We start from the raw sequence: 57,671 nt of genomic DNA, 5'->3' as shown, positions 1-57,671 counted from the left end.
GGCGTCCAAGCGCGTGCTTGAACGCTTAGCCGCAGGTGCGAGCGGGTTTGACCCGCAAGACCATCGCTTGCGACCGCGTGCCTCAGACAGCGCATGGAGCGCCCCCAGGTACCGTCGATGGCAGCTCCTGGCGCCGACTCCGCTCACTCCAAACGATGCGGTCGCAGTCAAGCCTCGAGTTCGGATAGTTTGGCAGCCGGTGCGCCAAGACCGGCCAAGACCCATGAGGGGTTGCCCAATTCGAGATCGCATCGGTTAGCGCCAGAGGAGGCTCAAGCGTGACGTCGTACGGGTCGCGAAGAACGGCGGGTCCACATTCTGCTGGGAGCACCGGTTGGGTCGACGCGTTGAGCAAGTACAACGCCAGGATGGACCGCGCACGGAAGAGCTCCACCACCGCGGCCACGGCACCTGACTCCGACGTTGAAGTCGCCGCTGATCTACAAGCGTTGATGCCGCACCTGACGGCAACCATGCTTCAGCGCTTGGCCGTGCGGATTTCCTCTGCGCGCTGACTAGACGCGGTTAGGCCTTGTCTGCGCCGACGGGCGAGTCGTCGTCACCTTCGGGCAACGGTTCAAGAAAGACCGGTCCGACGCTTGAAGGTGACCGCTCGCGTTCCACCGGTACGATGCCTGAATCGTCAGAGCCATCGAGGTATCGTTGACGTGTATCAAGTAGCCGAGCTATCAGGGCGGGCGGCTCGGCACTCGGTGCTCGAAGAAGCTGTTTCGCTTCAGCTAACGGCAGATCCTGTTCGATGAGGGCCGAGTACAGGTCCAATTGAGCCCTGACGTACTCACGCAGCCTAGGATCATTGTCAACCAGCACAGCTCCGGAGACCTCGAAAAAAGCCGCGATACCTTGGATCAGACCCAGCGGCGGGTTGGCACCGCCTTTGCGCAGTTTTGAGACATAGGCGTCGCTGACCCCCAGCGCTGCTGCGAGTTCTGTAGCTCTCCACTTACGGTGGCGGCCGTCACGCCCTAGTTCGACGGGATGCCTGACGTGCTCAAAGAGCATGTCGAGGCCCTCCATAAAGGGGTCAGACACGTCTAGGTCTGGCTGCACGTCGCACTCCACTACTAGCTGAGGCGGCCAACGAACTGCGATGAACACGTTAGCACCGCATAGTTAACTGTCATGCAACTTCACCCAACGACGCCCTCGGTGCCTCCACAGGTTGCCGAACATTCGCGAGATGTTGAGGAAGGCGAGGCGCAGCTCGCGCTTGCCGAAGACGCCTCCGTCCGTCGGCCCCGGTGAAGACGGTGAACCTCAGGCTTAATATTCGAGCTCTGCGCCTTCGACCTGCACTAGTGAGCGCGCCCTCAGCCAGACTGCGGCAGCGCATCGCTTGAGACCATGAAGTGACCAACGGCGGAGAACACCGTCGACTGAGCATCGCGTAGCCGCCGCCAGTCCTCGAACGTCTCACCGCCGGCGATGGTCCGGAGTGCTCAAGCCACCAGTTCGCGCCTTAACGCGAGCCAGGCTACCCATCGATGACGAGCGTCGACGGGTAGCTCCTTTATCCTCTCCCGCCTGATGGCGCGCCGAGCGGCGCAGTCTGAAGCTGACAGCGACCGCCACCATCGTTGTTGCTGCAGAACTGCATGCGCTTTCCTGCTGGTTGAGCTGGAGAGAAGGCGGAAGTGTCGCTGCCTGGTCTCAAGGTGAGCTCGCCACATCGACCGCTCAGCGGCGTGCTGCTTGCGTAAGCGGTCACGACTGGCGTCCCCCTGCACGCCGCGGTAGGGGGCGTACCGCCCAGTGGGGGAATCAGCCTGCGCGGCGATCCAATCAAGATCGACTTTCAACGCGGGAGTTGGGAGCCAGGCGTCGCAGTCCTCGGCCTGGCCGTCGTAGCGATGCGTTTGCTCAATGAGGCCAAGAGCCTGCGCTGCGTTACGCGCACGCCGAATTGTCTTCGGATCGAGCCCTGCTTGTTCGGACCACGCGCGAACAGATATAGATCCTTCGCGGGCCACAATCGCCCGCGCCAATACTCGAAGTGCGATGCATAGCGTCTTCACCCGAACACCACCGAGCAAGCGCCCCGTGAGCGACGCGGCAGCCAAGGCCACCTCGGCAAGCCGATCCGCCGTCGCCTCTACGCGCGACTCTCCAAAAAGAGCAAGCGCAAGCTGTCCGCCGCCCGGCCGGCTGCGAACCGGCCCCCGCTCAGTTCGTGTCCGCCGCGGCCTTGAGCATCGCGCTTCCTCCACTGCTGGCTGCCAACGTGAGCGAACCCAGCCGTCGTAACCCAGATGAGCGGCCTGTTCTGGCGACGCTGTTCGAAAGTTGTTCCAAGCAACTGAAACATCGACGTGTCGTTCAGCGTCCACGGTGGTTACCGCAGGTGCCCAAACCCAACGGCGCCAAGCAATCAGGCCGATCTCCACCGCTTTGGTGCCTGGCTGACGAGCAGCGTCCCAAGCTTGGCTGGATGTCCATCTTGCACGGATCCGCGCAAGCGTTTCCCCGAACTCCATTTCAGATCGGCTCTGAGCACGTTCAGGAGAAGCACGGCGTCTGATCATGGTTCGGGGTTTGCCTTCACGTACCTTTTCGACGATGACCGGCTCAGTTCCCAGCGCACGCTCGAGGTCGTCCAGGCCGATCGCAGTCAAGTTTCCCGACACAGCGGTCGCCTTGATACCAGATCGGTGAGGTGCGCTGAGCGGACGGAGTGTCGTTCTGACCGTGGCCGAAACCGAGTGATGGTGAGCGAGCGATCGAACAACGCCTCTGAAGTCGTTCCGGAGATTGTCTGGTACGTGAACTACGAGATGCTGGTGACCTGGGCGTCCCGATGCTCGCCTCATCCATGCGAGACCTAGCCGCTCGCACCACAACTCGATCAACCCAGCGATCGCTTCGCCAGATTCGGGTTCGGCCGCTGTGTCGGTCGGGTCGATATCAACTGCTAGCAGCGAGTTCCGGAGAGTACCCACGAACGTAGCCACCGTAACGTCGCGCGTCACAGACTCACGTGCGATCTCAAGCGATGGCGTCGAACGGACAGCCGTGTTGTCGTGCGCAATCAGGATGTACGGACCGGTGAAGGCAATCTCGTCAAACTTTTCGGGTTCACAGGTGTCCGAACCTGTCCCCCACACTCCACTACCCGTGAGTACAGAGACGTCTGCTATCAACCTGGACCCTTACGTAGTCGGCAAGATTCGAGGGGCGCGGACCTGCTCCACAGGTCAAGCCAGGTACAGAACCCTGGGTTTGACGTCTCCGTCCGACTGCCCGGAGACGCCTACCGCCAGTGGACCAGCCTGATTCCAGCAGCAGAACCGCCATGTCAAGGGACTGAACACCGCCACCCTGAGGTGTGACCCAGTACATCGCTCAACGCGACCCATGTCAACTCAAAGTTGCCTGACAGTTGACTAGTTCGCAAGTAGTACTACTCTGGCGAGCAGCAGAGTTAACTGTCAAGCAACTTCCACCAGCACTGGTGCAGCCGGGGATGCGCCAGGAGCGACAACTGCACGACAACGCGGCACAGCCAGCACCATCCACGTAGCTGACACTCCTCCAGCGCAGGAGTCACACCGAACTGCGGATGCTTGCTATCGCCATGGCCCACACCCAAAGGAGAGGCGCACCGCCACACGACTCGTAGGCGGTCGCCTCCGATCCTAGTACCCCTGAACTACGGAGCGGCGATGCCCGAGACAGACAAGCCGGATTCACTGTGGTCTCCTGAACACCTATCCGATTACCTCCGCATTCCTGTCAAGACATTGGCAAGATGGCGCAGACGCGGGACCGGACCTCCCTTTACAAGGATGGGACGACACGTCCGCTACCAGAGAGGCGAGGTCGACACCTGGCTCGACCTGAAGAAAAACAGCACAGCGACTGAGACGAAGGGGACATGAAGGGACACGTCCAAGACCGTTGGTATCGCGACCGCGAGGATTCCGACGGAAACCTGATTCTAGGAAAGAACAAGCGACCACTCCGAGAGAAGACAGACCTCTACGGGGTGGGGCTTCGCTACAAGGCCCGATACTACGATGCGACCGGGAGAGAACGATCAAAATCCTTCGCCGACAAGGAGAAGGAGAAGGCGGATAACTTCCTCATCGCCATGCAGCACGATGTCCTTGCAGGACGTTTCATCGACATCAAGGCCGGCGAGATGTCGCTCTTGGAGTATGGCGAGATCTGGAAAAAGGGCCAGTCGCAAGATGGCGCGACCCAACAAATGCTCACCCGACGCATGAAGAAGAGGATCTACCCAATTTTAGGAAGATACTCTCTGAAAGAAATATCCACAGATCGCATCCGCGATTGGCTTGATTGGCTAAAGAAAGAGGGCCTGAAGGGATCTTATAGGGCAGGATTGTTCGATATTGTATCCGCGATACTAGAATCCGCAAAGGCCGATAAGCGAATTTCGGACAATCCTTGCAAGGCAAAGAGCGTCAAGCGCCCCCAGAAAGATCGAGCAAAAATTCGACCATGGACCGAACGGAAGGTTCACGCCGTCGAAGAAGCGCTGCCCGAAAGTTACAAGATCATCGTCCCGCTGGGCGCAGGCGCAGCATTGCGACAGATGGAAATCTTTGGCCTCAGCCCCGATGACATCGACCGAGACGAGATGGAGCTGCACATTGAGCGACAGATCAAATGGATTGGAAGTACGCCAGTGTTCGCACTTCCGAAGGGGAAAAAGACTCGAACGATTCCCATCGGCGAAGGCGTCCTCGATGAACTCGATGCATACATGGAGCGGTTCGAACCACAAGCCGTAACACTGCCCTGGGAAGATCCAGACGGCGACCCCATCACGGTCAACCTCCTAATAGATCGTCGACAAGACGACATGAACACCCGGTCGTGGGGGAACTGCAACGTCTGGTGGGGAGGAAAGTTCACCCAGGTTGTCTGGAAGCCTGCGCTCGGCGCGGCAGGCTTCCAGATCAACAAGAACCGTGACGGGATGCACGCCCTCCGTCACTTCTGCGCCTCCACCTGGCTCGCAAACGGCGTCACAATCCGTGAGGTCGCGGAGTACCTGGGGCACAGCGACCCTGGTTACACACTGAGGATCTACACGCATTTGGTACCGTCCAGTCACCGGCGTGCACGCGCAGCCACGAACACGATTTTTGTTCCGAAGCTTGCGGCCGCAGCCTAAGACGGCCTGACGACGGCCTACAACCCTTCTCAACCCCGAATCCCCTGGTCACAGCCTCGCCAGCAAAGTGGTACGACTACTTCGTCTTCGGGATCGCGGCCGCCCTGGTGTTCGGGAAGACCTTCTTCCCCACCACCAACGCCGCGGCCGGCGTCCTCGCCTCGTTCGCCACCTTCGCGGTCGGGTTCCTCGCCCGGCCGCTCGGCGGGATCATCGCGGGCAGCCTCGGCGACAAACGCGGCCGGAAACCCGTGCTGGTGCTGGCGATCGCGGTGATGGGCGTGGCGACCACGCTGATCGGCGTGCTTCCCACCTACGACACGATCGGCATCGCCGCGCCGATCCTCCTGGTGCTGCTGCGGCTCGTGCAGGGTGTCGCGGTCGGCGCGCAGTGGGGTGGCGCGATGCTGCTCGCCACCGAGTACGCGCCGCCCGGCAAACGCGGGCTCTACGGCAGCCTCGTCCAGCTCGGCGTCCCGATCGGCGTGGTGCTGGCGAACACCGTGTTCCTGATCGCCGCGCAGGTCGCCCCGCCGTCGGACTTCCTCACCTGGGCGTGGCGGATCCCGTTCCTGGTCGGCATCCTCGTGCTCGGGCTGGCCTGGTACATGCACGTCAAGATCGACGAGACGCCGGAATACCGTCGTGCGGAAGCGAAACTCTCCGCCGAGGAACGCGGCCGCGCCAAGTCGCCGCTGCGGGACGTCCTGCGCCACCACAAGGGCACCGTCCTGCTGGCAGGCGGTTCGTTCATGGTCAACACCGCCACCTTCTACATCCTGCTCAACGGCGTCCTCGACTACGCCACCCGTCACCTGGGCATGTCGCGGACCACCGTGCTCGTCGCGACCCTGCTGATCAGCACGCTGCAGCTGGCGATCATCCCGCTGTCGGCGAAACTGTCCGACCGGATCGGCAGGCTCAAGATCTACACCTTCGGCGCCGCCGGTATCGCGCTCTGGGCGATCCCGATGTTCCTGCTGATCGACACGGCTTCGCTGCCGCTGTTCGTGGTCGCCTCGTTCGTCGGGTCGCTGTTCCTCGGCATCATGTACGGCCCGCAGGCGGCACTGTTCGCGGAGCTGTTCACCGCCGAGATGCGCTACACCGGCGCGTCTCTCGGCTACCAGATCAGCGCGGTCGTCGGCGGCGGGCTCGCGCCGTTCATCATGGTGCTGCTGCTGGAATCCACCGGGACCTCGATGTCGGTCTCGCTCTACATCATCGTGCTGGCACTGATCTCGCTCGGCTCGATCGGCCTGCTGGCCAAGCGCGCCGCACAGTCCACTTCGGACTCACTCGACCGCTCGCGCGAAGCGGTCGGCGACCAGCCTTAGCCGATCCTTGACCTCGTCCGGTGCCTCCTCCACCACGAAGTCGACGTCCCAATGGGCGAGGTAGTAGGGCATCACGGAAAGGTCGTTGGAGCCGACCCTGACCCGGCAGGTGCGCTCGTCGATGGCTTCGATCGTCCCGGCGGTCGGCGCCACGTGCTCGGCGAGCGCTTCCGCCGAGGCGTGCACCCGCAGCACCAGCTGGTACGGATACGGCGACGACGTGATCCCGCGGGAAACGTAGGCCGCGAGGTCTTCGGCGGGCGGTTCCCTCGGTGTGAAGCGGAAACTGGTGTCCGGGACGCCGTCGATCCGGTCGAGGCGGAAGGTCCGCCAAGCGTCGCGGTCGAGGTCGAACGCGATGAGGTACCAGCGACGTCCGGTGTGCACCAGGCGCAGCGGCTCGACGCGGCGCTCGCCGAGGTCGCCGTTGTAGCCGCTGTAGCCGAACCGGAGCCGCTGATGGTCGCGGCACGCGGACGCGATGACCGTCAGCGCCTCCGCGTCGACGATCGGGCCGGCGCCGCCGAGCGGGATCATCGCGGTGTTCAGCGCCGCGACCCGGTGCCGCAGCCGGGCGGGCAGCACCTGCTCCAGTTTCGTGAGCGCGCGGACCGAGGTCTCCTCGATCCCCGAGACCGTCCCGTTCGCGGCCGTGCGGAGCCCGACGGCGACCGCGACGGCCTCGTCGTCGTCCAGCAGCAGCGGCGGCAGCGCGGCCCCCGCACCGAGCCGGTAGCCGCCCGCGACGCCGGGGGTGGCGTGCACCGGGTAGCCCAGCTCCCGCAGCCGCTCGACGTCGCGCCGGACCGTGCGGACGTCCACCTGAAGCCGGTCCGCCAGGTCCGCGCCCGGCCAGTCACGCCGCGCCTGGAGCAGGGAGAGCAGCCTCAGCAGCCGTGCCGACGTGCCCGTGGTCATCGGTTCGCTCGCTTCATGGGGACGAGTGTGGCAGAGATCGAGGACAGATCCGGTCCGCATTGACCTCGTGAGTGGCTAGGACGGTTAGAACCGTCCTAGCCACTCACGAGGCCGTAAGGTGACTCGCGTGATCGATCCCGCGCATCTGCTGTCCGTCGCCCGCGAAGAGGCCGAACTCGGCAAGGCCGAGGGCGGGGTCCCGATCGGCGCCGCGCTCTTCGACACCGACGGCGTCCTGCTCGGCCGCGGCCACAACCGCCGCGTCCAGGACGGCGACCCGTCGATGCACGCCGAGACCTCGGCGTTCCGGAACGCGGGCAGGCGGCCGCACTACCGGGACACCATCATGGTCACCACGCTCTCCCCCTGCTGGTACTGCAGCGGGCTGGTACGTCAGTTCGGCATCAGCCGGGTGATCATCGGCGAGGCCGCCACGTTCGAGGGCGGGCACGGCTGGCTCGAGGAGCACGGCGTCGAGATCACCCTGCTCGACGACCCGGCGTGCACCGCGCTGATGACCGGGTTCGTCCGCGACCATCCGGAACTGTGGTTCGAGGACATCGGGGTCCCTGCCGAGGGCTAGGGCTCCTCGGTCTCGAAGACGACGGTCCGGTTGCGCCCGGCCGCCTTGGCCGCGCGCAGCGCCTGATCCGCCGCGCCGACGAGCCTGTCGAGCGTCTCGCCGCCGGCGGGATGCGACGAGACCCCGATCGAGACGGTCGCCCCGGCGAACGTCCCACCCAGTGAGACGAACGTCGACGCTATCCGCTGCCGGATCCGTTCGGCGATCGCGTGCGCGTCGAACCTGCTCGTGCCGGGCAGCAGGACGACGAATTCCTCGCCGCCGAACCGGCCGACCAGGTCCGCCGCCCGGACCTCCGCGCGCAAAGTGTCCGCCACGGCGCGAAGGACGTCGTCACCGACGTGCCTGCCGTGCCGGTCGTTGAGCCGGGCGAAATGGTCGAGGTCGAGCATCAGCAGCGAAAGATCGGCGCCACGGCCGCGCAGCAGATCGAATTGGGTGCGCGCACCGTCCATCCAGGACGACGCCGTCAGCAGGCCGGTCCCGGCGTCCGTATCCGCGTGACCGCGCAAAGCCCGCATCGTCCCGGCCCGGTGCAGCACCACGAGCGCCCCGGCGAGTACCACGGTGACGAGCGGCCAGTCCACCGCCGACCACGCGAGCAGCAATCCGAACGCGACCATCGCCGCGTCGAAAGCGAATCCCGACGGCTCGGCCCCGAATTCCGCCGCCGGCGCGGCCAACGCGGCGTCGACGGACAAGAAGACCAGCCCGGTCGCGAAAACCAGGGCGAAACTTTCGAAATCCCTTGTCGCGTCGGCGAACGGCGGCGCACCCAGCAGTACCGGGAGGATCGAGGCACCCAGCGCCGACAACATGGTCGCGGACGCCGCGAACACCTGGCGATGCGGGATTCCACGCCGGATCCGGAACCAGCGGTATCCCGCCGAAGCGACGACGAGGACCGCGGCCGGCGCGGGCGGCAACAGCAACGCGCCCGCGAAGATCCAGGCGGAGTCGAGTCCGGCACCGAGCCGGGTGTCGGCGCGGGACCGCTCGACGGTCCGCGAAAGCTCCGAACTGAGGATCATTCCGGCCAGCAGAGCGGAAAACGGGAGCAAGGACGACGGCGCGGGCGGCCGCAACACGAAGAGATAGGCAGTGGCGGCGAAGGCGGCGGCGTCGACGAGGAGCAGGTACCCGATGAGGCCCCGCCTGGGTAGTTCCCACAGGCTCCAGGACCCCAGCAGTCGACGTGGCGCGGCGAGCCGGTCTCTCCGGCCGCGGCTTCCGGTCGCCATCAGGGAGTCCCCCACCATTTCGGCAAAGTAGCCGGTTCCGGCGGTGGTGTCGATCCTCTTTCCGGGTCATGACCCCCCTACTAAGGTCGGTCGTTTCCGCCCGGAATCCTGGTGAATTCTTGACAGTCCTCAATGGTCTAGTCCACTGTGAGTGAGCACACAGTGACCTCCCGGTTGATACGCCGCGTCAAGACGGAGGTGCTCCACACCTGCGCGCCTCACCGCGCGCGTACCAGTTGGAGGACCTATGAAATCCCTACGACGCTGGGCAACACTGGCCACCACCGTCGGCGCCGCTCTCGCCACGGCCGTCGGCCTCGCCCCCGTCGCCTCGGCGGCCCCGGACGCGGTGCTCGCCTCGCCGTATCTGTACCAGTGGTCGGGACAGACGGACCCGATCGCCGCGATGAACGCCACCGGGGTCAAGGCCTTCACCCTCGCGTTCATCCTCTCCGACGGCGGCTGCAACCCGAAATGGGACGGCAGCCGTTCGCTCACCGGCTCCGACGCCACGATGATCAACAACATCCGGGCCAAGGGCGGCGACGTCATCCCGTCGTTCGGCGGCTGGTCCGGCACGAAGCTCGGCCCGAAGTGCTCCACCCCCGCGGCACTCGCCGGCGCGTACCAGAAGGTCATCGACGCCTACAAACTCAAGGCGATCGACCTCGACATCGAGAACACCGACGAATTCGAGAACTACACCGTCCAGGACCGGATCCTGAACGCCGTCAAGATCACGAAGCAGAAGAACCCCGGCCTGCGCGTGGTCATCACCATCCCGACCGAGGTCGGCGGCCCCAACGCCACCGGAAAGCGGCTGATCAACCAGTCGAAGGTGCTCGGCGCGGGCGTCGACGCGTGGTCGGTCATGCCGTTCGACTTCTCCAGCGGCGGTGACATGGCCGGCAAGACCCGCAGTGCGGTGGACGGGCTGAAGAACGTCGTGAAGTCCACCTTCGGCCTGAGCGACGACGCGGCGTACCGGCGCAGCGGGCTCTCGTCGATGAACGGGAAGACCGACGTGGCGGGCGAGACCGTCAGCGTCGCCGACTTCCGCGCGATCCGCGACTACGCGGCGAGCAAACATCTCGCCCGGCTGTCGTTCTGGGCGGTGAACCGCGACTGCAACAACTGCGCGGGGATCTCGCAGGGCAAGTACGACTACACCAAGATCGTGGCGGGTTACACCGGCTGACTTCCGTTCCCCACCGGTGTCAGCGCTTCGCGAATCCTCCTTTCGCGAAGTACGTGAAGGCCTCCTTCCCTACTCTCAAGGTAGGGAAGGAGGCCTTCACGGCTTACCGGCCCGAAGCCTCAGCGACCGCAGTCCGGTTTGGTGTCCAGCGGCCGTCCCCGCGACCACACGAGGTCGACCGGATGCACCGAACCGTCCGCGTCGATGGACAGGATCGGCAGCGCCTTGTCGAGCTGGTTCCCCGTCACCTGGTCGAACGCGACGAACCCGGTGGCACCGGGCACCGCGGAGTTGCAGTCGATGGTGCGCACCATGTCCGGCATCGAGACCGGATCCGCCGACACGTTCCGCGTCGCGGCCTCGACCGCCGCCGCGACGGCGTCGTGTTCGATCATCGCGGCGCCGTCCCACAGCTCCCCCTTGGGAAAACCGTGGGTGCCGGTGAATTCGGCGACGAAGTTGTCGTAGTTCTTCTTGTACGTCGGATAGGCCGGATCGGCGGTGAACATATCCCACTGGTCGGGATAGGCCAGCGCCGTGTAGCGAAGGCGGACACCGATGTCCTTGTTCAGTTCCAAGGGATTCCCGGCGAGCGTGCTCGCGTCGTCACCGGTCATCACGGTCAGGGAATCGAGCCCTTCGCAAGCGCCGTCGCCCGCCAACGCCGCCACGAGGGCGCCGAGATCGAGCCCGCGGCCCGCGAAGTAGATCAGGTCGGGTTTCGCTCCGCAGATGTCGTTGTGCCAGCTCCTGAACAGCCCCCGCAGATACGCCTCACGTGAGGTGTCGGCGAGCGGTTTGGGGGTGTAGGCCTTGGTGAAGAGCACCGGCACCTTCGACGAGCTCTTGAAGGCCTCGGCGAGCGTCGTCGCGTAGGTGTCCTCCTTGCTGTTGCCCTGGATCATCATCACCCGCTGGAAACCGTGCGTGGCGATGTACCCGGCCGCGGCGCGGGCCTCGTCGGTGTTGGTCGGGCCCACCCGGAAGAAGTTCTCGGTCCGCGCGCCCTTCAGATCGGTGTTCATGTTGTCCGCGGTGACCGTCGCGCCGATCGTGGCGATGCCGCGCGCGGACAGTTCGGCCACCAGGGCCCGGCTGTTCTCCGAACTGACGCCGACATCGGTGACCGCCACGACCCGCTGGGCGGCGGCCGCGGCGATGATCTCGTCGGCGACGACGCGCCAATGGTCGGCATTGCTCCCGTAGTTGGCCAGCAGCAGCTTGAACCCCGCGGGCCCGTTCTTCGGCCAAGCGGCGGTGATCGCACCCTGGACCTCGCGCCGCACGAACGGGAACGGCTGGCTGTCGACCTTCCGATCGGGCGTCAGGTTCTCCAGCACCACGATGGTCCTGAAGTTGTCGCCCGCCGCGTCGTTACGGCCCTTGACGAGCTTTTCGAGCGGGCCGAGCGGATCGTCTTCCCGCATCGGGCCGGAGTCGAGGTTCAGCCCGACGCACACGTACGACGAGCCGACCGAATCCTCGTCCGCGTCCACCGCGTGCAACCCCGCACCGCAGGACTCCCAGGGTCTGATGCCGGTCAGCGCGGCGGCCGCCAGCAGGACCACGACGACGATCAGCAACGCCCGATGGCGGCGCGCCCAGCCGCGGGGCCGCACCGGCGGGCCGGTCGCCGCGCGATCACGGGCCTCGGACATACGTGTTCTCAACGAATCGAGCCAGGACATGACGGGTTTCCGTTCAGGTTCAGGGGAATTCGCCGCGACGGGCGGCTTCTTTTGCCGAGACGAGAGCGCCGACGTCGGGCTGGTGCGACGTCGTGGCCAGCGCGGCGAAGGCGTTCGCGATCACCTGGTGCTGGGCCTGCCCGCGGACGGCGAAGGGACTGGCGGTCAGCCGGCCCGCCGCGATGAGCCGGGCGACGTTGTTCCGGATCTCGGAACGGCCGGTGGGACACCACGCGTTGTCCAGGTTCACCAGTTCGTCGTACAGCTCCGCGTGGTCCCGTTCGGGCGGCAGGTCGTCCGGCGCGTTCAGGACCAGCTCGAGTTTCGCGATCCATTCCGCGTGCGGGATCCGGTTGAACTCGCGCTCGAAGAAGGTGACCACCTCACCGATGTCACCCAGCGCGAGATTGCAGTAGGCCAGGCGCACCGGGTCCTGCGCGGTGTCCGGATCGTCGCGCAGGGCCGTGAACTGGTCGGTGTAGGTCGGCCCGTCACCGTGGCCCCGCCGGGCGAGCGCGGACACCAGATTCGCGGCGATCCACGGATGCAGGGCGGCCTGGTCCTCCGTGGTGCCCGCCGAGTTCTTCGCCGTCACCCACAACGAGGTGCGGAGCTCGGTCAGGATCCGCCCGACGTGCGGCTGGTCGATCCGGCTCTGCGCGGCGTCCGGGATCAGCCAGGGCGCGGTCGCGAACGGGGCCGCGGTCACGAAGTCGTCGAGCTGGACGTCGTCGAGGTGCTCGGTCAACCCGAGCCCGGCGAGCCTGCGGTAGCAGGGATCCTGCCCGCCACGAGGGTCGGTGGTGAGCAGGTCGCGGTCACCCTCGCGCACATCGCTCGCCCGCAGGCGTTCCGCGAGTTGCTCGACCGCCGACGGCAGTCCGCCGGTCGCCCGGTGCGCGAGCGTGACCTTCGGGGTCCGCGCGCCGGAATCGAGGACGCGCGCGATGCGCCCGATCGGCTGGGGCGAGATCCGGACGGGGTAGTAGGGCGAATCGAGCGCGCCGTTGCCCGGGTTCGCCCAGTCGTCGTACGAGGCCTCCTCGCAGTCCACCATCGACCGGACGGCGGGCGGGGCGCCGGACGTGGGTTTCCACGGCGCCAGCCAGGCGGTGCCCCACTCGTCGTGCCAACGACCGCTGGTCGCGATGACCAGCAGCGCGTCGTGGGCGTCGCGATCGTTCGGATGCTGGACGGCGTAGCGTTCCCGCGCGGCGACCAGGTCGGCGAGGAACTCGGTCCCGCCGGCGTGGTCGACGTCGTCGAGGACCACCACCCAGTTGTGCCAGTGCCTGCGCTGCTGCGAGACATCGCAGGCGCAGGGGCTTTTCTCCTCCGGTCTGGCCAGCCGTGGATGGCTCTCCCGGACGTCGCCGAGGAAGGCCGCCATCAGCCATTCGGTGACCGCCTTGCCGTCACGGGCGCTGCCGTGGGCGAGCCGGTTGAGTTCGAGCAGCGCGTCGAACGGGGACCGCCCCTCCGCGTTGGGGAAGTCGGCCAGCGACCGCAGCGCCTTTCCGAGCCTCGGCCGGATGTTCCGGACCAGATGCGGGAACGACTGACGGAACAGATCCGCGTACGGAGGTTCGACGAGTCCGGTCACCTTCGCCGTTTCGGTCAGCGTGTCGAGCGCTTTGTCCAGCGCCGGCGTCCAGATGATTCCGTGAAAGCTGTTGATCAGCGACCTCAGTTGCGCCAGATCCTCGTCACGATTTCGGCCGGGTAGCTCCGCCTGGACCGCGATCAACGCAATGGTGAAGCGAACGAACTGCGGTTTCGGCCGATTTCGCCATTTACTCGACAATCCGTAGGCCAGTTTTGCGAGCACGTCGATCGTGCCCGCTCTGCCGCCTTGCCCGAAATCGAATCCGGCGTGCACGACACCCCAGCCCAGGTCGCGACGGATCGCTTCCAGTGCCGTGGTCTTCCCCGAACCCACCGGCCCGAGCAGCAGCGTCACCGGCTGTCGGCGGGACGGATTCCCCGTCTCGCGGTTGATCAGCATTCTCCGGGCGAGCTGCACCGCGGGAGAATGTCGGTCCACACTCATTGTTCCTGTTCAGCCCCTAGCTGTGCTCCGGGAGGGAATGGAGAGTGCGAACCATCGTAGGTACCCGGCCGAGCCCGAGGGACAGGAATAATGACACCAGACACGAAAGGACGAAATCTGGTGTGAATCGTAATTTTCGTTCGACGGTGAGCGATACCGTCGATCACCCGATCGGCGCTACCCGCCCCATTGCGGGTGGCGGCCGCCCCCGGGATATCCGCCGTAATACCAGTCGTAGTACCAATCGTGGTCACGGTGACCGGCACGCGGATCGGGCCGTTCTCCAGGCGTCGGCGTGGGCGTGGGGGACGGCGTTTCCGAGCCGTGCAGCGACGCGGTCATCGGCGGCGGGGGTGCGACACTGCCGCCCGGCGGTCCCGACGGGACGGGCGGGGGCATCGCGTCGTCCGGGACCTCGATCGCCTGCGGGGCGATGGTCAGCGACGGCGGCGGGAGCGGCATCCCGGGGGTGACCTCGGCCGGGTCCGCCGGGGTGAGCAGTACGGCGAGCAGTCCACCGACGACGACGCCACCGGCCGAAAGCGCCGAAATCCGCCAGAGCTTCCCGCTACCGGGGACGACGGCGATCGGAGCCCGGTGCTTCGGCCCGCGCGGTCCCGGGCGACGCGGTACGGCTCCGGCCGCCCGCATCAACTCGCTCAGGGCGTCCCCACCGGCTTCACGGCGAGCCGTCCGTGCCATCGGCACCTCCAAACCCCGGTCCGCCGATCGACGCGGCGGCCTCAACCCGGGGTGGATCCTAGGAACGCGGGAGGCGCTTGTAAACGGCCGTCGTCCACTACGGACAGACGGTGCGGCGAAAGGTCGCGCGGCAGCGGTGACCGCGATCGCGTGTCGTCCGTTCCATCACGCGTGTCGTCCATCTGATCACACGTGCCGTCCATCCGATCACGGGTGATCGCCATGATGCGCACGTGCTCGGACGGCGCGGATACGTGACTGGAGGGACGACACACGTGATCAGGCGGACGACACGTGTGACTGGGCGGACGACTCGTGGGTGGGTCAGGCGGCGGCGGTGACCGCGATCGCGGCCTCGCCCGCCTCGGTCAGTTCGGCGGGCACCCGGCCGGTCACCGCGGAGAGCCCGGTGGACCCGGCGGGACGGATGTAGCCGCCGTGGGCCAGGGCGTGCGCGGTCATCTGGTCGCAACAGGCGAACCCGTCGATGAAGAGGTCGGGCTCGCAGCTGCACGACATCTCGGCACGGCGGGCCGCGACCGCTCGCAGCATCGCCATCGCTCGATGGGACAGTTCGACCTCTGAACCGGACACCGGACTGGACCTCTCTCGATCAGCTACCCGAATCAGCAGCACTTACACCGTGTTATCGGCCGCTGCTCCATCAGTGTTAACAAGATCTCAGACGTTCTCGGGATTATCCAGGTTCCGTTCGATCTTCTGGCTTTTTGCCACTGCCAGTGTGGGCTCCAGGACCCGCGCCCACTGGGCGACGATCTGCTTGCGGCGCTTCGTGTCGTCGGTCAGCAGATTCGCCAGGCCCAGGCCGCGGGCAAGATCGAGAGTGGCCTGGACCAGCTCGCGGACACCGGGGTGCGACTCGTCGACGCCGAGCAGTTCGACGGTTACTCGGTGTGCCTCCCGGCCGACCCGGGCTTCCAGCGGCACGAGGGTCGCGCGCAGGGCTTCATCGGTCGACGCCGCGACCCACAGATGGAGAGCGGCGCGGAACATCGGCCCGCTGTAGAGGTTGAGCACCATGTCGACGGCCCGTTCGATCCGGGACCGCCCGGACGGCAGCTCGGCCGCGCGGGCGCGCAGTTCCACGATCTGGATCTCGCCGACGTGCTCGACCGCGGCCGCGACCAGGTCCTCCCTGGTCGGGAAGTGGTGCTGGGCGGCGCCACGCGAGACCCCGGCGCGTTCGGCGATCACCGCGACCGTGGTCCCGTTCCAGCCCAGCTCCCCGATCGTCTCGACGGCGGCCTCGACCAGCCGCCGCCGAGTCGTCCGGCTTCGCTCCTGCTGTGGTTCGCGGATCATCGCCGCTCTTCGTCGAGCGTGCTCATGGACGCCTCCTCAGTAGGACCTGGGCAGGCCCAGGCTGTGCTGGCCGACGAAGTTGAGCACCATCTCGCGGCTCACCGGCGCGATCCGGCCCAGCCGGACGGCCGTGACCAGCGTGCCCAGCCCGTATTCGCTGGCGAGGCCGTTGCCGCCGTGGGTCTGCACGGCCTGGTCGACGGCGCGGATGGCGACCTCGGCGGCCGCGTACTTCGCCATGTTCGCCGACTCGCCCGCGCCGAAGTCGTCGCCGGAGTCGTAGAGCGACGCCGCCTTCTGCGTCATGAGTTTGGCCAGTTCCAGCTCGATCTTGATCTCGGCCAGCGGATGCGCGAGTCCCTGGTGGGTGCCGATCGGCGCGCCCCACACCTTGCGTTCGTTGGCGTAGGCGACGCCCTTGCCCAGCGCGTACCGCGCGATGCCGAGCGAGAACGACGCGCCCATGATGCGTTCGGGGTTGAGCCCGGCGAACAACTGCGCGATCGCCGCGTCCTCCTCGCCGACCAGCGCGTCGGCGGGCAGGTGGACGTCGTCGAGGAACAGGCCGAACTGCTTCTCCGGCGAGACGATGTCCATGTCGATCTGTTTGTACTCGAAGCCGGGCGCGTCGGTCGGGACGATGAACAGCGCGGGCTTGAGCTTGCCGGTCTTCGAATCCTCGGTGCGGCCGACGACCAGGACGGCGTCCGCTTCGTCGACCCCGGAGATGTAGACCTTCCGTCCACTGAGGACCCAATCACCGCCGTCGCGTTTCGCGGTGGTGGTGATCTTGTGCGAGTTCGACCCGGCGTCCGGCTCGGTGATCGCGAAGACCATCCGCCTGCTGCCGTCGGCGATGCCGGGCAGCCAGCGCTTCTTCTGCTCGTCGGTGCCGAACCGCGAGATGACCGTGCCGCAGATCGCCGGCGAGACGACCATGAGCAGCAGCGGACAGCCCGCCGCGGCGAGCTCTTCCAGCACCGCGGCGAGATCCGCGATGCCCGCTCCCCCGCCGCCGTACTCCTCGGGCAGGTTCACGCCGAGGTAGCCCAGCCGTCCGGCCTCGGCCCACAGTTCTTCGGTCTTGAGCCCGGCACGGGCCTGCTTGGCGTAGTACTCGTGCCCGTACTTCTTGCCCAGTTCGGCGACCGCGGCCCGCAGCGCGACGCGCTCCTGCGGCTCGGTGAAGTTCATCGCGTTCATTCGTCGTCTCCTACCACCGCGAGGATCATGCCCACTTCGACCTGTTGTCCGACCACCACCGGGAGTTCGGTCACGACGCCGTCGGCGGGCGCCGCGATCCGGTGTTCCATCTTCATCGCTTCCAGCCACAGCAGCGGATCGCCGGTCTTGACGGTGTCGCCCGCCTCGACCGCGAGCCGGACGACCGTGCCCGGCATCGGCGCCACGAGCGAACCGGCGGCGAGTGCCGCGTCGGGATCGGTGTACCTCGGCACCACATTCAGTTCGACGGTGCCGTCCGGCGAATCGACATACACCGCGTCGCCGTACCGGGCGACACCGAACTTCCGCCGCACCCCGGAGACTTCCAGGACCACACTGCCGGACTCGGCCGAAACCAGTTCGACGCCTTCGAATCCGTCCGCGCGCAGACCGTCGCGGGTGAGCGTGTAGACGACCTCGATCTCGTCTTCGCCTTGACGAAAACGTTTGCGCTGCCCTTGCGAGCGAACATTCCGCCAGCCACTCGGCAGCCGTCCCTGCACCTGGGCGCCCGCCCGGTTCACCGCGGCACCCGCCAACGCGGCGGCCAGCGCGGAAATCCGTACAGTGTCCACAGTGGCCAGTGGCCGGGCCAGCGTTTCGAGACCGTGCCGGTCGAAGAACGCCGTATCCGTCTCGCCCGTGAGGAAAGCCTCGTGGCGCAGCACGTTCACCAGCAGGTCGCGGTTGGTCACCACGCCGTGGATCTCCGCGCCTGCCAGCGCCCCTGCCAAGGCCCGTGCAGCGCTCCGACGGTTCGGGGCGAACGCGATGACCTTGGCGAGCATCGGGTCGTAGTGCACGCCGACGGTCTGCCCGCTGACGAAACCGGAGTCGAGCCGGACGCCCGGGCCGACTTCGAATTCCCGCTGTGCGGCGGGAAGCTCGAAGCGGTGCAGGGTTCCGCTCTGCGGCTGCCAGCCCGCGGCCGGGTCTTCGGCGTAGAGCCGGACCTCGATCGCGTGGCCTCGTGTCTCCGGCTCGTCGATCGGCAGGTGCTCGCCCTCCGCGATCCGCAGTTGCAGCGAGACGAGGTCGAGTCCGGTCGTGGCCTCGGTGACGGGGTGCTCGACTTGGAGCCGGGTGTTCATCTCCAGGAAGTAGAACCGCCCGTCCGGGCCGGCGAGGAACTCGACCGTCCCGGCGCCGACGTAGTCGATCGCCTGCGCGGCCTTGCGCGCGGCGTCGAACAGCGCCTCCCGCATGGTGTCGTCCACGAACGGCGACGGCGCCTCTTCGACGACCTTCTGGTGACGGCGCTGGATCGAGCATTCCCGCTCCCCCACCGCCCACACCGTGCCGTGGGTGTCGGCGAGCACCTGGACCTCGATGTGCCGCCCGGTCTCCAGGTACCGCTCGCAGAACACGGTCGCGTCGCCGAACGCCGACGCGGCCTCCGCGCTCGCCCCTTCGACGGCCTCGGCGAGTTCGCCGAGCGAGCGCACCACGCGCATCCCTCGTCCGCCACCACCGGCGGAAGCCTTGACCAGCAAAGGAAGGTCGGCCTCGGTCACCTCAGCCGGGTCCAATTCGGACAGGATCGGGACACCGGCGTCGGCCATCATCCGCTTGGACTCGACCTTGGAGCCCATGCTCTCGATGGCCTCCGGCGGCGGCCCGACCCAGGTCAGTCCCGCGTCGATCACGGCGCGGGCGAACCCGGCGTTCTCGGACAGGAACCCGTAACCGGGGTGGATCGCGTCGGCGCCGGTCTCGACGGCCGCCTTGATCAGCAGTTCGGCCCTCAGGTAGGTGTCGGACGGCGCGTTGCCCGGCAGCCGGACGGCGACGTCCGCCTCGGCGGTGTGCGGCGCGTCGGCGTCCGCGTCGGAGAACACCGCGACCGTGCCGATCCCGGCGTCGCGACAGGTGCGGAACACGCGGCGGGCGATCTCGCCGCGGTTGGCGACCAGGAGTTTCTCGATCATGCCGCTCACATCCTGAAGACGCCGAAGCCCTCGGCGCCCTTCACTGGTCCATTGTGGATCACGGACAGGCTGAGCCCGAGCACCGTGCGGGTGTCGCGGGGGTCGATGATCCCGTCGTCGTAGAGCATCCCGGAGAGGAACATCGGCATCGACTCCGCCTCGATCTGCCCCTCCACCATGGCGCGCATGGCGGCGTCGTGCTCCTCGTTGTAGTCCTGGCCCCGCGACGCGGCGGCGGCGCGGGCCACGATCGACAGCACACCCGCCAATTGCTGCGGCCCCATGACCGCGGATTTCGCGCTGGGCCAGGCGAACAGGAAGCGGGGGTCGTACGCGCGGCCGCACATGCCGTAGTGCCCGGCGCCGTACGAGGCGCCCATGAGCACCGACAGATGCGGGACCTTCGAGTTCGACACGGCGTTGATCATCATCGCGCCGTGCTTGATGATGCCGCTCTGCTCGTACTCCTTGCCGACCATGTAGCCGGTGGTGTTGTGCAGGAAGACCAGCGGCGTGTCGATCTGGTTGGCCAGCTGGATGAACTGCGCCGCCTTCTGCGACTCCTCACCGAAGAGCACGCCCTGCGCGTTGGCGAGGATGCCGACCGGGTAGCCGTGGATGCTAGCCCAGCCGGTGACGAGGCTGCTGCCGTACAAGGGTTTGAACTCGTCGAAGTCCGAACCGTCGGCGACCCTGGCGATCACCTCGCGCGGGTCGAACGGCACCTTGAGATCGGTGGGCACGATGCCGAGCAGGTCTTCGGCGGAGTACAGCGGCTCGGCGTAGTCCGGCTTCGGCGTCGGCCCCTGTTTGGTCCAGTTGAGCCGTTTGACGATGCTGCGGCCGAGCCGGATCGCGTCCTCTTCGTCGGCCGCGAGGTAGTCGGCGAGGCCCGAGGTGCGGGCGTGCATTTCGGCGCCGCCGAGCGATTCGTCGTCGGACTCCTCACCGGTCGCCATCTTGACCAGCGGCGGCCCGCCGAGGAACACCTTCGCGCGTTCCTTGACCATGACGACGTAGTCCGACATGCCGGGCAGGTACGCGCCGCCCGCGGTCGAGTTGCCGAACACCAGCGCGATCGTGGGCACCTTCGCCGCCGAAGACCGCGTGATGTCGCGGAAGATCCGGCCGCCGGGGATGAAGATCTCCTTCTGCGTCGGCAGATCCGCACCGCCGGACTCGACGAGGTTGATCACCGGCAGGCGGTTCTGCGCGGCGATGTCCGCGGCGCGATAGCTCTTCTTGGCCGTCCACGGGTTGCTCGCCCCGCCTTTGACCGTGGGATCGCTCGCCGAGATCATGCATTCGACGCCCTCGACCACACCGATGCCGGTGATCACGCTGGCGCCGACCTGATAGTCCGAACCCCAGGCCGCGAGCGGCGAGAGCTCCAGGAACGGCGAGTCCTCGTCGAGGAGGAGTTCGATCCGCTCGCGGGCGAGCAGCTTGCCGCGTTTGCGATGCCGGGTGACGTACTTCTCGCCGCCACCCGCGATCGCCTTGGCCTGCTCGCCGTCGATCTCGGCGAGCTTGCCGAGCATGGACTCGCGGTTGGCCGCGAACTCCTCGCTCTTCGAGTCCACTGTGGACCTGATCGTGCTCATGCGGTGTATCCCAATCGCTTCGCGGCCAAGCCGGTGAGGATCTCGTTGGTCCCGCCGCCGATGCCGAGGATGCGCACGTCACGGTAGTGACGCTCCACTTCGGACTCCCGCATGTAGCCGAGTCCGCCGTGCAGCTGCACGGCCTCGTTGACCACCCATTCGGCGGTCTCGACGGCGGTGTTCTTCGCGAAACAGGCTTCGGCGATGACCTCTTCGCCCGCGACGTGCCGCTGCGCGACCTGCCGGGTGTAGGCGCGGGCGACGTCGATCTTGCGGGCCATCTCGGTGAGCTTGTGCTGCACCAGCTGCCGGGAGATCAACGGGCGGCCGAACGTCTCCCGCAGGCGGCACCAGTCCAGCGTCAGGTCCAGCGCCCGCTGCGCGTGCGCGTAACCCTGCACCGCCAGTGAGACCCGCTCGGTGACGAACTGCGTGGCGACCTGCGCGAACCCGCTGTTCTCCGCGCCGATCAGGTTCTCCGCGGGCACCCGGACATCCACATAGGACAGCTCGGCGGTGTCCGAGCAGAGCCAGCCCATCTTCTCCAGCTTGCGCGAGACGGTGAAACCCGGCGTACCCCGCTCGACGACGATCAGCGAGATGCCGTGGGCGCCGGATTCGCCGGTGCGGACGACCGTGGTCACGAAGTCGGCGCGACAGCCCGAGGTGATGAAGGTCTTGGCGCCGTTGATGACGTATTCGTCGCCTTCGCGGACGGCCGTGGTGCGGATCCCGGCGACGTCCGAGCCGCCGTCGGGTTCGGTGACCGCGAGCGAGCCGATCTTGGCGCCTTCCAGCGTCGGCCGCACCCAGCGCTCGATCTGCACCGGATCGCCGGCCGCCGCGATGTGCGGGACGGCGATGCCGCAGGTGAACAGCGACGCGAAGAGCCCGCCGGAACCGCCCGCGTAATGCAGTTCCTCGGCGATGACGACGGCGTCGAGGTAGTCACCGCCTCCGCCGCCGACCTCCTCGGGAAAGCCGACACCGAGGAGGCCGAGTTCCCCCGCCTTGCGATGCAGGTCGCGCGGCAGCTCGCCTTCGCGCTCCCACTCGTCGAGGTACGGCAGGATCTCGGCTTCGGCGAACCGCCGGACGGTCTTGCGCAGCTCGACGCGTTCCGGCGTGGAGAAGGGGTCGGTCACAGGAGAGCCTCCGGGATGTCGATCTCGCGGGAGCGCAGCCATTCCCCGAGCGCCTTCGCCTGCGGGTCGAACCGCGCTTGCGACGCGACGCCCTCGCCGAGGATGCCTTCGACGACGAAGTTGAGTGCCCGCAGGTTCGGCAGGAGATACCGCCGGACTTCGAGGTCCGCGGTCTCGGGGAGCAGCAGTTTGAACTCGGTGACGGTGAGCCGGTGCGCGAGCCAGCGCCACGCCTCGTCCGATCGGGCCCAGACGCCGACGTTCGCGTTGCCGCCCTTGTCGCCGCTGCGCGCGCCGATCACCCTGCCGAGTGGCGCCCGGCGAACCTCGGCCTGTGTGAACGGGGCAGGCAGGGTTTCGTTGTCCACTTCGGACAGAGGGAGGGTTTCGGCGGCGGGCGCGATGTCACGGCGCGTTCCGTCCGGCAGGACGGCGACATGCGGAACCTCTCGCGCGTCGACGAAAGCGGCTCGGTAGACGCCGTAGGGCGACGCGGCCGCGGGTGGCGCGGTGACGTGGAAACCGGGGTAGCTCGCCAGCGCGAGTTCGATCGCCGCGCCGCTGAACGCTCGTCCGGCGACCTCAGGATCGGCGTCCTTCACCGCGACGTGCAGCAGCGCGCTCGCCTGCTGCTCGGTTTCGGCGTCGGGACGCTCGGTGCGGGCGAGGGTCCACTTGACGTCGGCAGGCGGCCGGGCCTTGAGCGCGCCTTCGAGTTGTTCCTTGACCAGCGCGGCTTTCGCTTCGATGTCGAGTCCGGTGAGGACGAACGTCGTCTCGTTGCGGAAGCCGCCGAGGCCGTTCAGGCACACCTTGAGCGTCGGCGGTGGCGGTTCGCCGGTGACGCCGCTGATCCGGACGCGGTCCGGACCGTCTTCGGCCAGGGTCAGCGTGTCGAACCGGGTCGTGACGTCCGGCCCGGCGTACCGAGCGCCGGTGATTTCGTAGAGCAGTTGCGCGGTAACGGTTCCGGCGTTCACGATGCCGCCGGTGCCGGGGTGTTTGGTGATCACGCTGGAGCCGTCGGCGGAGATCTCGGCGATCGGGAAGCCCGGGACGCCGATCTCGTGCTCGGTGAAGAAGGCGTAGTTGCCGCCGGTGGCCTGCGTGCCGCATTCGATCACGTGCCCGGCCACGACAGCGCCCGCCAGCGCGTCGTAGTCGTCGCGCGCCCAGCCGAAGTGCGCGGCCGCGGGCCCGACGATCACCGAAGCGTCGGTGACGCGCCCGGTCACCACGATGTCGGCGCCCGCGTTCAGGCAGTCCGCGATCCCCCACGCGCCGAGGTAGGCGTTGGCGGTCAGCGTCTTGCCGAACCCGAGTTCTTCCGCGCGCTGGATCAGGTCGTCGCCCTCGACGTGCGCGATGGCGACGTCGACGCCGAGTTTCGTGGCCAGTTCGCGGAGCGCGTCCGCGAGCCCGGCGGGGTTGAGCCCGCCGGCGTTGGCGACGATCTTGACGCCCTTTTCCTTGGCCAGCGCGAGGTTCGCCTCCATCTGGCGGAGGAACGTCTTGGCGTAGCCGCGGTTCGGATCTTTCATCCGGTCGCGGCCGAGGATGAGCATGGTCAGCTCGGCCAGGTAATCGCCGGTCAGCACGTCGAGCGGGCCGCCGGTGAGCATCTCGTGGACCGCGGAGAACCGGTCGCCGTAGAACCCGGACGCGTTGCCGATCCTGATCGGGGCGGGGGTCATGCGAACTGCCCCGGCCGCCGTCCCGCACCGGGAGGCCCGGCGAAGGCCTGCGCGATCCCGAGCCATTCCTCGACGTCGGCGCCGGTCGCGACCAAGTCGGTGTCGTCGGGATGACGGCGCTGGGTGATGACGAGACAGAAGTCGACCGCGCTCCCGGTGAGCCGCTGCCCGGCGTCCTTGGGCCCGAAAGCCCAGGTGGTGCCATCCGGCGCGGCCAGCTCGACGCGGAACTCCTCGGCGGGCGGGGCGAGCGAGTTGAGCTTGTAGGCGAAGTCGCGGGTGCGGGTCCCGAAGCGGGCGATATGCCAGATCCTGGCCGAGTTCTCGCGCGGGACGCCGAGCGCGTCGAAGATGTCCTGACCGTGGGCCCAGGTCTCCATGAGCCGCGCGGTCACCATGGACGCGGCGCTCATCGGCGGCCCGTACCAGGGGATTTTCTGCCCGTCGGGCACCGCGGCGAGTGCTTCGGCGAGTTCCGCGCGACCGGCGCGCCACTCGGCCAGTAGTTGACGGGGCGGCGTTTTCGCGCCCTCGGCCGCTCCGTCGTCGACGTAGCTCTCCCCGGTCGCGAGGAGCCCTTCGATCTCGGCCTGCCACTCGGCCTCGGAGCCGCGCGCCGCGATCAGCGCCTTCTTGTCGGTCCAGGCCAGATGAGCGATCTGATGGGCGATCGTCCAGCCTTCGGCCGGGGTCCGCCGCGCCCAGTCCGACGCGGGCAGATCCGCCACCACGTCGTCGATGGCCTGCGATTCCGCCGCGAGATCCCCAAGGATCACGCCCAGGTCAGCCATGCCCGCCTCCTCGCGTCCCCCTCAGGCTGGCACCCCTCGCCAGAAAAATCAAGCACGCCTGATTGTTTTGACGCCGGGCTGAAGGGCAAGGCAAAAGATGACTTGTCACTGACTGTGTGGTTTTGGTGCGTTGGAGGAGCAGATCCACCCAGTCCCGCGTGACCGGTCCGGTCGCGACGCATTCAGAGGACGAAACGCGGTGGTCCAGGTGGTCGTGAGTGGTAAGTGTCGTTAGAACGACACTTACCACTCACGACCAACCCGGCCCAGCACTCACTCAGGGCCGCTCGAACTCCCGGATCAGCACCGGGTACTGCTCCCCGCCGTGCCCCGCCGCGATCGCCCGGTCGGCCATCGCCTTGATCAGCTTCGGCAGTTCGGCGTTCACGCCCAGCGCCTCGCTCTCCTCGACCATGTGAGCCATCGCCCGCACGTCGGTCTCCAGCGCCGACACCTCCGCGGGGAAGGAACCCTTGTCGACCTGCTCCGCGTAGCCGGGCAGCCAGCCGGCCACCCCGGCGGCGATCTGCTGCGCGAACGGCGCGTACGTCGCGGCGTCTACGCCGGCGGTCTTGAGCATCGCGGTGCCCTGGAGCCACGCGTTCAGGACGCTCCACATCATCGTCAGGCCGGCGACGTCGTACAGCGACGCGAGCCCGGGGTCCTCGCCGAGGTGACTGACCGTGCCGAGCGCGCCGAGGTCGAAGTCCGGCAGCGGCCCGCTCAGCAGGATCACCGCCTCGTCGGTCCCGATCGACGACGGGATGGCCATGATCGCGCCGTCCAGGTAGCGGGCGCCCCGTTTTTCCGCCCAGGCGGCGGTTTCCCGCGCTTGACCGGAATCGCCCGAGGTCAGGTTGACCAAGGTCGCGCCTTCCAGCGCGGCATCGTCGAGCAGGTCGCGCACGGCCGGGTAGTCGGTGAGACACACGATCGTCGTGCCGCCCGCCGCGAGCGCGTCACCGATCGTGGGTGCGAGCCGCGCCCCCTCGGCCACCAAAGCCGAAGCTTTGGCGGCGGTCCGGTTCCAGACGGTGGTGGGATGCCCGGCCGCGAGGAACGCGCGGGCGAGCGCGGTGCCCATCAGGCCGAGGCCGAGAACTGTCACAGGTGCGGTGGTTTCGTTGTCCATGGCTGCATCGTCGACGTTGAGACCGGTATGAAGGTCAAGTGGGAAACACGATGAAAATCGGGGAACTGAGCCGCCGCACGGGAGTCAACACTCACCAGCTGCGCTACTACGAAGCACAAGGACTCCTGGAGGCGGAGCGCGCCACGAACGGCTACCGCGAGTACGACGAAACCGCCGTCCTGCGGGTGAAGCAGATCCGGCACCTGCTCGCCGCGGGCCTGTCGTCCGAAGACATCGCGTACCTGCTCCCTTGCGCGATCGGCGAGGAGCCCGAGCTGATCGGCTGCCCCGAGCTGCTGGCCGCGATGCGCGAACGACTCGGCAAGCTCGACGAACAGCTGGACAGGATCATGCGATCCCGCACCGCGCTCGCCGGGTACATCGAAGCGGCCGAGCAAACCGGCAAGAAGACCTACGAGCTCTTCGCCTGAGCCTTTATTGACACCTTGTCAACATAGTCTTACTTTCACGTTATGAGCGCGTACGCCGAAATCACCTACGAGGTCGCCGACCGCATCGCGACGGTCACGCTCAACCGGCCCGAGGCCCGCAACGGATACACCATCCGCATGGCCGACGAACTCGGCGACGCGATGGACCGGGCCGACAGCGACGAAGACGTCCGAGTGGTGATCCTGACCGGCAACGGCAAGGACTTCTCGGTGGGCGCCGACCTCTCGCAGGGCGGTTTCGACTTCGACCCGGAATCCGGGCCGGACGCGGCGTGGCAGGAACCGGCGGGACGCTGCTCGAAACGGATCTTCACGATGAACAAGCCGGTGATCGCCGCCCTGCGGGGCGCGGCTGTCGGCGGCGGCGTCACGATCACGCTGTCGTGCGACTACCGTCTGGCGTCCACCGACTCCCGGTTCGGTTTCGTGTTCGTCCGCCGCGGCATCTATCCCGAAGGCGCGTCCGCGTGGTTCCTCCCCCGGCTCGTCGGGATGGGAACGGCACTCGACTGGATGATCAGCGGCCGCGTCTTCGGCGCCGAGGAAGCGAAGAGCGCCGGTCTGGTCCACAGTGTCCACGAGCCCGGCGAAGTGCTCGGCAAGGCCCGCGAACTGGCAGTGGAGATCGCCTCGACCACGTCACCGGTTTCGGTCGCGGTGACCCGTCAGCTGCTGTACCGGATGGCGAGCGCCGAATCACCGTTCCCCGTGCACGAACTGGACTCACGGCTGATCGGCGGCCTGGGCTCCAGCCCGGACGCCGTCGAAGGGGTCATGTCCTTCCTCCAGAAACGACCACCGGAGTTCTCCATGCGCGTCGACACCGACCAGCCCGCCTACCTGCCGTGGCGGAACGCGTGACCGCCCATCCCCCCGAACCGTGGAACCTGGCGGGCCAGGCGTACCTGTCGATCTGGCGTGTCCCGGTGAGCGAACTGCCGGAGCTGCCGGACGGTGTCGAGCCGATCGTGGTGGGCGGCCGCGCGCAGGTGTTCACCGCCTGGATCGACTACCAGGAACCCGGGCAGCTCCAGTATCACGAGCTGCTGGCGACGGTCGCCGTCCGCGGCGAACGCCTGTCCAGCTCCATCACGGACATCTGGGTCGACAGCGAGGTCTCGCTCGCCGGCGGCCGCGCGCTGTGGGGCATCCCCAAGGATCTCGCCGCGCTCGGCTTCACCCACGGGCGGACGTTCACCGCTTCGGCGGCCACCCACGAGGACTGGATCGCGACGGCCGCCTTCACCGCCCGCCCGAGCCTTCCGGTGCGGATGCCCGCGGCCTTCGACGTCGTCCAGATGCTGGACGGACGTCTCAAAAGAAGCCCCGTCCGAGCGAAGGCGAAGCCTCGCCCGGCCGCCGCGGACTGGCGGATCAACGAGCACGGACCGCTGGGCTTCCTGGCCGGTCAGCGGCCCGTCCTGAGTGCCTGTCTGCGCGATTTCACGATCGTTTTCGGCGGCTGACCAGCCGCTCAGCGTGATCGTCTAACCCGCCAGGGTGAGACCACGACACGCCACCCATTGGGGCACGTGCAGCCTCCGACCCCTACATGTAGTCTCTGGGAACCGGCACCGCCCAGCGACGGGGAGACCGCTCAGGAGCGGTGGTCGGACAGCTTTGTGAACGTGCAGCGCACGGCCTTGTGAGGCCTTGTGGTGCTTCAACGCGCCCTTTGGAGTGACGATGTCAGTCGATACCGGTCAGCGGCCACCCTCGTCTTCGGACACCACCCCCGCGACCGTGCGAGTCATCCGGCGGGACGGCAGCGTGTCCCCCTTCGACGCGAACAAGATCTCGGTCGCCGTGACCAAGGCCTTCCTCGCCGTCGAGGGCGGTGACGCGGCCGCTTCGTCGCGGATCCACCACCTGGTCCAGGAATTGACCGAGCAGATCGAGTCCTCGCTGCTCCGCCACGCCGGTCCCGAGACCGCGCTGCACATCGAGCAGATCCAGGACATCGTCGAGCTCGCGCTGATGCGCGGCGAGCACCACAAGGTCGCCCGCGCGTACGTCCTCTACCGCGACGAGCGCGCCAAGGCCCGCGAGTCCGAGAAGCCCGCGTCGTCCGACGTCGCGATCAGCGTCAAGGCGGCCGACGGCACGCTCCGCCCGCTCGACTGGGCCCGCGTCTCGCACGTGGTCGGCGAGGCCGTCGCCGGTCTCGAGGACGTCTCGGCCGAGCCGGTGCTGGCCGAGGCCAAGCGCAACCTCTACGACGGCATCAGCGCCGACGAGCTCGCCCTCGCCCAGATCATGGCCGCGCGCGTGCTCGTCGAGCAGGAGCCGAACTACTCCTACGTCAGCGCCCGGCTGCTGGCGGACAAGCTCCGCGGCGAGGCGCTCAGCTACCTCGCGGGCGTCCCGCAGCAGGCCAGCCAGGACGAGATGACCACCCGGTACCCGCAGTACTTCCGGGACTACCTCAAGCGCGCCATCGAGCTGGAGCTGGTCAACGCCGAGCTGCAGACCTTCGACCTGGACAAGATCACCGCGGCGATCCACGCCGAGCGTGACCTCGACTTCGGCTTCCTCGGCCTGCAGACCCTGTACGACCGGTACTTCCAGCACCACAACGGCGTCCGCTTCGAACTGCCGCAGGCGTTCTTCATGCGCGTCGCCATGGGTCTCGCGATCCGCGAGGACGACCGCGAAGCCCGCGCCATCGAGTTTTACGAGCTGCTCTCGTCGTTCCACTTCATGGCGTCCACCCCGACGCTGTTCAACTCGGGCACCACGCGCCCGCAGCTGTCGTCCTGCTTCCTGACCACTGTGGACGACGACCTGGACTCGATCTTCCAGGCGTACAAGAACAACGCGCTGCTGGCGAAGTACTCGGGCGGTCTCGGCAACGACTGGACCCCGGTCCGCGGCCTCGGCGCGCACATCAAGGGCACCAACGGCCAGTCGCAGGGTGTCGTGCCGTTCCTCAAGATCGCCAACGACACGGCGGTCGCGGTGAACCAGGGCGGCAAGCGCAAGGGCGCGGCCTGCGCGTACCTCGAGACCTGGCACGTGGACATCGAGGAATTCCTCGACCTGCGCAAGAACACCGGTGACGACCGTCGTCGCACGCACGACATGAACACCGCGAACTGGGTGCCGGACGAGTTCCTCCGCCGGGTCGAGGCCGACGCGCAGTGGACGCTGTTCTCGCCGAACGAGACCCCGGACCTGCACGACCTCTACGGCAACGCGTTCGCCGAGCGCTACCGCGAGTACGAGGCCGCCGCCGAACGCGGTGAGCTGAAGGTGTTCCGCAAGATCCGCGCGGTCGACCTGTGGCGCCGCATGCTGACCATGCTGTTCGAGACCGGCCACCCGTGGATCACCTTCAAGGACCCGTGCAACCTGCGCTCGCCGCAGCAGCACGTGGGTGTCGTGCACTCGTCCAACCTCTGCACCGAGATCACCCTGAACACCACCACCGACGAGGTCGCGGTCTGCAACCTCGGCTCGGTGAACCTGCTCAAGCACGTCACCCCCGAGGGCATCGACGCGAAGCGCCTCGAGAAGACCGTGCGCACCGCCGTCCGCATGCTCGACAACGTGATCGACATCAACTTCTACACCATCCCGGAAGCACGCCGGTCCAACCTGCGGCACCGCCCGATCGGGCTCGGCCTGATGGGCTTCCAGGACGCGCTGTTCGAGATCGGTGTCCCGCTGTCCTCGGAAGAGGCCGTCCAGTTCGCGGACACCAGCATGGAGCACATCAGCTACTACGCGATCTCGGCCTCGACCGACCTCGCCGAGGAGCGCGGCCAGTACCAGACGTTCGAGGGTTCCTTGTGGAGCAAGGGAATCCTGCCGATCGACTCGATGCAGCTGCTGATCGACGCCCGCCAGGGCGACGCCCTCGACGTCGACACCTCGTCCACTTTGGACTGGGCGCCGCTGCGCGAGCGGGTCAAGACCGTCGGTATGCGCAACTCCAACGTGATGGCGATCGCGCCGACCGCGACGATCTCCAACATCGTGGGCGTCGGGCAGTCGATCGAGCCGCTGTTCCAGAACCTGTTCGTCAAGTCGAACATGTCCGGTGACTTCACCGTGGTGAACCCGCACCTGGTCCGCTCGCTCAAGGAGCGCGGGCTGTGGGACGAGGTCATGGTCTCGGACCTGAAGTACTTCGACGGCAGCCTCGGCCAGATCGACCGCGTGCCGGACGACCTGAAGGCGCTGTACGCCACCGCGTTCGAGATCGAGTCGAAGTGGCTCGTGGACGCCGGTTCGCGTCGGCAGAAGTGGATCGACCAGGCGCAGTCGCTGAACCTGTACATCGCGGCGCCCAGCGGCCGCAAGCTCGACGAGCTGTACCGCTACGCCTGGCACAAGGGCCTCAAGACCACGTACTACCTGCGGGCGCGGTCCGCGACGCACGTGGAGAAGAGCACCCTGCGCGGCACCGACGGCAAGCTGAACGCGGTCTCGGCCACCCCTGCCCCCGCCACACCTGCCGCGCCGAAGGCTTCGGCTCCCGCCGCTTCGCCCGCGCCGTCGGCCACCGCCGCGGTCTCGCCGTCGCCCGCCGCCGCTGTCCCGGCCGTGCCGGTGACCGCCCCGGCCGCGGCTCCCGCCGCCAAGCCGGAGCCGAAGGAGATGCCGCAGGTCTCGGACGTCGACTTCGTCGCCACCGACGGCGCCGCCTGCCGGATCGACGACCCGGACTGCGAAGCCTGCCAGTAAGACATCCTCGTGAGTGGTAAGGACGGTTAGAACCGTCCTTACCACTCACGACCCCCCACTCGTGAAGTGAGCCGCTCTATGACCACCTTTGACGCTTCCACCGACTCCACCGGTCTCGGTGAGATCGAAGTCGGTGCCGCCCGCATCAACGTCGACGACAAGCGGATGATCAACGCCCGCGCCGACGTCAACCAGCTGCTGCCGATGAAGTACACCTGGGCGTGGGAGAAGTACCTCGCCGGCTGCAACAACCACTGGATGCCGACCGAGGTCGCCATGCAGGCCGACATCGCGCTGTGGAAGTCGCCCGACGGCCTCACCGAGGACGAGCGCACCATGCTCAAGCGCAACCTCGGCTTCTTCGCCACGGCGGAATCGCTGGTGGCCAACAACATCGTGCTCGCGGTGTACCGCCAGATCACCAACCCCGAATGCCGCCAGTACCTGCTGCGCCAGGCGTTCGAGGAGGCCGTGCACACGCACACCTTCCAGTACATCTGCGAGAGCCTCGGCCTGGTCGAGGGCGAGCTGTTCAACATGTACCGCGAAGTCCCCTCCATCTCGGAGAAGGACGCGTGGGCGCTCAAGTACACGCAGAACCTGGAGAACCCGGACTTCGAGACCGGCACCCCCGAGGCCGACCAGAACTTCCTGCGTGACCTGGTCGCGTTCTACGTGATCTTCGAGGGCATGTGGTTCTACACCGGTTTCGCGCAGATCCTGTCGCTCGGCCGCCGGAACAAGATGATCGGCATCGCCGAGCAGTACCAGTACATCCTGCGCGACGAGTCGATCCACCTGAACTTCGGCATCGACTGCATCAACCAGATCAAGATCGAGAACCCGCACCTGTGGACCGAGGAGTTCCAGGCGGAGATCCGCGGCATGCTGACCGAGGCCTGCGAGCTCGAGGTCGCCTACGCCCGCGACACCATGCCGCGCGGCATGCTGGGCCTCTCGGCCGAGCTGATCGAGCAGTACATGCACTTCATCACCGACCGCCGCGCCCAGCAGATCGGTCTCCAGCCGATCTTCGGCGAGACGGAGAACCCGTTCCCGTGGATGTCGGAGGCGATGGACCTGAAGAAGGAGAAGAACTTCTTCGAGACCCGCGTCATCGAGTACCAGTCCGGTGGCGCCCTCGACTGGGACTGACAGTCCGTCGGTAGTACATGAAGGCCCCCTTCCTTGCGCCTAGGTACAGGAAGGGGGCCTTCGCCACTTACCACCACCGAGCGGGTTGGCGACGCTCCCTTTGCAGGGTGCGAAGTGCGCGTTCCTCGGCTGAGCCGAGCGAAGAGGGCTTCCACGCGCGGTCGCTGTGACTGCTGTGGCTTCTGGTGTATCCGGGACGAACGTGACGACGACGAAAGTAGTGAAGGCCTCCTTCGCTACCTTCAGGGTAGGCAAGGAGGCCTTCACGGACCTGCCCCGCCGCTCACAATCCTCGTGATCGACCCGGTACCGGAAGCAAGGCGCTTCGGCTTAGCACCCGGTTCAGGCTCGGGCGAAGTGCGGTTCCGCCGCTTCCAACCGCGGCACCGGGACACCCAACCGGCGCGCTTCGGCCAAGGTGTCCCGGCAGACCTCACGCGGCTCCTCGGCGTCGGGATCAGAATGCGCCGTGATACTCACGCGCGCCGGCGCGACATGAGCGGTCAGCCAGGCGAGAGCGGGGGCCGTCAGCCAGGTGGGCGCCCGGAACGGCAGCAAACCGACCCGATGACGTCGCAGGTCGAGTCCGCGCGCCTCGAGAAGCGGCAGTAGTTCACGGCCGTTCAGCAACCCCTCGCGCAAGTCGCTCCTCGACCCGGCCAGCCGGGACAGGGAACCCAGCCGCAGGCCTTGCGAGAGCAGGCCCGCGTCCGACGCGAAATGGACCCACAGCCAGCCGCGGAAGTCGGGGCGCTCCTTGATCCGGAGCCCGGCCTCGCGAAACGCCTGGCGTACGGCTCGCTCCCGATCGGTCGGGGGCCGGTCGAGGGTGCCGAAGACGACCGACGGCATCAGCATCCCGCGGAGCACGCCGTCCGCGTCGAAACCGCCACCGGCCTGGGGAAAGCCCCAGGCGATGCGGTCGAGAGGAAGCTGGCCGATCGCGGCCGCCGGCTCGGTCCAGACGTTGCCGAAGACCAGCACCGTGGCCCGGCCGACACGCGGGGCCAGGAAAGCCGTCGCCTCCGGCAGGCGGTGGTGCGAAACGCTGAGCACGATCAGGTCGAAGTCGTGGTCCGGCTCCAGCGTTTCGCGGAGGCGCACCGGCCACTTCTCGACGACACGCTGCCCCCTCATCCGGCGCCGCGTGTCGAACAGGTCGAGGTCCACCGAGTCCCCGTACGTCGCCGCGCGGCCCGGCCGGACGTAGAACTCGACGTCATGTCCCGCCTTCCGCAGGGCCCAGCCGTAGATGGTGGCGATCACGCCCCGGCCGAACATCAGGATCTTCAAGCTGCACCTCACGGGGTACGATCGATTTGGAGATTATCTCCACTTTCGAAAATATGGAGATGATCTCCACTTGTCAACGCGAGGGAGCGCATGACCGCCGACAAGCCGCTGCGGGCCGACGCCCGGCGCAAGCGCGAGGCCCTGCTCGCGAAGGCCCGGGAGATCTTCCAGGCCGGATGCTTCTTCGATCTGCGCTTCGACGACTTCGCCTGCCTGGCAGGCGTGGGCACGGGCACGCTCTATCGCCACTTCCCCACCAGGGAGGCCCTGGCAGAGGCGGTCTACCACGGGGAAGTCGCCGCGCTGTGCGACCGCGCCCGACAGCTCCAGGCCACCCTTCCCCCGGCGGAAGCCTTGGCGACCTTCCTCCGCGACATGGTCGACCACCTAGGCGCCCATGCCGGCCTGGCCAGGACGCTGGCCACCCTCATGGCCGACCGTTCGGGCGCCCTCGCCGAGGGCAGCCGGGCGCTGGAGGAGGCGGCCACCGCCCTGGTGGCCGACGCGGTGCGGGACGGCGCCGTTCGCGACGACGTGGACGCCGGTGCCGTGATGATGGCGCTGCACGGGATCGGCGCGGCCCATGACCGCCCCGAGTGGCGGGCCGAGGCCGACGGCGTCATCACTCTCGTGCTGGACGGGCTGCGCCGGTGACAGACTTTTCTCACATTCCAGCGACCTCGTAGCGGGCCTGAGTACGCTCCGGAGTGCTACTGGTTCGCCCGGCCCTCCAGGCCGGTCGAGGTAACAGGGAACCCGGTGAGAATCCGGGACTGCCCCGCAGCGGTATGTGGGAACGAAAGCCGTCACCGTGCGAGACACGGTAAAGCACTGGGTATGGCACCCGGGAAGCGACGGCCGGTAGGAGCGAGCGCGTCGCCCACGAGTCCGAAGACCTGCCCGTGGTACGCGCGCCGACGGCGTGCGTGAGTCCGGGCCTCGTGGGATGGGCACGACCGAACGGCGGTCACTCCTGCGCGCGCTCCGGGCTCCGACGACAAGCTCGCGAGGAGAGAGCTGTGACCGAAATCGGCACGACAGTGCTGGGCTACCCCCGGATCGGACCGGACCGGGAACTCAAGCGTTCGCTCGAACGCTATTGGGCGGGCAAGATCGACGAGGCCGAACTGCTGGACACCGGCCGCGCGCTGCGCACCCGCACCTGGCGGGAACTCAAGGACGCGGGGCTGGATTCCGTCCCGTCCAACACGTTCTCCCACTACGACCAGGTGCTCGACACCGCCGAGCTGTTCGGGGCGCTGCCGGAACGCTTCACGACGCTCGGTCTTTCGCCGCTCGACACCTACTTCGCCGCCGCCCGAGGGGTTCAGGACGCGCCGGCGATGGAGATGACGAAGTGGTTCGACACGAACTACCACTACATCGTCCCCGAACTCGGCCCGGACACGACGTTCTCGCTCACCGGCGCGAAGCCGCTGGACGAGTACCGCGAGGCCCGCGCGATCGGCGTCGAGACGCGGCCGGTGCTGGTGGGCCCGGTGACGTTCCTGCTGCTCGCGAAGGCGGCCGAGAGCGCCCCGGAGGGCTTCCGCCCGCTGGACCTGCTCGACAACCTCCTCGACGGCTACGTCGAGCTGCTGCGGCGTCTGCACGACGAAGGCGTCGAGTGGGTCCAGTTCGACGAGCCCGCGTTCGCGGGAGATCGCACCGAGCAGGAGCTCAACGCCCTCATCCGCGCCTATCACCGGCTCGCGAAAGCGACCACCCGCCCGAAGATCCTGGTCGCCGGGTACTTCGGCGGTCTCGGCCGCGGTCTCGGCGTGCTGGCCCGCTCCCCGATCGACGCGGTCGCCGTCGACCTGGTCACCGACGAGTCCTTTGTGGACGCCGTCGCGGCCGAACCCGCCTTGCGGGACAAGGAGGTCCTGGCCGGGGTCGTGGACGGGCGCAACGTCTGGCGCACCAACCCGGCCCGCGCGCTCAGCCGGGCGGCGACGCTGCTCGGCACCGCGAAGTCGGTCAGCGTCTCGACGTCGTGCTCCCTGCTGCACGTGCCTTACGACGTCGAAAGGGAAGACGGACTCCACCCGCGTCTCAAGGGCTGGCTCGCCTTCGCCAAGCAGAAGGTCGACGAGGTCGTCCTGCTCGGCCGCGCGTTGAAGGAGGACGGCGTCGATCTCGAAGCCGCCCGTGCCGCGGTCGCGGACCGCGCCACCGCGGCCGACCTGACCGACGCGGGCGTGCGTGCCCGGCTGGAGGCGCTGCGGCCGGACGACACCGTCCGCTCCCCCTATGACCGGCGCGCGGCGGCACAGCAGGCAGCGTTGGAGCTGCCGCCGTTGCCGAGCACGACGATCGGCTCGTTCCCGCAGACCACCGAGGTCCGCAAGGCCCGGGCCGCGCACAAGGCGGGTTCGCTGGACGACGCGGGCTACGAGGCCGCGATGAAGGCGGAGATCGAGCACGTCATCCGGCTACAGGAGGACCTGGGCCTGGACGTGCTGGTGCACGGCGAACCCGAGCGCAACGACATGGTGCAGTACTTCGCCGAGCGGCTCGCCGGGTTCGCGGCCACCGACTTCGGCTGGGTGCAGTCCTACGGTTCGCGGTGTGTCCGGCCACCGATCCTGTACGGCGACGTCTCCCGTCCGGAGCCGATGACCGTCGAGTGGGCCCGCTACGCGCAGAGCCTGACCTCGAAGCCCGTCAAGGGGATGCTGACCGGGCCGGTGACGATCCTGGCGTGGTCGTTCGTCCGCGACGACCAGCCACTGGGCGAGACCGCCCGCCAGGTGGCGCTGGCCATCCGCGACGAGGTGCACGACCTGCAAGCGGCGGGCATCCGCGTCATCCAGGTCGATGAACCGGCGCTGCGGGAACTGCTCCCCCTGCGTGCCGCGGCGCACGAGGCGTACTTCGCCTGGGCGGTTTCGTCGTTCCGGCTGGCGACGTCCGGGATCTCCGACGCGACACAGATCCACACGCACATGTGCTATTCGGAGTTCGGTGAGGTGGTCAAGGCGATCGACGCGCTGGACGCCGACGTCACCAGCATCGAGGCCGCGCGGTCGAAGATGGAGGTCGTCACCGACCTCGGCTCGGCGGGCTTCGGCCGCGGCGTCGGGCCGGGTGTCTACGACATCCACTCGCCGCGTGTCCCCGACGTCGACGAGGTCAGCGGGCTGCTGCGGACCGCCGTCGGCGCCGTGCCCGCCGAGCGGATCTGGGTCAATCCTGACTGCGGTCTGAAGACCCGCGGCTACGCCGAGGTCGAACCGGCCCTGCGGAACCTGGTCGCGGCCGCCCGGGCGGTCCGGGCCGAGCTGGGCTGATCTGTCAGGAAAGGGTCTTTCAAGACGAAAAACGTCTTGAAAGACCCTTTCCTGACACTCGGGGCGGCTCCCTCCCCCCGAGGTATTGTCAGGACGTCAACAAGGGTGCGATGGTGGAGCGGTAGCCGGTCTCAACGGGGAGATGGTCACCATGGCGAACACCGTCGAAAGGGTCACCGGGGCGCTGCGCGAGCGGGTTCCGCCGCTCACCTCGATCCCCCTGCCGCGTTCGGTGGACCAGCGCTGGCTCGGCGCGACCTGGCCGGTCCGCGAACTCGCGCCCGCCCCGCCGGGCCTCAAGCCCGTCCTCGGCGACGAAGGCCCACCGGTCATCGGGCACGCGCTGGACTTCATGCGCTTCGGCATCGAGTTCGGCTTCAAACGCCACGAGACCTACGGCCCGGTGTCGTGGATGGGCGCTTTCGGCCGCCGCATCGTCACGCTCTCCGGTCCGGAGGCCACGCAGATCGCGTTGGTGAACAAAGACAAGGCCTTCTCCCAGGAAGGCTGGAAGTTCTTCATCGAGCAGTTCTTCGACCGCGGCCTGATGCTGCTCGACTTCGGCGAGCACCATCTGCACCGCCGGATCATGCAGGCGGCGTTCACCCGGCAGCGGCTCACCGGCTACGTCGACCAGATGGGACCGGCCCTGCGCGACGGCGTCGCCGCGTGGGCGGACCGCCCGAATCCCCGGATCTACTGGTCCCTCAAGCAACTCACGCTCGACGTCGCGACGCGCGTGTTCATGGGTATGCGATCCGGCGACGACGCGGCCGCGATCAACCGCGCGTTCGTGAACTCCGTGCGCGCGGGCACGGCCATCGTGCGATTCCCCGTTCCCGGCGGCCGCTGGGCGGCGGGGCTGCACGGCCGCAAGGTCCTCGAACGCTACTTCTCGGCGAATCTGCCCGCGAAACGGGCGAGCGACGGCGACGACCTCTTCACCGCCTTGTGCCACGCCACCACCGAGGACGGCGACCGCTTCACCGACGCCGACGTCGTCAACCACATGATCTTCCTGATGATGGCGGCGCACGACACCTCGACCATCACCAGCGCCGCCGCCGTCTACCACCTCGCCAAGAACCCCGAGTGGCAGGAACGCGCACGCCAGGAGTCCTTGGCGCTCGGCGCCGACGTGCCGGACATCGAGGCGCTGGAAACCCTGGAGACGCTGGACCTGGTGATCAAGGAATCCCTGCGCCTGGTGGCCCCGGTTCCTTCCCTGGCAAGGAAAACCGTGAAGGACACCGAGGTCCTCGGGCACTTCGTTCCCGAAGGGACACTGGTCGGGGTTTCGCCCACCGTCAACCATTTCGCACCGGAGCACTGGACCGATCCGATGCGTTTCGACCCGGACCGCTTCGGCGAGCAACGCCGTGAGGACAAGTCTCACCGCTACGCCTGGATACCGTTCGGCGGCGGCGCGCACAAGTGCGTCGGCCTGCATTTCGGGACGTTCGAAGTGAAAGCGCTGCTCCACGAGATGCTGCGGGCGTATCGCTGGTCGGTCCCGGAGGACTACACCGCGCGCTGGGACTACGTCTCCCTGCCCGTCCCCGCGGACGGCCTGCCGATCCGGCTGACGGCACGCTGACCCGGCCGGCGAACAACCACTTTCGAGTACTCTTGGTAACTTCCGGTCACCACTCGTGTAGCAGCGATCACCCTTTCAGCCGGTAGACACTCCGGATCACGCGTGATGCCGTGGCACTACACCCGGTCGGCTCATACCTAGTGTGGGTCCGTGTGCTCGGACACCCGGTCTGAGCTGGCCATAAACCGCGCATGAAGAGGTGAAGTGTGCCCGAGCCTGGTTCCGCGCCAGGGTTGGTGGACGTCGCTCGGAGATGGGCCGCGACGCTCGCTGACACTAAAGGAGTATCGCTTCCCCAGGAGCAACTCGAAGAGCTCTTGCTCGGCGTCGCCCAGGACGCCGTCCGGACCGAGCCCGATCACGAGCCCGCCCGGGAGCGCTTCTCCAAGCTCTATTCCGCCTCACCCATCGGGATCGCGTTGGCCGACACCGACGGGAAGATCGTCGAGGCGAACACCGCGCTCGGCAAACTCCTCGGCTGCCGTCCCTCGGCGCTGCGCGGACGGCACATCCCCGACCTCGGCTCCGCCGACCACGACGTCACCCGCCTGCGGAACGGGCTCTCCCAGCTCATGGCGCACGGCAGGCAGACCCAGCAGGAACGCCTGCTGCTGGACCACAGTGAGGAAGGCACGCTCTGGGTCGACGTGACCCTCGCCGACCTTCCCGGCGACCGGCCCGGCTCGACGTACCCGGTGCTGATGGTCGCCGACGCCAACGAGATCCACCTGCTCCAGGAACAGCTGCTGCACCAGAACGTGCACGACGCGCTGACCGGCCTGCCGAACTCCGCCGCGTTCGGCAACACCCTGGAAACCGCGCTGGCCGGAGCGGGTGGCGAGCAGGTCGCGCTCGTCTACCTCGACGTCGACGGTTTCAAGGTGATCAACGACGGGCTCGGCGCCGGCGTCGGCGACCAGGTGCTGCGCGGGGTCGCGACCAAGCTCAAGGCCGTGTTCACCGGCAGGCACAACGGTTCCGTCGCGCGCCTGTCCGGCGACGGGTTCGCCGTCCTGCTGCGCGGCGAGCTCACCTCGCTCCAGGTGATCGCGCTGGTCGAGCAGGCCCTGGAGGAACTGGTCGAGCCGATCTACCTCGGCGGGCACGGCATCGGGGTCAGCGCGAGCGCCGGCATCGTCGTCCGCCCGGCCACCGACGGCGGGCCGGAAGACCTGCTCCGGGCCGCGGAGATCGCCCTGCACCGCGCCAAGGAGGCGGGCAAGGCGCAGTGGATGCTGTTCGACCCGGAACTCGACGCGCGCGACCGCGGCCGGTACCAGCTCGGCGCGGTCATCGCGGGCGCGCTGGAGAACGGCGAGTTCTCGCTGGTCTACCAGCCGACGGTGAAGCTCGCGAACCCGGACCAGCTGGCCGCGGTCAACGCCGGGCTGCGCTGGACCCATCCGGAGAAGGGCGAACTGGACTCCGACGAGTTCTATCCGCTGGCGCAGATCACCGGGATGACCATCCCGCTCGGCCGGTGGCTGCTGGCGGAATCGCTCGCCGCCACCGCGCGCTGGCGGAACCGGTTCGGCGAGGCCGCCCCGGACGTCTGCGTGCGGCTGCCGAAACGGCTGGCCATCGACCCCGATCTGGTGCTGCTGGTCAAGGAACAGCTCGACCGGCACAGCCTGCCCGCGCAGGCGCTGCGGCTGTGCACCGACCGCGAGTCCGTGCTCGACCCGCGCGGCGAGGTGCTGGACTCCTTCGCCGTACTGGCCGATCTGGGCGCCCAGCTGGTGCTGACGATCTCCGGCTCGGCCGATCTGGAGCTGATCCCCCAGCACTCGCTGCCCGTCCGCCACGTGATCCTGTCCGGCGCGGTGATCGACGCGCTGGCCGACGGAGAGGACGAGGCCGACGTCCGCCACCTGTGCCAGCTGGTCTCCAGGGCCAAGGAGCTGAAACTGCGCATCGGCGCGGAGGGCGTCCGGAGCCACGAACAGGCCGAGCGGCTGCGGCGGTACGGCGTCCTCGCGGCGCGCGGCTCGTTCATCGCCGATTCCGCGACCGGGGACGAGGTCGACGAGCTCATCGAACGGCACGCCCACTGACGTGGCAGGATCCGTCCATGGACCAAGGTGACATCGCCCCGGACTTCACGCTGCCCGACGACAAGGGCGAGGAGCGCACGCTGTCGGACTTCCTCTCGTCCGGCCCGGTCGTGCTGTTCTTCTACCCCGCCGCGATGACGAGCGGCTGCACCGCGGAGAGCTGCCATTTCCGCGACCTGGCCGCGGAATTCGCCGAAGTCGGCGCGCACCGCGTCGGCATCAGCCCGGACGCCGTCGCCAAACAGCAGGAATTCTCGGCCAAACACGGCTTCGACTACCCGCTCCTGTCCGATGTGGACGGTGTGGTGGCCAAACAGTTCGGTGTGTGGCGCAAATTCAGCCCGCTGCACGCCAAACGGCACACGTTCGTCATCGACACCGACCGCAAGGTGCTCGAAGTGATCAAGAGCGAACTGAAGTTCACCGTGCACGCCGACAAGGCGCTCGCGGCCTTGCGCGAGCGCAAGACTAAGGACGTTTGAGCCGCCAGACCCGGTTGACGCCCGAGCACGCCGGGGCCAGCGGTGGCGCGGCGGTCTCGTCGCCGAACATCGTGAACCCCAGGCGCGCGGGCACCGCGCCGCTCGCGACGTTGTTCTCGTCGTGCCGGATCTCGACCTCGGGCGCGCCGATCCGGAAGGCCTCGTCCGCCAGGAGCCTGGCAGCCCTGGTGACGAGGCCGCGGCCGGTGTGGTGGCGGCTGAGCCAGTAGCCGATCTCGATCCGTTCCGGATGGGTGATCATGCCCGAGCCGCCGACGACCTCGCCGTCGGCGAAGATCGCGAAGTCGTAAGTCTTGCCCGCCGCCCAGTTCTTCGCGGTGTGCTCGAGGAAGTCGGCGGCGTCCTGGCGGCCGTAGCCGTCGGTGGCCCAGATCATCCAGGCGCCGAGGTGTTCCGCGGAATCCCCGGCGACGGCGGTCAGGGTTTCGAGCTGCTCCGGCTTCCAGCGGCGCAGCACGACGACGTCGTCGGCGAGGGTTTCGGCAGGCGCTTCCATCGGTCCATGGTGCCTCGCCGCCGCTCCGGGCGCCTCCGGTTTTCGGCTCTCCTGAACCTGACCGAGTGTGTCATGAGGGGTCCCCATAGGACATTTTTCGTCCTATGGGGACCCCTCATGACACACGTCGGGTCCGGATCGGGTCCGGATCAGGTCAGGATCGCGCTGTCCGGGATCTCCGTGTCGTTCTTCAGCGCGTCGAACAACAGCTTCGACTTCGTCTTGTCCCAGTTCTCCGCCGAACCGCTGGTCACCGGCACGGTCGTGGTGACCACACCGCCCGACGAGATCCCGCGCATCGCCAGCGCCAGCCCCACCAGGTTGTGCACGTGGTCGCCCGAGTCCATCGTCAGCGCGTCGGGCGCGGTCGACAGCAGCGGGAACAGCGAGAACGGGTTCAGCAGCGTGCCGGGGCTGCCGATCTCGCTCACCAGCGCGCCGATGAACTTCCGCTGGTTGGCTACGCGGTCGAGGTCCGACCGCGGGGTGGCCGCGCTGTGCCGCATGCGGACGAACCCGAGCGCCTGCGGGCCCTGGAGGTCCTGGCAGCCCGGTTCGATCTTGATCCCCGTCATGGTGTCTTCCATCGGCTTCTCGACGCACATGTGCACGCCGCCGATCGCGTCGACGATCTTCGCGAACCCGCCGAAGCCGATCTCGGCGTAGTGGTCGATCCGCAGGCCCGTGGCGCCTTCGACGGTCTGCGCGAGCAGTGTCGGGCCGCCGATCGAGAACGCCGCGTTGATCTTGTTCTTGCCGTGCCCCGGAATGGCGACCTGCGAGTCGCGCGGGAGGCTCAGCAGCGTCGGCTTGGTGCTGTTGTCCGGGATGTGCGCGACCATGATGGTGTCGGTCCGCTTGCCACCGCCCGCGGCCTTGGAGTCACCGGTGACCAGCTTCTCCTGCTCCTCGGGCGTCAGCCCGTCCCGGCTGTCGGAGCCCACGATCAGCCAGTTGGTGCCCTCCGCCGCGACGGGGCGGCCGGAGTAGTCGGCCAGCGCGTCGACGCGGTTGATGGAGAACTCCAGGTACACCCACACGCCGGCGAGGAACACCACGAACACGGTCAGCAACGTGAGCAGCACCTTGCCGAAGCCCCACCGCTTACGGCGCCGTGGCGGGCGCCCGTCGTCCATCGGGCGACGGGCGGGGGGCTCCGGACGGCGCGGAGGCGGGCCGGGCCGACGCTCGGCGCCGCCGTGCCCCATGGGCGTCGTCCGCTCGTCGTACGGGCTGCTCCCCCGGCCCGGCAGGGGCATCATCTGCGCGGGCTGATGCCGCCGAGGCCGGCCGGACGGCGGCATCCGTCGCCCTCGGTCGTCGCCTCCATACGTCATGCCGAATCACCCGTCCCGATTTCGCGTGTAGGGCCCAGTCAACCGCAGACCCTAGGTGAAGGACGTACGGCACCCCGCATCGGTTGGGTGGCTTTCACCGCCCGTTCTCGGCGAAGCCGAACTGATGAAGCTTGAGATACCCCGAACGGAACCCCGCTTCCGAGTACGCCAGGTAGAACTCCCACATCCGTTTGAAGACGTCGTCGAAGCCCAGTTCGGTGATGTCTTCCCACCGTTGGGTGAATCTCTCCCGCCACAACCGCAGCGTGCGGGCGTAGTCCTGGCCGAACTCCCGCACCCCGTCCAGCTTCAGCCGCGCGTGCTCCAGCAGGCCCTGCTCCACCGAGGTGGTCGACGGGATGAGCCCGCCGGGGAAGATGTACTTGTGCACCCAGGTGTACGACCTGGCCGCGGCGAGCATGCGTTCGTGGTCCATGGTGATGGCCTGGAGCCCGAGCCTGCCGCCCGGCTTCAGCCGCTTCCCGATGGTCTCGAAGAACGTGGGCCAGTAGGACTCGCCCACGGCCTCGATCATCTCGACACTGACCACGGCGTCGTACTCGCCGGTGGAATCGCGGTAGTCGCACAGCCGGACGTCGACCCGGTCGGCGTAGCCCGCCGCCGCGATGCGCTCGGTCGCCAGCGTCGCCTGCTCCTCGGAGATGGTCAGCGACGTGACCCGGGCCCCGCGCGCGGCCGCGCGGATCGCGAGTTCGCCCCAGCCGGTGCCGATCTCGAGCACCGTGCTGCCGTCACGGACCCCGGCGTAGTCGAGGACGCTGTCGATCTTGCGGTGCTGGGCGGCGGTGAGGTCGTCGTCCGGGCCGAACAAGGCCGACGAGTACATCATCGACGGGTCCAGGAAAGCGCCGAACAGATCGTTGGACAGGTCGTAGTGGCGATGGATGTTCGCCCGCGACCCCTCGATGGTGTTCTCCTCCTCCGCAGGGTGGCCGCGGTCGACGAACCGGCGGAACCGTTGCAGCAGCGGCGGAATGAGCGTCGCCATCCGCTCCGCGAACGGGGTCAGCACCTCGGCGAGCGCGTCGCTCGTCCAGTCGCCGACCATGTAGGCCTCGCCGAACCCGATCTTCGCGTCCACGCCGAGGCGATGGAAGAAGGCGGCGGGACGGTTGAGCCGCATTTCGGGCGCGTCCGGGCCGCCGGCGCCCAGCTGCGAGCCGTCGGGCATGCGCACGCGGACGTTCAGCGGGCGCACCGCCTGCCGGAACAACTGCTCGGCGATCCGCGCGCGGAACGGGGAATGCGGTGGGGTGGCCAATCCCGGCCACCGGGTTTCGTCAGGACTGGGCAGGCCGGCCGGACCTGCCGTCCGATCAACGCTCGACGTGGACATAGGTGCTCCCTCCCACCCGGTCTAGACCGGGATCCGCAGCCGCTCGGAGCTCGGCCGACCCCAGGCCGCGCTCACCGTTTCGTCAGTTCCCCCGGCTTCGATCAGCTCGAGAGTGAAAGCCCGTACGAGACGGTTCCAGACGCGAGACCTTCGTAGCATCGCGTGCCCTTCGCCGCCGATTTCAAACCGCGCGGACCGCGATGTCACCTTTTCGGCGCGTTCCGCGAAAGCGTGTGAGGCCACCGGATCGGTCATCCGGTCCTTGGTCCCGTGCGCGATCAGCACGACCCGGCCGCCGACGGCGCCGATGGGTTCACCCGGTGGTGTCCACGGTGCCAGGGCACAGACCCCGATGACAGCCCGATCGTCGGCGACGCGCAAGGCGACCCGCCCGCCCATCGAATGGCCGACCAGGATCACCGGCACCCCGGGGTGGTCCTCGTGGACGCGCTCCAGGGCCCAGCGCGCGTCGGCGAGCGCGTCGGTGCCGTGGTCGTTCCAGCCGTAGATCCGGTTGCGCAGGAGCCGCACCTCGACCCCGTGCCCCCGGCCCGCCCGGTGGACCGCCTTCGCCAGCGGCACCATCCGCTGGTACGCCAGCCGCCACGGCGCCACGCGGGCATGACTGTGCTCGGCGCCGCCGTGCAGCACCAGCACCACGGCTTTCACCCGGCCTCGTGCCCGCCAGGTCCGCACCGCGGGATCAGCCTCGCTCACCCTGGGTCCTCCAGTCTCCGCATCCCCGGCCACAGCGATCGGGTCAACCTCGATCATGACCCGATGTATTCCACTTCTGCCATTGGTCCACGCGATACATTCGTCGCTGATCTCCAGACGGAAGGGCGGATGTGGTGAGCACCACCGAACGTTATGCAGACGTCGCCGAACGGCTCGCGGAGGCCGAACGGGGTAACGCGGAGCAGATCCGGAAGTCGGCGGAGCTGATCCTGGGGGTCATCAGGGCCGACGCCCTGGTGTTCACCGCCGGGGCGGGGCATTCGCTGGCGGCGGTCGCCGAGACCTTCTACCGCGCGGGCGGGCTCGCCTGCGTGTACCCGGTCTATCACCCCGAACTGCTGCCGCTGCACGGCGCGCAGCACAGCACCAAGACCGAACGCCGCTCCGGGCTCGCCGAAGAGGTGCTGGCCGAACGCGCGCCGGGGCCGGACGACCTGCTGGTGGTGTTCTCGACCTCGGGCGTCAACCCGTATCCGGTCGAACTGGCCGCCGGGGCGCGGGCGCGCGGAGCGTCGGTCATCGCGGTGAGCTCGGCCGCGTCCGTGGCCGCGGCGCCGAAGCGCGCGGCGACGACGCTGATCGAGGAAGCGAGCATCGTGCTCGACTCCCACGTCCGTCCCGGCGACTCGAGCTACCCGCCGGACGCGCCGCGGACCGCGCCATTGTCCACAGTGATCAACGCGTTCCTGTGGAACCTCGTCCTCGCCGAGGTGGTGGACCTGGGTGCGGCGCAGGGCGTCGACATCCCGCTGTGGCGCAGTTCCAACGTGGACGGCGGCGACGAGGCCAACGCCGCGCTGCTGGCGAAGTACGGCGCGCGGGTTCCCGCTCTCCGGTAAGCGCCGCCTGCCCCTTCGGATGTCATGAAAGGGTCGTTCAAGACGTTTTTCGTCCTGAACGACCCTTTCATGACACATCCCGAGCGGGACACGGCCCATCCAGGCTCACGCCGCCGCCGGCTCCTCCGAGAACTGCGTCAGGTACAGCGTCGCGTAGCGCCCCTCCCGGGCGAAGAGCTCCTCGTGCGTCCCCCGCTCGACGATTTCCCCGTGTTCGATCACCAGGATCTGGTCCGCCGCCCGGACCGTCGACAGCCGGTGCGCGATGACCAGCGCGGTCCGTCCGTCCAGCGCGTCGGTCAGCGCCTCGCCCACGGCCGCCTCGGACTGCGAGTCCAGATGCGCGGTCGCCTCGTCGAGGATGACGACCTTCGGCTGCGCGAGCAGGAGCCGGGCGATGGTCAGCCGCTGTCGTTCGCCGCCGGAGAGCCGGTAGCCCCGCTCCCCCACCACGGTCTCCAGCCCGTCCGGCAGGTCCCGGATCAGCTCGGCCAGCCGGGCGCGGTCGAGCGCCGACCAGATCTCGGCGTCGGTGACTCCGGCCCGCGCGTACTCGAGGTTCGCCCGGATCGTGTCGTGGAAGAGGTGCCCGTCCTGGGTGACCACGCCGACGGTTTCCCGCAGCGACGCGAAACTCAGGTCACGGACGTCCACATCGGACAACCGGACCGATCCCGCGTCGACGTCGTAGAGGCGCGGCAACAGTGAGGCGATCGTCGACTTCCCCGCGCCCGAAGACCCGACCAGCGCCACCATCTGCCCGGGTTCGGCCCGGAAGCTGATGCCGTGCAACACCTCCTCACCACCCCGGTGATCCAAAGTGGACACGTCCTCCAGCGAGGCCAGCGAGTACCGGTCCGCCGCGGGGTAGCCGAACCGGACGTCGGCGAATTCGACCGAAACCGGGCCTTCGGGAACGCGATCCGGGTCCTGCTTCTCTTCGATCATCGGCTTGAGGTCGAGCACCTCGAAGACCCGCTCGAACGACACCAGCGCGGTCATCACGTCCACCCGGACGTTCGCCAGCGCGGTCAGCGGCGAGTACAGCCTGGTCAGCAGCAACGCCAGCGCCACGACGGTGCCCGGCGCGAGCGCCCCGGTCAGCGCGAGGTACCCGCCCAGGCCGTAGACCAGGGCCTGCGCGAGCGCGGAGACCGTGGTCAGGCTGGTCAGGAACCAGCGCGTCAGCATCGCCGTCCGCACCCCGATGTCGCGCACCCGCCCGGCCCGCGAGCCGAAGTCGCCCGCTTCCCGCTCGGGGTCGCCGAAGAGCTTCACCAGCGTCGCGCCCGGCGCGGAGAACCGTTCGGTCATCTGCGTGGTCATCGCCGCGTTGAGCTGGCCCGCCTCCCGCTGCAACCCGGCCATCCGCCGCCCTAGCCGCCGCGTCGGCAGGATGAACACCGGCAACAGCACCAGCGCGAGCAGGGTGACCTGCCAGGACAGGGTCACCATGACCACCAGCGACAGCGCCAGCTGGATCACGTTGGTGACCAAACCGGACAGTGTGGCGGTGAAGGTGCGCTGCGCACCGATGACGTCGTTGTTGAGCCTGCTCACCAGGGCACCGGTTCGGGTGCGGGTGAAGAACGCGACCGGCATCCGCTGCACGTGCCGGTACACCGCGAGCCGCAGGTCGAGGATGATCCCCTCACCGATCCTCGACGACTGGGCCCGTTCCGCCAGCCCGAGCCCGGCGTCGATCAGCGCCAGCGCCGCGATCACCACGGCCAGCCACACCACCAGCGAGACGTCGTGCCCGCCGACGATCGCGTCGACCACCTTCCCGGCCAGCACCGGCGTGCTCACCGCCAGCACCGCCGACACGACGGTGAGCACCAGGAATATCAGCAACCTTCGCCAGTGCGGCCTGGCGAACCTCGCGACGCGGCGGAGCGTGCCCTTGTGCAGCCCCTTCGGAACATCGGCCGACTTCATCGCCGAGTTCATCAGCGTCCACGTGTTGTCCATGAGAACCCTCTCTTCGCCCCCAAAACCTCGATATTAGTCGAGAGTTTTCCCGGATATAAGCATGACCAACACCCCAGGCAAGCGGATACTTCCCGGTTTCCGCGTCCTCTTTCCGGCGGAGGTCGCCGCGTCGGTAGCCTGAGCCGGTGACCAAGGACCCGGACCGGCGACGACTGACCATCGACTTGGTCTTCTACACGGGCTGCCTGATCTTCGCCGTCGTGAACACGGCCGTCGCGGAGTTCTACGGCTATCGCGTGTGGGCGAACTTCGCCGTGGCGGGTTACGGCCTCGCCGTGGTCCACACCAGCTGGCTGATGGTCGCCGCACGACATGGCAGGCCGGTCGGCGCGCTCGGTTCGCGGTGGATCGGTATCGGCGCCATCGGCCTGTTCGCAATGATCCTTCCGTTGGGGATGCTCGTCATTCGCCGTCTGACCGGAGTGGACTGGCTCATCACGCCGGAGTCGTGGGCCGCCCAGCCCGAGGTCTGGGTGATCGAACGGTCGGCGAAACTCCTGCTGGAGAACGGAACCCCGTACGTCGACGTCACCGCGCTCGGTCGCGCGGTGGAGGTAAACGATTACACCCCATACGGTCCGGTGATGACCGTCTTCGGCCTGCCGCGCGCTCTCTTCGGCGGCGGACCGGTGGCCGACGCCCTCACCGACGCGCGCTGGATGTTCGCACTGGCGGCCGTCGCGTGTGTACTGCTGACGCTGCGCCTGCTGAAGTGGCCGAAAATCCCGGTCAGCGCCGCCCAGCTCGCCCTCGCCTGCCCGCTGACCGCGCTGACCTGGGCGGTGGCGGGCCCGGATCTGGCCATCGTCGGCCTGCTGGTGCTGTCCTTCGCACTGGCCACGACCGGCCGCGCCGTGCTGTCGGGTCTGGTGCTGGCCTTGGTGGTCAGCGCGAAACTCATCGTCGCGCCCGCGATAGTGGTGCTGGGTGTCCTGTTGATCACGCGGCGTGGTCCTCGCGCACTGGGCGGATTCGCCGCGGCACTCGTGGTGACGACCCTCGTCCTGCACGTACCGGTCTATCTCGTGGACCCGAAGGCGTTCGTCGAGCACGTCTTCCGGTTCCCGATGGGAATCGGCATGATCAAGTCGCCGGCGGCGAGTCCGTTGCCGGGTCGCCTCATCGCTTCGCTCGGCCTGGTGGGCACGGCGGTTTCCTTCGCCCTGCTCGGCATCGCGGCCGTCGTGATCCTCGTCTGGCTGGTGCGCCGCCCTCCCGCGACCGGATCGGACGCGCTGACGCGCATGGCCGTCGGGCTCGTCGCGCTGATCCTGCTCACCCCGGCGACAAGGTACGGATACCTGGTGTATCCGCTGGTCCTGCTCGGCGCCAGGCTGGTCTTCCTGTCCGGTGAAACCCGTGAAACAGCGGTCCCTGGAAAGGGAACTGCGCCCCCCGCGCAGCAGTCCGCTACTTCTTCGTGACTACTTCTTCTTGACCCTGGTGGCACCGCCACGCCCGCGCAGCTGGACGCCGGACTCCGAGAGGACCCGGTGCACGAATCCGTACGAGCGACCCGTGGACTCCGCGAGGGCGCGGATGCTCGAGCCCTTCTCGTATTTCTTCTTCAGGTCAGCGGCCAGCTTGTCACGCGTGTTGCCGGTGATCCGCGCGCCTTTCTTGAGATCAGCCACGTCGATCGCCTTCCCGCCGAGAGTGTTCTGGGCCACATAACGGCCCCTGTCGCCGCAATGATCGAACACTGAGCGCCGGAATGCCAGACGACGAGCGCAAAACTGCTGAAACCGCGATCACATTGGGCCATTTCAGTGGCCGGATGGCATCGATCAAGCACCCGAACGGACGCAGACCTCACGCAAGTTGGACAAGTTCCAGATAATCCGCAGACCAATGGTCTTCGGTTCCGTCCGGCAAGAGGATGACGCGTTCCGGCTCCAGGGCCTCGACGGCGCCCGGGTCGTGCGTCACCAGGACGACGGCCCCGGAGAAGCTGCGCAAAGCGTCCAGGACCTGCGCACGGCTGGCCGGGTCCAGGTTGTTCGTCGGCTCGTCGAGCAGCAAAACGTTGGCAGCGCTGGACACCAGCCCGGCGAGCGCGAGCCGCGTCTTCTCGCCGCCGGAGAGCGTGCCGGCGGGCTGATCGAGCTGCTCGCCGGTGAAGAGAAACGATCCGAGAAGGTTCCGGAGCTCCTGCGCGCCCGTGTCCGGCGCGAGGTGACGGATATTTTCCCACACGGACGCGTCGTGGTCGAGCGTTTCGTGTTCCTGTGCGTAATAGCCCAAACGCAATCCGTGACCTGGAATGGTCTCGCCGGTATCCGGAGTTTCCATTCCGCCGAGCAGGCGGAGCAAAGTCGTCTTTCCGGCACCGTTCAATCCGAGTACGACAACCTTCGAACCGCGGTCGATGGCGAGGTCGACTCCGGTGAAGATCTCGAGCGAACCGTAGGACTTCGAAAGCCCCTCCGCGGTGAGCGGGGTCCGGCCGCACGGGGCGGGCTCGGGAAACTTGATCCGGGCGACCTTGTCGGCCTGGCGGGTGTCGTCGAGCGCCGAGAGCATCTGCTCGGCCCGGCGGGCCATGTTCTTGGCGGCCACCGCCTTCGTCGCCTTGGCACCGAGTTTCGCGGCCTGCTGCTGCAACGCGGACGCCTTCTTCTCGGCGTTCGCGCGCTCGCGGCGACGGCGCTTCTCGTCGGTGGCGCGCGCGTCGAGGTAGCGCTGCCAGCCCATGTTGTACAGATCGAGCTCGCCGCGGGTCGCGTCGAGGAACCACACCTTGTTGACCACGTCGGCGAGCAGTTCGACGTCGTGGCTGATGACCACGAGACCGCCGTCGTGCTGCTTCAGGAACCCGCGGAGCCAGTTGATGGAGTCGGCGTCGAGGTGGTTGGTGGGCTCGTCGAGGAGCAGGATCGTCTCGGACTTGCCGCCCGCTCCGGCTTCGGCGGCGGCGAACAGGATCCGGGCCAGTTCCACGCGACGGCGCTGACCGCCCGAGAGCGTCTGCAGCGTCTGCGCGAGCACCCTGTCGGCGAGACCGAGGTTGGAACAGATCCGCGCGGCCTCGCTTTCGGCGGCGTACCCGCCGAGGGAGGCGAAACGCTCCTCGAGACGGCTGTAGCGGTTGACCGCCTTGTCGCGCTCCTTCTCGTCCACCAGCTCCGACATCGCGTTCTGCGCTTTTTCCATGTTGCGCAGCAAGGCGTCGAGGCCACGCGCGGAGAGCACGCGGTCCTTCGCGGTGACGGACAGATCACCTTCGCGCGGGTCCTGCGGCAGGTAGCCGAGCTCGCCGCTGCGGCGGACCTCGCCGGCGTACGGCTCGCCCTCCCCCGCCAGCACCTTGAGCGAGGTGGTCTTGCCGGCGCCGTTGCGGCCGACCAGGCCGATCCGGTCGCCCTGCTGGATGCGGACGTTGGTGTCGTCGAGCAGAATGCGCGAGCCGGCGCGCAGCTGAAGGCCAGAGGCCGTGATCACGGGAACTCCCGGTACAAGGGGTGGATGAGCGGACAGCTTCGACTCGCCGGACGAGGCCGGCGAGGAGCTACTCCAAGAGGATGTCCACGCGATCAGTGTACGGGCCGCTGTCGAGCGGTTTTATCCGACCGTGCCCGAGGTCACGGCCCGGAGAGGGTGATTTCGACCGCGACCGCCCGCTCGGCCGCGTCGTCGAGCACCGTGCGACGCGGTTCGGCGATGTCGAGGATCCGGGGTTCGGCACGCTCGAACAACGGCACGAGCCGCCTGTCTTCGCGCAGTGATTCCAGCGCCCGGCGGTCGCCGCCGAGGACTACAGCGTCCACTTCGGACAGTTGCGGCACGAGGATTTCGACCGCGTCCTCGGCGGCCGAGCGGAGCGCCGTACGCGCTTGGCCTTCCCGGCGCCGCGCGAACCGCTGTTGCGACCAGCCGCCCGCTGCGGACCGGCCTTGGACGAGATGGCGGTCCGTCCTGGACTGGACGACCACTCCCCCGCGCGCGATCCCGACGCTGTGCCCGCCGCGGCGCACCAGCAGGAGCGCGATCCGCCGCGAGATCAGCGCGTGGTCGACGAGCGGACCGGCCGCCAGTCCGGCCACGGTTCCTTCGGTACCCAACGGTCCGAAAGGGACGGTCGCGACGGCGACGACGCCGTTTTCCGCGGTGACCGTGACGGCGTCCGGCTCGAAGCGCGTTTCGCGGACGCCTTCGTTTCGGACGGCGAAGCGGGCGTACCAGCCTTCGAGGCGGTCCGGGGCGACCTCGACGGCGCGTCCTCCGCCCGCCACCTGCCGCTCCCTCGCCATGGTCCCAACCTACGGGGTCGGAGCGGATCGGCAACCGTGCCGGAAAGGTGCGCTGCTTCCTCTGGTGCCGGGTGGGTGTGTGGTGTCCCGACCGCCATGCTTGGGTCAGCTCACAATTCCTCGGCCCGATAACACCGCACTCGCGTGCTCAGAGACGGAACTCGCGTGATCAGAGACGGAACTCGCGAGTTCCGCCTTCACGCACGCGAGTTCCGCCTCCAAGCACGCGAGTTCCGCCTCCGCGCCCCGTCCCCTCCAGACCGAAGTACATGAAGGCCCCCTTCATGTACTCGGCAAGGCGTGAAGGCCTCCTTCCCTACTTTGAGGGTAGGGAAGGAGGCCTTCACGGACTTGGCGAGAGGGCTAGACCGGCTTCACCGGTCCGGTCCCGACCGACTTCCCGACACTCGCGGGCCGCTCAGCCGCACCGGGCTGAACGAAACCGTTGAGGTGCAAGGAGACCGAGCGGATCGACCCGGTGTCGCCACCGGCGACGTCCACCGCGGTGAACTTCCAGACGCCGTCCGCCGCCGTACCGGTGGTCAGGCCACCGATCGCCTGCGCCGGCCGGTAGGTCCCGGTGAACGGGTTGTTCGCCGCGGTGACCGAGCTGAACGGGGTGGCCGCGTTGTCGGCGAAGACGACCTGGCACAGGTTGTTGCCCGAGCCGCCGTTGCGCTGGAACACGGTCGCCTTGGCGCCCGCGGGCGAGGTCAGCGTGCCGACCAGGTCACCGACGTACGAGTGGTTGATGCCCACCGTCGTCGACGTCTGGTCGGTGTTGCAGGTCGCCCCGTCCACCGAGAACGTCAGCTTCGACGCGCGCCCGATACCGCTGACCGTGATCGGCACGGTCACGCCGGTCGGGTCGCTGTCCGGGATCGCCACCGCGGCACCGGCGTAGGCGAAGTTCTGCGTCACCGGCGACGGGGTGCCGACCGGCAGCGAGAACGTCGACGTGGTCGGCGAGAACGAGCCCGCGAACGTCACGCGCGCGTTCAGCACCACCGGCACACCGAGTTCCTGCGTGGCGGGAACGGTGATGGTGAAGTCGTTCACGCCGGTCTGCCCGGGGCTGATCGTGCCGTACGACTTCGACCGCGGCGCCACCGTGACGCCCGGGGTCGGGCTGGAGAGCACGACGCTGGTCGACGACGCGGTGCCGTCGCCGCGGTTGGTCACCGGCAGGGTCACCTTGGCGGTGTCGCCCGGGTCGAGCGCGGAACCGCCGTCGGCCGGGGTGACCGTCGGCTGGCCCGCGGTCGCGAGCGGCTGCGGGCTGGCGCCGGTGTAGGCGAGCACCTTGTCGGCGAGGATGACGCCCGCGCCGCTGGAGGGGTCACGGCCCGGGGCCAGGATGTCGACGGCGGTGTTGATCAGTGCCTCGCGCACCTCGGCCGGGGGCAGCCCCGGGTTGCCCGAAAGCACCAGGCCCGCGATCGCGGCGGCGTGCGGCGCGGCGGCCGACGTGCCGTAGAACGTGGTGAAGCCGGTGACGCTGGTGGACACGCCGTCGGCCGCGGTGATGTCCGGCTTGGCGCGGACCTCACCACCGGTGCCGGACACGTTGCCCGGGGTGATCGGGGTGCCGTCGGCCTGGTAGAACATCCGCCGCGGACCGTCCGAAGTGAACCGTTCGACCTTGGTGGTCGCGCCGAAGGCGGCCGGGAACGGGCCCGCCGGGTTCGCCGGGTCGCCCGGTTCGAGGGCACGCGGGAACGCCTTGGCCGCCGGGGCCGCCGCGACGCTGAACGCGTCCCGCGCGGCCGAGTGGCCCACGGTCACACCGGGTTTGGTGTAGGCCTTGAGGCCGTCCGCCGAGTCGGTGAAACGACCGCGCAGCGCGGACAGCGACAGGTAGCGGCCCTCACCGGAGAACTTGACGATGGCCAGCCGCAGTCCGGCGGCGCCCGTGGTGTTCACCCGTTCGTAGGCGTCCTGGGTGCCGGTCTGGACGTCCTGGCTCTGTGCGACGACGTTGCCCGCCGCGTTCAGCAGGTACAGGTCGTAGTCGTTGTTCGAGTGGCCCAGCGGGTCGGACCAGAACAGGGTGACCGGTACCGCCCCGGACGCGTTCGAGATCGGCTGGAAGATCTGGTTGCCCGCGGCACCGGCGAAGTTGTGCGCGGTGCCCGCGAACTTGCCGATGCTCTTGCCGGAGTCGACGAAGTCGCCTTCCCAGTGGCCCGAGGTGCCGTCGGCGACGTTGCCCTCGTTACCGGCCGAGGAGAAGTACAGCGCGCCGTTGGCGGTCACGTCGTTCACGGCCTGGGCGATGATCCAGTCCTGGAACGGGGATTCCTTGAAGTACAGGACGTCGTCCACGATGACGTCGCAGTGCGCCTCGAACCGCAGCTTGCGGATGTTGTCGGCGAAGCTGGCGTCGGAGTTGAACGCGCTGGCGAAACCGAGCGACGCGTTCGGCGCGAGATCGTGGATGATCTCGAGCATCGCGGTGCCCTCGTCGCCGGAACCCTCCTGGCCGGGGATCACGTCGACCCCCGCCGGGAGTTCGCCGCGCGCCTGCGAGGTCGCGAGCGAGTCGACGCCGTCGGAAAGCGCGCAGATCTTGGTGCCCACCCCGGTGACACCGAACTGCTGGCGCGCGGTGTCGGCGTTGTGCGCGCGGTCGCCTTCACTGGTGAGGGGCCCGGCGGCGATGCCGACCTGGCCCTTGGCCTCGACGGCTTTCTTCAGCTCGTCCGCGATCCGGGCGGCCTTCTCTTCCTTGCTCTCCCCCTTCGCCTTTCCGGCGGCGGAGGGCTCGGCCAGTTGCCGGGCGGTGAACGCCTCGTTGGCGGTCTCGATCCGCTTGACGTCGGCGCGGCCCGCGATCGTCGTGACCGCGTTCAGCGGCACTTCGGCGCGGACGCTGCCGTACCGCTGCGAGACCGCGCGAATCCCCGCACCGGATTCACGCAGGCTCTTCAGGAGTTCTTCCGAAACCTGGCCCCGGATGTCCACGAGTACGGTGCCGGCCGCGGAGACATTAGCCCCAGACCCCAGTGCGGGAACCGCGGAGGCCGACATGCGTTGAGCGCGGATCTTCTGTTCGACGACCAGCGTGCTGTCCACTTTGGACTCACTGGCCGTCTGGCTCTTCTTGATCGACTGCAAGGCCTCGATCTGCCGGATGGTGTTCTCCGAGAACGCGTCCGGGGATTGGCCGGTTTCCGCCGCCGCGACGGGCGGGCTGACGAGGCCGAGCGCCGCGACGAGGGCGGCGGTGCCGGCGGTCAGGATCGATCTTCTTCTTTTACCAGAACGGGTTGGACGCACGTGCGCCTCCGATTCCTAGGCGCGTGCCCCGACTCACGCTGACCAACGCCGGCGATCACCGGCTGGATCAAGCTAAGTACCGGGCGTGCATCGGCGGCAGGCGCCGTTCGAGTGACATCGGATGGGAAATTTCCGGTTTCGGCCGCACGCCGTAGTCTGTTCAGCGTAATCGTATGGTCACAGTGTGATGACCGACCGGCCTCAAAGGACGAACGAGTCCGACCAGGGCTGCGAAGCGCGACCGGACAAGCCGTCCAAAAGGGTCACCGCCTGTTTGTCGGTCAGTGACGCCACGAAGTCGACCACCGCCCGGCCCCGCGCCAGACCGCGCACGGCGTCGGCGCCGGTGACCGGTTCCCCGGTCGCCCCGACGAGCAGTTCCGGCGACGTCCGCGCGAGTCCGGTGAACTCCGACTGGGCCAGTTCGACCAGATCGTGCAGCCGCCGCGGGAGCCGGTAGAACTCGTCGCGGTCGAGCAGCCACGCATCGAGCGCGTCGACCAGGGTGGTCACCAGGCTCGCCTGTCCGCGCTGGTGCAACGCGAGTTCCGGGCGCAGCAGCACGAACCGCCGGTGCACGAACTTCAGCACCTGCACCTCGTGCCACTGCGCGGGACGCAGCGTGAGATGCCCCGTCCGGGTCGAGGGCGACGGGACCACCTGGACGCCGTCGACGAGCCGCGCGGTCCATTTCGCGGAGAAGGCGGCGGTCGCCTGCTCGGCCTCGATCGAACCGTCGAAGCCGGTGGCGAGCAGGCCGTCGACGAGTTCGGCGCGGACACGCGCGACCGCGCTGGTGAAGGCGTCGTCGTCGACGATCCATCCGTCCTTCGCGTGCATACGGCGGCGCAGGCGTTCCAGCGAACGGCCAGGGAGCCGCCGTTCGGCGGTCAAGGTCGCGTCGTCCAGACCGGCGAGTTCCACCGCGTGATCGACCCAGCCGGAGAACTCGGCCGCGACCGGCGCGTGCTGAAGGACGCCGATCCGGTGGAAGTCCTGAAGGTCGTGGATGGCGTAGGCGATGTCGTCGGCGGTGTCCATCACGGACGCTTCGACGGTCTGCTGCCAGGGTTCGATCCGGCCCGCGAACGGCGCCCGCGCCTGGGCGAAGTCGTCGAGCTCGGTGCTGTAGGCGGAGAACTTGCTCGCGCCGGTGCCGGGCGCGTCGGCCGGTTCGGCCGCGCCGCGCGGCTGGACGTCCATCGACGTCGGATGCGGATCGGGGACGTGCAGGCGCGCCCACGGGTACTTCAGCACCGCGGCGCGCACCGCCGTGGTGAGGTCGAGCCCGGACGCGGACGGCCCCCGTACGTCGGTCGTGGTGATGATCCGGAACGACTGCGCGTTGCCCTCGAATCCGTCGGCGAGGCCGAACCGGTGCCGGGCGATCCGGTCGAGCGTCTGCTCCCCCAGGTGCCCGAACGGCGGATGCCCGAGGTCGTGCGCGAGCGAGGCGGCCTCGGCGACGTCCGGGTCGCAGCCGCCCAGTTTCGCGGCGAGTTCGGCGGAGTCGCTGGTCGAGTTGATCCGCTCGGCGATGGCGCGGGCGACCTGCGCGACCTTGAGGCTGTGCGTGAGCCGGTTGTGCAACAGTCCGGAGCCGCCGGCGCTGACCACCTGGGTCACCCCGCCGAGCCGGGCGAAGAACGGCGACGCGGCGATCCGGTCCCGGTCGATGCGGAACGGGCTCGTGGCGAGGTCGGTGAACCCGGCGCTCTCGCTCTCCGGATCGCGCCTCCACGTCCTCGGATCCGTCAGTTCCATGCGTCACACCGTATCCGCCGGCGCGCTTTGGGACACTGCCCAGGTGGCGGACGTGGTGATCGCGGGCGGCGGCCCGGCCGGGCGGGCACTCGCGCGTGCCTGCGCTCGGCGAGGCTTGGAGACGGTCCTGATCGACCCGGCGCCGGGCAGGCGCTGGCGGGCGACCTACGGGCTGTGGGCCGACGAACTGCCGTCGCTGCCCGAAAGCGCCGTCGCCTGCGCGCCTTCGTCGACAGTCGCGTTCGGAACCGCGCCGCACGTCCTCGATCGGCAGTACCTCGTGGTGGACAACGCCGGGCTGCGCGAGTGGCTGGGCGGCGGTTACGACGTCGTCGCCGGGACGGTGTCCGGCGTGGACCACGGCGCGCAGGGCTCGTCGGTACGCCTCGAAGACGGGCGGATCCTCGCGGCCGGCCTGTACTTCGACGCCTCCGGCACCCGGCCGCGGGGAAACCGGTACGAACAGACGGCCTTCGGCGCCGTCCTCCCCGCCGAGGACGCGCTGCGCCTGGTGGACGATCCGGAGACCGCCGTGTTCATGGACTGGCGGGAGACCGAGTCCGGCTTCCTCTACGTGCTGCCTCTCGGCGACGGCACCGTCCTGGTCGAAGAAACCTCGCTGGCCCGCAAGCCCGGTCTGCCGCTGGAACTCCTGGCGGCGCGGCTGCGCGCCCGGCTGAAGGCCGCCGGGCTGACGTCACGCGGGCGCGAAGAGCGGGTGCGGATCGTGCTCGACGTGCCGGCCCCACGGCACGGCCGGACGGTGCCGTTCGGGGCCGCCGGCGGCCTGGTGCATCCGGCGACCGGATACAGCGTCGCGACCTCGGTGCGGCTCGCGGAGCCCGTCGCCGACGCCGTCGTCCG

General features: G+C 68.2%; 44 protein-coding genes and 1 riboswitch. Of the genes, 18 read left to right on the top strand and 26 right to left on the bottom strand.

Annotated features, from left to right (window positions below; translation table 11 throughout):
- Positions 1-525: 525 nt before the first annotated feature.
- Entirely contained in the window at positions 526-1,119 is a 594-nt protein-coding gene (locus CFP71_RS13325; RefSeq protein WP_143267077.1) for a helix-turn-helix domain-containing protein, read from the bottom strand.
- 2,561 nt (positions 1,120-3,680) lie between these two features.
- Here CFP71_RS13325 and CFP71_RS13320 point away from each other — a divergent pair.
- The 3 genes from CFP71_RS13320 to CFP71_RS13310 are packed head-to-tail and all read left to right on the top strand — an operon-like array spanning position 3,681 to position 6,498.
- A complete protein-coding gene (locus CFP71_RS13320) occupies positions 3,681-3,896 on the top strand; it encodes a helix-turn-helix domain-containing protein (RefSeq protein ID WP_093934163.1) in 216 nt (71 codons plus the stop codon).
- Positions 3,893-5,161 (top strand): tyrosine-type recombinase/integrase, encoded by a 1,269-nt coding sequence (locus tag CFP71_RS13315; RefSeq protein ID WP_093934162.1) that lies wholly within the window; start codon positions 3,893-3,895, stop codon positions 5,159-5,161. The genes CFP71_RS13320 and CFP71_RS13315 overlap by 4 nt, the downstream gene beginning before the upstream one ends.
- A gap of 44 nt (positions 5,162-5,205) precedes the next feature.
- The gene (locus CFP71_RS13310) at positions 5,206-6,498 is read left to right on the top strand and encodes an MFS transporter (RefSeq protein ID WP_208635950.1); all 1,293 of its coding nucleotides are present in this window, start codon (positions 5,206-5,208) and stop codon (positions 6,496-6,498) included.
- Here the strand turns inward: CFP71_RS13310 and CFP71_RS13305 are convergent.
- A complete protein-coding gene (locus tag CFP71_RS13305) occupies positions 6,457-7,416 on the bottom strand; it encodes a helix-turn-helix transcriptional regulator (protein WP_093934161.1) in 960 nt (319 codons plus the stop codon). The two genes, CFP71_RS13310 and CFP71_RS13305, sit on opposite strands and share 42 nt — an antisense overlap.
- Positions 7,417-7,534: 118 nt before the next feature.
- Between CFP71_RS13305 and CFP71_RS13300 the strand changes: the two genes are divergently transcribed.
- The gene (locus tag CFP71_RS13300; protein WP_208635946.1) at positions 7,535-7,999 is read left to right on the top strand and encodes a nucleoside deaminase; all 465 of its coding nucleotides are present in this window, start codon (positions 7,535-7,537) and stop codon (positions 7,997-7,999) included.
- On the opposite strand, the gene CFP71_RS13295 is transcribed toward CFP71_RS13300, so the two are convergent.
- Positions 7,996-9,258 carry a GGDEF domain-containing protein gene (locus CFP71_RS13295; protein ID WP_244199660.1) on the bottom strand — a complete coding sequence of 421 codons (1,263 nt, stop codon included), beginning with the start codon at positions 9,256-9,258 and terminating at the stop codon, positions 7,996-7,998. The two genes, CFP71_RS13300 and CFP71_RS13295, sit on opposite strands and share 4 nt — an antisense overlap.
- Positions 9,259-9,487: 229 nt before the next feature.
- On the opposite strand from CFP71_RS13295, the gene CFP71_RS13290 reads away from it, so the two are divergent.
- The gene (locus CFP71_RS13290) at positions 9,488-10,438 is read left to right on the top strand and encodes a chitinase (RefSeq protein WP_093934158.1); all 951 of its coding nucleotides are present in this window, start codon (positions 9,488-9,490) and stop codon (positions 10,436-10,438) included.
- A gap of 119 nt (positions 10,439-10,557) precedes the next feature.
- Here CFP71_RS13290 and CFP71_RS13285 read toward each other — a convergent pair whose 3' ends face one another.
- From CFP71_RS13285 to CFP71_RS13230, 12 genes are all read right to left on the bottom strand, one after another.
- Entirely contained in the window at positions 10,558-12,096 is a 1,539-nt protein-coding gene (locus tag CFP71_RS13285) for a type 1 periplasmic-binding domain-containing protein (RefSeq protein WP_093934157.1), read from the bottom strand.
- Between the two features lie 49 nt (positions 12,097-12,145).
- Entirely contained in the window at positions 12,146-14,176 is a 2,031-nt protein-coding gene (locus CFP71_RS13280; protein ID WP_244199659.1) for a CobW-like GTP-binding protein, read from the bottom strand.
- Positions 14,177-14,353: 177 nt separating this feature from the next.
- Positions 14,354-14,878 (bottom strand): hypothetical protein, encoded by a 525-nt coding sequence (locus tag CFP71_RS13275; protein ID WP_244199658.1) that lies wholly within the window; start codon positions 14,876-14,878, stop codon positions 14,354-14,356.
- Positions 14,879-15,202: 324 nt separating this feature from the next.
- The gene (locus tag CFP71_RS13270; RefSeq protein ID WP_093934156.1) at positions 15,203-15,472 is read right to left on the bottom strand and encodes a hypothetical protein; all 270 of its coding nucleotides are present in this window, start codon (positions 15,470-15,472) and stop codon (positions 15,203-15,205) included.
- An 87-nt stretch (positions 15,473-15,559) separates the two neighbouring features.
- Positions 15,560-16,201, bottom strand: coding sequence for a TetR/AcrR family transcriptional regulator (locus tag CFP71_RS13265; protein ID WP_093934155.1), 642 nt, complete (start codon positions 16,199-16,201; stop codon positions 15,560-15,562).
- A gap of 36 nt (positions 16,202-16,237) precedes the next feature.
- A complete protein-coding gene (locus tag CFP71_RS13260) occupies positions 16,238-17,404 on the bottom strand; it encodes an acyl-CoA dehydrogenase family protein (protein ID WP_093934154.1) in 1,167 nt (388 codons plus the stop codon).
- Positions 17,401-19,353 (bottom strand): ATP-binding protein, encoded by a 1,953-nt coding sequence (locus tag CFP71_RS13255; RefSeq protein WP_093934206.1) that lies wholly within the window; start codon positions 19,351-19,353, stop codon positions 17,401-17,403. The genes CFP71_RS13260 and CFP71_RS13255 overlap by 4 nt, the downstream gene beginning before the upstream one ends.
- A 5-nt stretch (positions 19,354-19,358) precedes the next feature.
- Positions 19,359-20,957, bottom strand: coding sequence for an acyl-CoA carboxylase subunit beta (locus CFP71_RS13250; RefSeq protein ID WP_167406106.1), 1,599 nt, complete (start codon positions 20,955-20,957; stop codon positions 19,359-19,361).
- The gene (locus CFP71_RS13245) at positions 20,954-22,102 is read right to left on the bottom strand and encodes an acyl-CoA dehydrogenase family protein (RefSeq protein WP_093934152.1); all 1,149 of its coding nucleotides are present in this window, start codon (positions 22,100-22,102) and stop codon (positions 20,954-20,956) included. Before CFP71_RS13245 ends, CFP71_RS13250 begins: the two co-directional genes overlap by 4 nt.
- Positions 22,099-23,796: an acyclic terpene utilization AtuA family protein gene (locus tag CFP71_RS13240; RefSeq protein WP_093934151.1), complete on the bottom strand. Its 1,698-nt coding sequence runs from the start codon at positions 23,794-23,796 to the stop codon at positions 22,099-22,101. Before CFP71_RS13240 ends, CFP71_RS13245 begins: the two co-directional genes overlap by 4 nt.
- On the bottom strand, positions 23,793-24,587 hold the full coding sequence (locus CFP71_RS13235; protein ID WP_093934150.1) for a TIGR03084 family metal-binding protein: 795 nt from the start codon (positions 24,585-24,587) through the stop codon (positions 23,793-23,795). Before CFP71_RS13235 ends, CFP71_RS13240 begins: the two co-directional genes overlap by 4 nt.
- A 277-nt stretch (positions 24,588-24,864) precedes the next feature.
- Positions 24,865-25,719, bottom strand: coding sequence for an NAD(P)-dependent oxidoreductase (locus tag CFP71_RS13230; RefSeq protein ID WP_093934149.1), 855 nt, complete (start codon positions 25,717-25,719; stop codon positions 24,865-24,867).
- A 50-nt stretch (positions 25,720-25,769) separates the two neighbouring features.
- Here CFP71_RS13230 and CFP71_RS13225 point away from each other — a divergent pair, with 50 nt between their 5' ends.
- From CFP71_RS13225 to CFP71_RS13205, 5 genes are all read left to right on the top strand, one after another.
- The gene (locus CFP71_RS13225) at positions 25,770-26,150 is read left to right on the top strand and encodes a MerR family transcriptional regulator (protein ID WP_093934205.1); all 381 of its coding nucleotides are present in this window, start codon (positions 25,770-25,772) and stop codon (positions 26,148-26,150) included.
- A gap of 42 nt (positions 26,151-26,192) precedes the next feature.
- Complete coding sequence (locus CFP71_RS13220; protein WP_093934148.1) at positions 26,193-27,032, top strand: enoyl-CoA hydratase-related protein; 840 nt, start codon at positions 26,193-26,195, stop codon at positions 27,030-27,032.
- The gene (locus tag CFP71_RS13215; protein ID WP_093934204.1) at positions 27,029-27,637 is read left to right on the top strand and encodes an acetoacetate decarboxylase family protein; all 609 of its coding nucleotides are present in this window, start codon (positions 27,029-27,031) and stop codon (positions 27,635-27,637) included. Before CFP71_RS13220 ends, CFP71_RS13215 begins: the two co-directional genes overlap by 4 nt.
- 220 nt (positions 27,638-27,857) lie before the next feature.
- Complete coding sequence (locus CFP71_RS13210) at positions 27,858-30,860, top strand: ribonucleoside-diphosphate reductase subunit alpha (RefSeq protein WP_093934147.1); 3,003 nt, start codon at positions 27,858-27,860, stop codon at positions 30,858-30,860.
- Between the two features lie 66 nt (positions 30,861-30,926).
- On the top strand, positions 30,927-32,015 hold the full coding sequence (locus tag CFP71_RS13205) for a ribonucleotide-diphosphate reductase subunit beta (protein WP_279629219.1): 1,089 nt from the start codon (positions 30,927-30,929) through the stop codon (positions 32,013-32,015).
- Positions 32,016-32,357: 342 nt separating this feature from the next.
- On the opposite strand, the gene CFP71_RS13200 is transcribed toward CFP71_RS13205, so the two are convergent.
- On the bottom strand, positions 32,358-33,308 hold the full coding sequence (locus CFP71_RS13200) for a ketopantoate reductase family protein (protein WP_093934145.1): 951 nt from the start codon (positions 33,306-33,308) through the stop codon (positions 32,358-32,360).
- Positions 33,309-33,398: 90 nt separating this feature from the next.
- Here CFP71_RS13200 and CFP71_RS13195 point away from each other — a divergent pair, with 90 nt between their 5' ends.
- The 5 genes from CFP71_RS13195 to CFP71_RS13175 all read left to right on the top strand — a co-directional run bounded on the left by CFP71_RS13195 (position 33,399) and on the right by CFP71_RS13175 (position 40,734).
- On the top strand, positions 33,399-33,962 hold the full coding sequence (locus CFP71_RS13195) for a TetR/AcrR family transcriptional regulator (RefSeq protein ID WP_093934144.1): 564 nt from the start codon (positions 33,399-33,401) through the stop codon (positions 33,960-33,962).
- 43 nt (positions 33,963-34,005) lie between these two features.
- Positions 34,006-34,226, top strand: a riboswitch (cobalamin riboswitch).
- A 101-nt stretch (positions 34,227-34,327) separates the two neighbouring features.
- The gene (metE, locus tag CFP71_RS13190; protein WP_093934143.1) at positions 34,328-36,601 is read left to right on the top strand and encodes a 5-methyltetrahydropteroyltriglutamate--homocysteine S-methyltransferase; all 2,274 of its coding nucleotides are present in this window, start codon (positions 34,328-34,330) and stop codon (positions 36,599-36,601) included.
- A 142-nt stretch (positions 36,602-36,743) separates the two neighbouring features.
- Positions 36,744-38,198, top strand: a complete 1,455-nt coding sequence (locus tag CFP71_RS13185) for a cytochrome P450 (RefSeq protein ID WP_093934142.1) — start codon at positions 36,744-36,746, stop codon at positions 38,196-38,198.
- Positions 38,199-38,434: 236 nt separating this feature from the next.
- Positions 38,435-40,252, top strand: coding sequence for a putative bifunctional diguanylate cyclase/phosphodiesterase (locus CFP71_RS13180; protein ID WP_093934141.1), 1,818 nt, complete (start codon positions 38,435-38,437; stop codon positions 40,250-40,252).
- Between the two features lie 17 nt (positions 40,253-40,269).
- On the top strand, positions 40,270-40,734 hold the full coding sequence (locus CFP71_RS13175; RefSeq protein WP_093934140.1) for a peroxiredoxin: 465 nt from the start codon (positions 40,270-40,272) through the stop codon (positions 40,732-40,734).
- On the opposite strand, the gene CFP71_RS13170 is transcribed toward CFP71_RS13175, so the two are convergent.
- The 4 genes from CFP71_RS13170 to CFP71_RS13155 all read right to left on the bottom strand — a co-directional run bounded on the left by CFP71_RS13170 (position 40,721) and on the right by CFP71_RS13155 (position 44,662).
- Complete coding sequence (locus tag CFP71_RS13170) at positions 40,721-41,251, bottom strand: GNAT family N-acetyltransferase (protein ID WP_093934139.1); 531 nt, start codon at positions 41,249-41,251, stop codon at positions 40,721-40,723. The two genes, CFP71_RS13175 and CFP71_RS13170, sit on opposite strands and share 14 nt — an antisense overlap.
- Positions 41,252-41,400: 149 nt before the next feature.
- A complete protein-coding gene (locus tag CFP71_RS13165; protein WP_093934138.1) occupies positions 41,401-42,588 on the bottom strand; it encodes an LCP family protein in 1,188 nt (395 codons plus the stop codon).
- 94 nt (positions 42,589-42,682) lie between these two features.
- Entirely contained in the window at positions 42,683-43,945 is a 1,263-nt protein-coding gene (locus CFP71_RS13160; RefSeq protein WP_093934137.1) for an SAM-dependent methyltransferase, read from the bottom strand.
- Between the two features lie 21 nt (positions 43,946-43,966).
- Complete coding sequence (locus tag CFP71_RS13155) at positions 43,967-44,662, bottom strand: alpha/beta hydrolase (RefSeq protein WP_093934136.1); 696 nt, start codon at positions 44,660-44,662, stop codon at positions 43,967-43,969.
- A gap of 131 nt (positions 44,663-44,793) precedes the next feature.
- On the opposite strand from CFP71_RS13155, the gene CFP71_RS13150 reads away from it, so the two are divergent.
- Positions 44,794-45,522, top strand: coding sequence for a sugar isomerase domain-containing protein (locus CFP71_RS13150; protein ID WP_005152167.1), 729 nt, complete (start codon positions 44,794-44,796; stop codon positions 45,520-45,522).
- A gap of 105 nt (positions 45,523-45,627) precedes the next feature.
- Here CFP71_RS13150 and CFP71_RS13145 read toward each other — a convergent pair whose 3' ends face one another.
- Positions 45,628-47,493, bottom strand: coding sequence for an ABC transporter ATP-binding protein (locus tag CFP71_RS13145; protein WP_093934135.1), 1,866 nt, complete (start codon positions 47,491-47,493; stop codon positions 45,628-45,630).
- A 146-nt stretch (positions 47,494-47,639) separates the two neighbouring features.
- On the opposite strand from CFP71_RS13145, the gene CFP71_RS13140 reads away from it, so the two are divergent.
- A complete protein-coding gene (locus CFP71_RS13140) occupies positions 47,640-48,938 on the top strand; it encodes a glycosyltransferase 87 family protein (protein WP_093934134.1) in 1,299 nt (432 codons plus the stop codon).
- Here CFP71_RS13140 and CFP71_RS13135 read toward each other — a convergent pair whose 3' ends face one another.
- The 5 genes from CFP71_RS13135 to CFP71_RS13115 all read right to left on the bottom strand — a co-directional run bounded on the left by CFP71_RS13135 (position 48,939) and on the right by CFP71_RS13115 (position 56,807).
- Positions 48,939-49,148: a helix-turn-helix domain-containing protein gene (locus CFP71_RS13135; RefSeq protein WP_003071237.1), complete on the bottom strand. Its 210-nt coding sequence runs from the start codon at positions 49,146-49,148 to the stop codon at positions 48,939-48,941.
- Positions 49,149-49,326: 178 nt separating this feature from the next.
- Complete coding sequence (locus CFP71_RS13130; protein ID WP_093934133.1) at positions 49,327-50,955, bottom strand: ABC-F family ATP-binding cassette domain-containing protein; 1,629 nt, start codon at positions 50,953-50,955, stop codon at positions 49,327-49,329.
- A gap of 140 nt (positions 50,956-51,095) precedes the next feature.
- On the bottom strand, positions 51,096-51,764 hold the full coding sequence (locus CFP71_RS13125) for an acVLRF1 family peptidyl-tRNA hydrolase (protein WP_167406105.1): 669 nt from the start codon (positions 51,762-51,764) through the stop codon (positions 51,096-51,098).
- Between the two features lie 363 nt (positions 51,765-52,127).
- Entirely contained in the window at positions 52,128-55,007 is a 2,880-nt protein-coding gene (locus tag CFP71_RS13120) for a S8 family serine peptidase (RefSeq protein WP_093934203.1), read from the bottom strand.
- 237 nt (positions 55,008-55,244) lie between these two features.
- Positions 55,245-56,807, bottom strand: a complete 1,563-nt coding sequence (locus CFP71_RS13115; RefSeq protein ID WP_093934131.1) for a deoxyguanosinetriphosphate triphosphohydrolase family protein — start codon at positions 56,805-56,807, stop codon at positions 55,245-55,247.
- 43 nt (positions 56,808-56,850) lie between these two features.
- Between CFP71_RS13115 and CFP71_RS13110 the strand changes: the two genes are divergently transcribed.
- Positions 56,851-57,671, top strand: an 821-nt coding sequence (locus CFP71_RS13110) for a lycopene cyclase family protein (protein WP_143267076.1), incomplete at its 3' end; no start/stop codon positions are given.

The sequence above is a fragment of the Amycolatopsis thailandensis genome (assembly GCF_002234405.1).
GTDB classification, from domain to species: domain Bacteria; phylum Actinomycetota; class Actinomycetes; order Mycobacteriales; family Pseudonocardiaceae; genus Amycolatopsis; species Amycolatopsis thailandensis.
The sequence above is the reverse complement of the archived record's forward strand: the minus strand, read 5'-3'. Positions and strand labels throughout refer to the sequence as shown.

Coding starts and splice junctions, on each gene's coding strand:
- CFP71_RS13230 (WP_093934149.1), bottom strand. CDS start 25,719: ATGGACAACGAAACCACCGCACCTGTGACAGTTCTCGGCCTCGGCCTG.
- CFP71_RS13255 (WP_093934206.1), bottom strand. CDS start 19,353: ATGATCGAGAAACTCCTGGTCGCCAACCGCGGCGAGATCGCCCGCCGC.
- CFP71_RS13275 (WP_244199658.1), bottom strand. CDS start 14,878: ATGGCACGGACGGCTCGCCGTGAAGCCGGTGGGGACGCCCTGAGCGAG.
- CFP71_RS13210 (WP_093934147.1), top strand. CDS start 27,858: ATGTCAGTCGATACCGGTCAGCGGCCACCCTCGTCTTCGGACACCACC.
- CFP71_RS13145 (WP_093934135.1), bottom strand. CDS start 47,493: ATGGACAACACGTGGACGCTGATGAACTCGGCGATGAAGTCGGCCGAT.
- CFP71_RS13165 (WP_093934138.1), bottom strand. CDS start 42,588: ATGACGTATGGAGGCGACGACCGAGGGCGACGGATGCCGCCGTCCGGC.
- CFP71_RS13115 (WP_093934131.1), bottom strand. CDS start 56,807: ATGGAACTGACGGATCCGAGGACGTGGAGGCGCGATCCGGAGAGCGAG.
- CFP71_RS13125 (WP_167406105.1), bottom strand. CDS start 51,764: ATGGCGAGGGAGCGGCAGGTGGCGGGCGGAGGACGCGCCGTCGAGGTC.
- CFP71_RS13305 (WP_093934161.1), bottom strand. CDS start 7,416: ATGACCACGGGCACGTCGGCACGGCTGCTGAGGCTGCTCTCCCTGCTC.
- CFP71_RS13170 (WP_093934139.1), bottom strand. CDS start 41,251: ATGGAAGCGCCTGCCGAAACCCTCGCCGACGACGTCGTCGTGCTGCGC.
- CFP71_RS13185 (WP_093934142.1), top strand. CDS start 36,744: ATGGTCACCATGGCGAACACCGTCGAAAGGGTCACCGGGGCGCTGCGC.
- CFP71_RS13280 (WP_244199659.1), bottom strand. CDS start 14,176: ATGAGTGTGGACCGACATTCTCCCGCGGTGCAGCTCGCCCGGAGAATG.
- CFP71_RS13285 (WP_093934157.1), bottom strand. CDS start 12,096: ATGTCCGAGGCCCGTGATCGCGCGGCGACCGGCCCGCCGGTGCGGCCC.
- CFP71_RS13320 (WP_093934163.1), top strand. CDS start 3,681: ATGCCCGAGACAGACAAGCCGGATTCACTGTGGTCTCCTGAACACCTA.
- CFP71_RS13195 (WP_093934144.1), top strand. CDS start 33,399: ATGACCGCCGACAAGCCGCTGCGGGCCGACGCCCGGCGCAAGCGCGAG.
- CFP71_RS13260 (WP_093934154.1), bottom strand. CDS start 17,404: ATGAACGCGATGAACTTCACCGAGCCGCAGGAGCGCGTCGCGCTGCGG.
- CFP71_RS13250 (WP_167406106.1), bottom strand. CDS start 20,957: ATGAGCACGATCAGGTCCACAGTGGACTCGAAGAGCGAGGAGTTCGCG.
- CFP71_RS13235 (WP_093934150.1), bottom strand. CDS start 24,587: ATGGCTGACCTGGGCGTGATCCTTGGGGATCTCGCGGCGGAATCGCAG.
- CFP71_RS13175 (WP_093934140.1), top strand. CDS start 40,270: ATGGACCAAGGTGACATCGCCCCGGACTTCACGCTGCCCGACGACAAG.
- CFP71_RS13160 (WP_093934137.1), bottom strand. CDS start 43,945: ATGTCCACGTCGAGCGTTGATCGGACGGCAGGTCCGGCCGGCCTGCCC.
- CFP71_RS13220 (WP_093934148.1), top strand. CDS start 26,193: ATGAGCGCGTACGCCGAAATCACCTACGAGGTCGCCGACCGCATCGCG.
- CFP71_RS13225 (WP_093934205.1), top strand. CDS start 25,770: ATGAAAATCGGGGAACTGAGCCGCCGCACGGGAGTCAACACTCACCAG.
- CFP71_RS13295 (WP_244199660.1), bottom strand. CDS start 9,258: ATGGTGGGGGACTCCCTGATGGCGACCGGAAGCCGCGGCCGGAGAGAC.
- CFP71_RS13315 (WP_093934162.1), top strand. CDS start 3,893: ATGAAGGGACACGTCCAAGACCGTTGGTATCGCGACCGCGAGGATTCC.
- CFP71_RS13240 (WP_093934151.1), bottom strand. CDS start 23,796: ATGACCCCCGCCCCGATCAGGATCGGCAACGCGTCCGGGTTCTACGGC.
- CFP71_RS13290 (WP_093934158.1), top strand. CDS start 9,488: ATGAAATCCCTACGACGCTGGGCAACACTGGCCACCACCGTCGGCGCC.
- CFP71_RS13265 (WP_093934155.1), bottom strand. CDS start 16,201: ATGATCCGCGAACCACAGCAGGAGCGAAGCCGGACGACTCGGCGGCGG.